Raw genomic sequence first — 53,099 nt, forward strand, 5'->3', positions numbered from 1 at the left:
ACAAGTGGTATTGAGGCATGAAAGCTGTGCTGTAGGCTGTAAGCAGTAAGCAGTAGGCATTAGGCAAATGGTTTTTATCATTTCATAAAAAAACACCTTTTTCATTTGCCTATGGCTTAATGCCTAAAGACAAGTGGGATTGAGGCATGAAAGCTGTGCTGTAAGCAGTAAGCAGTAGGTATTAGGCAAATGGTTTTTATCATTTCATAAAAAAACACCTTTTTATTAGCCTATGGCTTAATGCCTAAAGACAAGTGATATTGAGGCACGAAAGCTGTGCTGTAGGCTGTAAGCAGTAAGCATTAGGCATTAGGCATTAGGCAAATGGTTTTTATCATTTCATTAAAAACACCTTTTTATTAGCCGGCTTAATGCCTAAAGACAAGTGATATTGAGGCATGAAAGCTGTGCTGTAGGCTGTAAGCAGTAAGCAGTAGGCAAAAGGTTTTTATCATTTCATAAAAACACCTTTTTCATTTGCCTATGGCTTAATGCCTAAAGACAAGTGGTATTGAGGCATGAAAGCTGTGCTGTAGGCTGTAAGCATTAGGCATTAGGCAAAAGGTTTTTATCATTTCATAAAAAACACCTTTTTCATTTGCCTATGGCTTAATGCCTAAAGACAAGTGGGATTGAGGCACGAAAGCTGATAAGTCAGTACGCATTTAAAGTTTGCTGTAGGCAGACTGTAAGCAGTAAGCATTAGGCAAATGGTTTTTATCATTTCATTAAAAAACACCTTTTTCATTTGCCTACGGCATAATGCCTAAAGCCTATTGCCTGAAAAATAAAAAAGGTTACCTAAAAAGGTAACCTTTGGGGAGAATAATGGGGCTCGAACCCACGACCCTCGGAACCACAATCCGATGCTCTAACCAACTGAGCTATATCCTCCGTGTGTTTTCGAGTTGCAAAATTAGGCTATTAAACGACATTAGGCAACAATTTTGAGCTTTTTTTTTCAAAAAAATCAAAATTATTGCCTAATACTTTGATTATTAAGCTTTAGCAGATTGATATCTTGCTTCAGCAATATTCCAGTCGATTACATTCCAGAATGCATCGATATAATCTGGGCGTTTGTTTTGGAATTTTAAGTAATATGCATGTTCCCATACATCTAAGCCAATTACAGGGAAACCCTTTACGTCGGCTACATCCATCAATGGGTTATCTTGGTTTGGCGTAGAAGAGATAGCGATTGAACCATCTTTTTGAGCTACTAACCAAGCCCAACCTGAACCAAAGCGACTGATAGCCGCCTTTTTGAACTCAGCTTTGAACTCATCGAAAGAACCAAATTTTGCATTGATAGCTTCAGCCAATGCACCTACTGGCGCTCCACCACCGTTTGGAGAAAGAATATTCCAGAACAAGTTGTGGTTGAAGTGACCACCACCATTGTTACGAACTGCTGGAGAGAGTGTGCTAATCGAAGCTAAAAGCTCTTCCAAAGACTTACCTTCCAACTCAGTACCTGCTACAGCAGCGTTCAAGTTTGTTACGTAAGCGTTGTGGTGACGGTCATGGTGGATTTCCATTGTCAATGCATCAAAATGCGGTTCCAACGCGTCGTTAGCGTATGGAAGTGGATCTAATACGAATGCCATTTTTTTAAGTTAATTAAGTAAATTGAGTTTAAAATATATCTGTAACAAGTAGGTACTCTTGCAAAATTAAATTTGAGTTGTGCTTTGGAAGAAATCTTTTTGTCGAAAGCTCAAAGTTCAAATTTCATTCTGCAGGATTACTTATTTTCGAACTAGATTATCATGAGAAGTGTTACAAAATCTCTTCAATCCATTCCGAATGTTCTTTTGAGCGACAATCAAGTCTTTGTCTAAAAAACCGCCTTCAAATGTTATAAGTTCCTACTAGGCCTTTTTATTAATGAAAATCTAAGGACTCAATGAGTCAACGGTGAAGTTTGTAGCTAGCGCAGTTTTTTGAAAAAACTTTTAAGCATACTTTCACATACTTCTTGTAACACGCCAGTAGTAATTTGTGTTTTGGGATGATAAATTTTAGGGCTAAGCTTTGAGCATCCTCTTTTATCGTCCATAGCTCCAATCACAATTCTACCGATTTGAGACCAGTAGAGTGCTCCTCCACACATAACACAGGGCTCGAGGGTCACATACAAGGTACAGTCGCGCAAGTACTTGGCTCCTAGTGTGTTGGCAGCAGCAGTAATAGCCAACATTTCGGCATGCGCCGTAACATCCTGTAAAAGTTCTGTTTGATTATATGCTTTGGCGATAATAGTATTTTGACAAACGACTACAGCACCTACGGGTATTTCCCCTTTTTCCATGGCTATCTCTGCTTGGTAAAGTGCCAATTGCATAAAATATTCATCAGAAAAAGGGGGAGTATTTTTTTGCATTAAAACGCTATTTTTTCTTCTTGTTCGTAACCTAATCCATGAGAAGCACGATTGCGAAGGTAGAAATCTACTAATACCAAAGCCGCCATTGCTTCCACAATAGGAACGGCACGAGGCACTACGCATGGGTCGTGGCGTCCTTTTCCAGAAACCGTAACAGGATTACCTTCTTGGTCAATGCTTGCTTGATCTTGCATGATTGTTGCCACAGGTTTGAAGGCCGTCCTAAAATAAATATCTGCTCCATTTGAGATACCCCCTTGGATACCCCCCGAATGGTTAGATTTTGTTTTGATGTGTTCGTCTTCAATATAGAACTCATCATTATGCTCAGAACCATACATTTCGACGCCTGCAAAACCACTTCCATACTCAAAACCCTTTACAGCATTAATACTTAGCATGGCCTTTCCTAGTTCGGCATGAAGTTTATCAAATACTGGTTCGCCTAGGCCAACAGGTGTTCCTGTGATTACGCAGTCAACAACGCCACCAATCGAATCCCCTTTTTTACGAGTTTCATCAATATAATCGAACATTTCTTGAGCCAAAGTGGGGTCTGGACAACGAACTGCGTTTTCTTCAGCCAAAGCTAGGTTAAGTTCTTGGTATGATTTTTCTAATTTCAACTTACCTACTTGTGAAACATAAGCCTTGATATCGACACCTATATTTTTCAATATCAATTTGGCAAGAGCACCAGCCGCTACACGCGCCACTGTCTCACGAGCAGAACTACGACCACCACCACGATAATCACGCACACCATATTTGGCTTGATAGGTAAAGTCGGCGTGAGAAGGTCTAAATTGTTGAGCAATGTGCGAGTAGTCCTTCGAGCGTTGGTCGCCATTCCACACTAACATGGCGATGGGCGTCCCTGTCGTTTTACCTTCAAATACACCCGAAACTACCTGAAACTCATCGGCCTCGCGGCGTTGAGTTGTGATACGTGACTGCCCTGGTTTACGGCGGTCTAATTCACTCTGAATAAATTCAGCATCAAAAGGAATTCCTGCTGGACATCCATCTACTACTACCCCAACTGCTTGTCCGTGCGATTCCCCAAAAGTGCTAATTTTAAATAATTTACCGTATGTACTGCTCATTTTTTGAATGATTTGACTTAAAGCAAGGAGTCAAGCTGCCCGTAAGTCGATGTTATTGTCTGGTTCTTTTGCCTGGTAAAAAGATATAAATTAACCCAGCCAGCATAATTGTCAAGATAATATTTGCTTCGTTTTTGAGAAGACGAATCAAATTGCTTGTTCCTTCGGGGGTGGAGGTATTCTCTAAACCATCGTATACAGATGAGTTTTCAGCATTAGGCGTATCAACTGTACTGATTGTTTTACCAGAGGTATGTATCACCACCTTAGGTTTTAGCGTATCGTATTTTGCTGTAATTGTGTTAAAAAATATCCAACTGAAATACTTTGACATTGCAAAGTTACCAGCCTGTTTGGGAATAATATGAAAAGTAAAAGATTTTGTACCAATAATTTTACTGCCCTGTGGCGATACAATCGAGTTGATATCGGGCTGAAAAAAGTCAAACGTACTATCATTTTTGACTTCAGGCAAACGAATAACTGAGATATTGCCATCTCCAATTATTTCGATTTTGTAATCTACCGACTGTCCTGTTTGTGTATTATTTTTACTAAGGCTTTCTTTCAAAGAAAAATTACCAACTGATACCTGCTGCTTGAGCGGGTGAGGAGGTAAGTCCTTTGGCTGTATGGTAAATGCTTTACTCGAAAAGGTTACATAACTTCGTTTGTTGGGTTCTTTTTCGTCAAAATCTTTCAATAACCTCAAGCTAACCGTTGGTATACTGATTTTCTTGTTGTTGAGCGGATAAAATGTAGCCTGATAAAATTTATATTGTGTGTAGGTCTTACCGTTCAATTTTACGGTAGAAGTTTGGGTTTCTGTAAGTCCAAAGCTCTCTTCCCAACAGCTTTCGGGTTTAATTTTTTTGATAATATCTGGAATTTGAATTTCATTTTTATCAAATTGGATATCTGCCGTATTATTTTCGGCAACATAAAAAGCTAATGTTAACGTAAAGTTTTCGCCTACAAATGGGGCTAGTTTATTGGTACTTATTGCCAAAAATGCATTTTCTTTTACATTAACAATATCATTTTGATTGCCACTGACTTCTGTTTCTAGGGTTTCTTCTCCTTCTGTTTCAACATTTGTACCCGCAGCTTTGTTAACTAAAATGACAAGTGCCTCATTTTTTAGTTCTACTCCATTCACCAACACTTTGAAGGGTTTAATTCTTAGCGTTCCTTCTTTTTTGGGCTGGTAATTTTGAGTGATATTATAAGTTAGCGTGGGTTGACCATTTACAATCGAGCGAGCAATAGATTTGGAATATCCTCTTTTAGTAAATTCTACAAATTCTGGAAACTTACACTCAGGAAAAGGTTGCTCTGGCGTTGTTTTTACTACTGCCGTAATGGTAAAATATCCGTCCAAAGCAATTGTTTTTTCACCTAATACAAGCGTAGGTACGTTTTCCTGAGCTATAATTGTATAGCTAAATAAAAAACAAAATAATATTGGAATATTGATATATTTATTTGTAAATTTCACCGTTTTTCGTCAATGGATACTATTTTATGGGTTTTGAATGATTAAATGTTTTCATGGCCAGATTTATTCGTAGACGAACACGACACACTAAAATGAAAACCTTGCGTTTGGGATGAAGAAATGCCTATTGCGGCTGAAGTTCTATTTGTTAAGCAATTTACGACTTTTAGCGCAAGAAGACACTATTCTCCTGCAAATAACCGTTTAACCTAATAACTAAAAACCAAGATTATTCAATCTAATTTAAACTATGACAGCTTTAGACTATGTCAAAATGATACTTGAGAAAGTAAGTTTTGATGCAAAGTTATTTGAAAAAGAGCTAAGAAAGGCAATCAAAAACTTAGCCATCGATGAAATTAAGTTCTTGTATGAGTGGTGTTTTGAAAGATATGGCAAGACTTACGATAAGTTAATTACCAAATGCTTTAATCGTTTGAAAAGGAGGATACCTCTGAGGCTAACGTAGTTTCTATTCAATCTTATGACATAATAAAAAGGTCTGTATCCAAGAATGATATCTTCGGTACAGACCTTTTTATTTGAGCTATAGGCTTTCGGAGGTTGGTTTTGGAAAAAGCATGGCTGTGGGTATTAAATAACATTTTAACACTCTTTGTCTAGGCACTAGGCAACAGGCAGTAGGCAAAGAGTTTTAAAATAACCAAAGACATGCTTTCTTACGAAGCCCACCGCTGAAAGCCTAATGCCAAAAAAGTTGAATTTTATTTTGCCCACTAACTTACTGCATTACGTATATAACCAATTCATTAGCAAATAATTACGGCAAAACTATTTTTTGAATATACGAGTTGTATTATTGAGATTTATCATTAATTTGCAGTTATGTGAAAAACCCGAAGTTTTCCACAACTATATTATTAAGGAACAACTTCTTCTGTTTTCGCTAATCTGTTAGCCTTGTGCGATTGAATTTTACTAAAATCAGCATGTTTCATATCAACCATATATTCCAACATCTCAAGCGTTGAGGTCATTAGTAGAGGTAACTGACAAAATACCTTGGCTGATGACCATATTATTCACTTAAAATTGAATTAGTTATGGGTCGGAAAGTCTTAGTATTGAATCAAGATTACACTGCATTAGCCGTTTGTTCTATTCCCAAAGCATTTTTGTTAGTGTACCTAAATAAGGCCGATTTGGTGGCCGAATCCGAGAACGAGCAATTACACAGTATTTCTCAGGCTTTTCCTATGCCTTCGGTAATTCGCCTTCACAAGTATATCTATATGCCTTACAAAGGTGTCATTTTGTCTCGTCAAAATATTTTCCGTCGTGACCACAATGAATGTCAATATTGTGGCTCAAAAGATGACCTTACTCTCGACCACGTGATGCCTAAATCGCGTGGTGGACGTACTACTTGGGATAATCTCACGACGGCTTGTCGAAGATGTAATTCAAAAAAAGGAGATTTAACACCCGAAGAAGCTAAAATGACGCTTAAAACCAAGCCTTTCAAACCTTCTTTTATCATGTTTCTCCGTGATTTGGGAGGAAATCTAGAATCTAGCTGGATTCCGTTTTTGGGTAAAAAAGATAAGAGAGGAAGTGATATTCTAATTTGAAAATGAGGAAATTTGGAAATTTGAAAATGGGAGGATTTGAAGATTTGGAGATTTGAAAATTTGATAATTTGAAGATTTGAAAATGAGAAAATTTGATAATTTGATGATTTGAAAATGTGAGAATGTGGAAATTTGATGATTTGAAAATGGGGAAATTTGGAAATTTGGGAATTTGATGATTTGAAAATGATTTTATAAGACAACGCTTTTGGCGATTGGTATCCATTTATGGTATTTTAGTATTCAAGGACAAATGCAATTATTTAATTATCAAATCTTCGCATCCTAACATCATCAAATTCTCAAACCCTCAAATCTTCAAATTTCCAAATTCCCACATTATCAAATCTTCGCATCCTAACATCATCAAATTATCAAACCCTCAAATCTTCAAATTTCCAAATTCCCACATTCTCAAATCATCAAATTCTCACATCTTCAAATTCCCAAATCTTCAAATTTCCAAATTTCCAAATTATCAAATTCTCAAACCCTCTCATTTTCAAATCTCCAAATCTCCAAATTTTCAAATCTTCACATCTTCAAATTTCCAAATTCTCAAATTCTCATTTATTTTTTCTTATAAAGAGGCACAGTACTACATGGTTCGCCAAACATGAGACTTTTGACGTATGGCATGAGTTTTTGTGTTATTTCTACATAAGCCGAAGTCGGTACAGGGACTTTTGAGCATCCTTTTACCACAACTCTAGCCTCTGTATAATCCGCAGGATTGATTTTGGCAATGGCATCAAAATAGAGCTTATCTTCTAACTGCTCCAAACTACCATATACAACGGCATTAGCGAAAGGACTTAGTTTAAGAGCCAAAAGCATATAGGCCCAAGTTGGAATAATGGCATCTTCCGAGCAAATGACTGCTACATTTTTGCCTTCATAAATAGACCAATCATGATTTTTGAGAAACTCACGAAAATCTTTTTCTTTCAAAATCATTCCCATGAATAAGTTATCTTTCAAGTCATAAATGACTCTTTCGCCTTGGTGATAATAATCTTCAAGGTCGAGTGTAACCAATCCACTGCTGGCTACTTTATTGATAATTGGGTCGTCTAGTTCCATAGTTATAAAACTTAAGATTGATACTCAACAAATGTTAGGCTTTGTTTTGGGCAGCTTTGGGCGTTGTTCCGACAAAGTCCTTTAAATAGAATGGCTCAAAGCTTACTACGTTTTCAAATGCCTGTTCTTGAAAGGCCTTATAAGCTAATACGCCCACCGTGCGAGCCGAAGGATACAAATCAGCATTTGGAAATAAGGCATTGACATGAGTGATTTGGCTTTTGCATTTGGCTGCACCATCACCAAAAAATACAATAGACTGTTTTTCTAATAACTCAGTAAAAGCAGTTTCGTCAATAATTTTGGCTTCAATTTCACTGATATTTTCCATAGTAGTATTCCAAACACCACAGTAAACCTCCATACGACGTGCATCAATCATCGGACAAAGTAGCGTATCGGCACTGTACATATCTTTGAGCTGTGCTGCCATGGCTTCGAGGGTATTTATAGACAATAAAGGCTTGTCTAAAGCAAATGAAAGTCCTTTTGCCGTAGATACGCCAATGCGTAAGCCTGTATAAGAACCTGGGCCTTTGGCAACCGCAATGGCATCGAGTTGTGAAAGCTCATAGCCAGCTTGTTTGACTACATTTTCAACTAAGGTAGTCAACATACCTGAATGCGATTTTTCAGTAAATAATTCAGAAAGACCTAACAGCTTGCCTTCTTTATGTAATGCTACAGAACAAACTTTGGTCGAAGTATCGATACTAACTATCAGAGACATAATGATTTGAGATTTCGCTTTGCGAATGTTTTTAATGGTGAGTGGGTAAAATCAATCACTCATTCTATCTAAACAAAAATGTGCTTGGGAATTGCTCCCCAAGCACACAAATTTACGAAATATTTATAGCCAGAATACTATTTCTTTCCTTTCAAGATATTGTTATAGCGGTTCATATCGCCAAACAACTTGAGTGCAGCTTGTATTTCTGGGTCTTTGGCAAATGATTGTTCACGAGTACCTTTTTGTAAATAATAATGTACCACAATTTCTTGCTCCAAAGCTGTTTTGATTTCATCCTTAAACTTCATCATATCCGCTTCTTTGTTGTGTGAAAGTTTTGTGCGCAAGGCTTTCAATTGGTCAGCTACAGCGTCGTAATATCTTTCTTTTTTTGCAGAAGCTTCAAGTTCATTCAAGTCTTTTTCAGCCTGAGTGGTATAGTCAAACGTTTGCGTGGCTGCCCATTTAACAAAGTCTTGATATTCGGCATCACTCAAAGAAAATTCTTTGGCGGGCTTAATCGTTGGATGCTCAAAATGATATTTGATAGCATAATCAAATAAAATCAAACGCCCCGATAGTGACTGAGTAACCATAGCTGGTGTTGGTTTTTCGACTTCAATATCAGGTAAAATCCCACCACCATCATAAACAGTACGACCGCTACGAACTGTTTTGAAAGCTGTCATAAGCGAATCGGGTACTTTACCTACACTACCATCTGGGTTGCGGTGGCTGTAGTCAATCGCCTGAATACAACGACCACTTGGAATATAGTATTTGGCAGTAGTTACTTTGAGTTTGGTATTGTAAGGCAAATCACGTGTGATTTGAACCAAGCCTTTTCCATAACTTCTTTGTCCAATCAAAACGCCACGGTCGTAGTCTTGAATTACGCCAGCGACAATTTCGGCGGCTGAAGCACTTCGAGAGTTGGTCAGCACCGAAATAGGCATATCTACATCTACGGCCGCTTTTACTCCCGAATAGGTTTTATTCCATTCTTCTACTTTTCCTTTGGTTGAAACAATTTCAGAATCTTTTGGTAAGAAAATATTACAAATATCTACCGCCATATTTAGGAGACCACCAGGGTTTTCTCTCAGGTCAAGGATAAGTTTTTTCATACCTTTTTCCTTCAACTCGGCAAATGCTTGGCGAACTTCCTTGGCAGCTGTGGTATTAAAATCCTTGAGGTCGATATAGCCCACTTCGTCGTTGATCATACCGTAGTAGGTAACATTTTTCATTTTAACGACATCGCGCGTGACGCTAATTTCTTCTAGCTTATTGCTACCGTAGCGTTTTACGGTAAGTTTCACGACGGTTCCCGTTTGCCCTTTGATAAGTTTGCCTGGGTCGATTCCCTTTTTATTTAATTCGATACCATCTACTTTTACAATTTCGTCACCAATACGCAAGCCTGATTTTTCGGCAGGAGTTCCTTCATCGATGGCCATTACAGTAATACGCCCCGAACGATTGCCCGTTACAATACCTATGCCATTGTACTTGCCAGTGGTCATGGTCATGTAGTCCTCAATATCGTCTTCGGCATAGAATACGGTATAGGGGTCAAATGACTTCAACATAGCGTCGATAGACATTTTGATAGTGCGGTTTGGGTTGATTTCGTCTACATAATAACGATTCAACTCCTTAAAGAGCGTAGCATAAATATCAAGGTTTTTGGCAATTTCAAAGAAACGCTCTCCTTGGTCAGTAAATGAAGCGAGAGATAAGCTTCCAACAAGAGCAGAGGTTGCCAAAAGGGCTCGATAAGGTCGTTTTAATTTCATAATAGGATTAATTCAGCTTTCTACACGAATAAGAATATAACGAAGCTAAAGCGATTGTGTTATTTTGTATAACAAAAAACTTAAGTAACTAGGCAAAACTGGATAATTATGCGCTAGTCTGTAAGCTTAGGCATTAGGTAAGTACAGCTTTTAGCTTAGGGCATATTGCTTAAAGCATATTGCGGATAAGATTACATTTTATACAAAATACTCTTCATCGACTTTTCGATTTTAGCGAAGTCTTCGATTTTTTTACCAATATACACAAAAGCGATGGATGCTGGTAAAGGGGCGTCCTTTTTTTGAAGCAGGATAGATTTGTTGAGACGATATGCCTCTCGGGTGCGACGTTTGACTAAGTTGCGGTCGACAGCATGTTTAAAGTAGCGCTTAGATACAGAGATAAGCATCTGAGGGAGTGTAGGTTCTGTATTTTCGCTAGATGATTCTTGTAGAAAATAAGAAACACGAAAAGGGTAGAGAAACACCGATTTGGTGTTTTCACTACCCTTGTCAAAGAGGGAACCAATTACCTTCTTACTGGAAAGTCGTTCAGATTTCTTTAAAGTTGCTTTCATGCAAAGTCTCATGTAAGTGTCTCTGGAATCGCGTTGAGCAACTGTTCACACGATACTTGAAACACGAAACGCAGAAACTTTGTATTATTTACCTCTCTTCTCGTCTGAAACTGTCAATTTGTGTCTTCCTCTTGCACGGCGAGCTGCCAATACACGGCGACCATTTGCAGTTGACATTCTTTCACGGAATCCGTGCTTGTTTTTTCTCTTTCTTACCGATGGTTGAAACGTTCTTTTCATTGCTATTGAAAATTGAAATGCCTTTTACAATATGAACTGACTGATTTTCAGAGATATTTTGAAAAATTATCAAAGGATGTCTGAAGTATCAGTGAAAATTTTCAAAATACAAAAATCTTTTGCCCCGAAATTAGGACTGCAAAGGTACTCAATTATTTTTTAATTGCAAACTACTTTTACAAAAGATTCTAAATGCTTGGAGGTTGATTATGAGTTACTTTGGATTCTTTGTGAATAATAGTACCTTGCGGCTTTAGCTATATCAATAAAATATGAGATACAAAATTTATGCAGAAAATCCACAAAACCATTTCTTAACCATAGAATTGGAGGTGGAGAATATTACATCTGACCGTATAAAAATTCAATTACCTGCTTGGCGTCCGGGACGTTATGAGCTTCAGAATTTTGCTAAAAATATTCAGCAGTTCGAAATTTTTGACGAACATCAAAACCCCGTAGAGTTTCATAAAGTAAACAAAGATCGCTGGAAAGTCTATACCAAAAATATATCTAAATTGACCGTAAGGTTACGCTATTACGCTTATATCCAGCATCCAAAAGGTATCTTTGCCAATGCGGGAAGTTCATACCTAGACGAAAATACGATGTATGTCAACTTCGTCAACTGTTTGCCTTATGTAAGCGGACGCATGCACGAGCCTTGTACGGTAGAGCTTGGAATAGCCGATGAGTATAAAATTGCTTGTGGAATGCCGATTGAAGGAAAAACTTTATTGGCACAAGATTATTATCAGTTGGTAGATTCTCCAATGTTAGCGAGTCCTTATCTGCAATGTGAAACATACAAAGCAGCAGGTATCGATTTTTATGTGTGGTTCTTAGGAAATTATCAACCCAACTGGGCGCAGCTTCTGCCCGACTTTATTCGTTTTTCTGAAAAGCAGATTGATGTTATGGGCGATTTTCCTGAAAAAGACTACCATTTTATCAACTGGATATTGCCGGTGGCCTTCTATCATGGTGTTGAGCATCGTAATTCAACTATGATTGTATTGGGTCCTGATACTGAGGGCGACGGTCTGTATACCGATTTATTAGGCGTAAGTTCTCATGAACTGTACCACGCTTGGAATATTTGTAAGATTCGTCCAATGGAAATGATGCCTTATGATTTTACCAAAGAAAATTATTTTCCAACAGGCTTTGTGGCAGAGGGTGTAACGACGTATTTAGGAGATGTTTTCTTAAAACAGTCAGGCGTATTTAGTCTCGATGCCTATTTAAAGGAATTTACAACTACTATTCGCCGCCATTTTGAAGAAGATGGACTATCACCTATGTCGTTAGTAGAGGCTTCGTTTGACTTGTGGCTTGATGGTTATGTACCTTCTATTCCTAATCGTCGTGTATCAATTTATAACAAAGGAGCTGTTGTTGCCTTTTTATTGGATGGATTGATTCGTGAAGCAACGCAACATGAAAAATCTATTCATGATGTTATGCGATTGATGTGGGAAAATTTCGGGGAGTCTGGTTTGGGATATTCTTTAAATGATTATAAAAAACTAGCTGAAGAGGTATTAGGAGGTAGTTTGGATACCTATTTTGCCGAGTGCATTACAGGAAATCTTCCTTTGCAAGAACAAGTAAAAGCACGCTTGGCATGGTACGGAATCGAGGCTAGTTTTGACGAAAACCTTCGTCTAAGTATCGGTCAGATAGATCAGGAGAATGAGAATTTACGTAATTGGTTGGGCTAAAGGCTAGTTGTGGTGTAACTTTGCTACCTAATTTGGTCAAAGAAAGACCTTTTGCTACTCGAAATATTTAGAAAAATGAAAGATAAAATTAAACAATTAGCTGCATCCATGGCGGGTGAGTTTGTGGCCAATCGTCGTTATTTGCACACAAACCCTGAGCTTTCGTTCCAAGAATTTAATACACAAAAATACGTAGCCGAGCAGCTCAAGTCGATGGGGATTACTCCTACCGAAATTGCTAACACGGGCTTGGTAGCAACTATCGAAGGGCGCAATCCTGATAAAAAAGTGGTGGCTTTGCGTGCGGATATGGATGCTTTGCCGATTGTTGAAGCCAATGACGTACCTTATAAATCACAAAATCCTGGCGTTATGCACGCTTGCGGGCACGATGTGCACACGGCGTCTTTATTGGGAACTTCAAGAATTTTGAGTCAACTCAAAAATGATTTTGAAGGAACCGTAAAATTGGTATTCCAACCTGCTGAAGAAAAAGCCCCAGGTGGTGCTAGCATTATGATTGAGCAAGGTGCATTACAAAATCCAGCTCCTCACAAAATGCTAGGACAGCACGTAGCGCCTAATATTCCTGTAGGAAAAATCGGTTTCCGTGAAGGAATGTACATGGCTTCGGCAGATGAGTTATACTTAACTGTAAAAGGAAAAGGTGGACATGGTGCTATGCCTGAAAACTGTATAGACCCTGTTTTGATTGCTTCACATATCATTGTGTCGATGCAACAAATCATTTCTCGTAACCGTAATCCTCGCTATCCTTCGGTTTTGACTTTTGGAAAGGTAATTGCCAATGGAGCAACCAACGTTATTCCAAATGAGGTATATATCGAAGGTACTTTTAGAGCAATGGACGAGCAATGGCGTGCTGAAGGTTTGGAAAAAATCAGAAAAATTGCCGAGCTAACTGCTGAAGCTATGGGTGGAACGTGTGAGGTATTTATCCAAAAAGGATATCCTTTCTTAAAAAATGAACCAGAATTGACACGTCGTATGAAAGGCGCAGCGATTGATTATATGGGTCAAGAAAATGTGATTGATTTGGATATTTGGTTAGCAGCTGAAGATTTTGCTTTCTATACACATCATGTAGATGCTTGTTTTTACCGTTTAGGAACTCGCAACGAGGAAAGAGGAATTATCTCAGGAGTACATACGCCAACGTTTGATATTGATGAAAATGCACTAGAAATTGGCGCTGGCTTAATGAGCTGGTTGACCGTTCAAGAGTTACAGACCTTGTAAGCTATAATTTTCTCAAATATAACTATATGAATATCGGGTAGAGTGTATAACTTTACCCGATATTTTTTTAGATACCCGATTCCTAAATAAGACTGTACGAAGGATTATAAAAACTGTTTATTTCGGATATCGGATGTTGGATTTCGGAAGTGTAAGTACATATATTTTGTAAAAAATAAAGACATATCTCTCATATTTCCGAAATCAAAAATCCCAAATCTGCAAAAGTTTGAAATCCTTCGTACAGTACTAAGTCCTAAACATGGATTCTATGAAAAAATTCATACTCTTTAGCTTCATTTTTGGCGTATTTGCCTGCAAAAGTATTCCCAAAGAACAAGAAATTATCGTTGGTTCGGGTGGTGGATTTGCCAACTTATGGCAATCATATACACTTAAGCCTTCAGGAGAAATTCTTTATCGAACCAATAAAAGCGACTCGGTAAAGCTTATTCAGAAGCTGACAATAGCTCAAACCAAAAAAATATTCAAGGCTGTACAAGGGCTTCATCTGGATAGTTTGTCACAGAGTGAGACGGGTAATATGAACCATTATCTTGTTTTTTCGGAGGGTAAAAAGTTTTCCTATAAAACCCAATGGGCAAATTCTAAGAATGTCAATGATTCTATCAAAATGGTTTATCAGTCTATTTTAGAGAAAATCAAAAAATAGAAATCAGGCTTGAAAATAGATATATCCTTTTCACAATCTCAATTGCTTTTTGTTTATGCTTCCCAAAGACAGATTTTCGACACAAGCCAACTTATATGCCCAGTTTCGCCCGACTTATCCACAAGAGCTTTATGATTTTATCTTCCAACATGTGGATAAGTTCGAAAATGCTTGGGATTGTGCCACGGGTAATGGTCAAGTGGCAAGAGTTTTAGCTCAAAACTTTCAACAAGTCGAAGCTACAGATATTAGTCAAAAGCAGTTAGATAATGCTTTTCAGGCTAGCAATATTCATTATCAAATTTCACAGGCCGAAAAAACACCTTTTGCAAATGCAACATTTGATTTAATCACAGTAGGACAAGCCATTCACTGGTTTAATTTTGATGCCTTTTACCAAGAAATCAAACGCATTGCAAAGCCTAAGGCCCTATTGGCTTTTTGGGGATATGGCACCTTGTTGATAGAAGACTATGAAAACCTGCATCAAGATTTTCAACATTTTTATCAGGAGCAAATTGGCTCATACTGGGATGGTGAACGTGGTCATATCGACCAAAAATACACAACAATTCCTTTTCCTTTTGAATCTATTCCAACGCCTGAGTTTTCGATGCAATATTTTTGGAATTTTAACCAGTTGGAAGGGTATCTAAATACATGGTCGAGCGTCCAAAGATATATTCAAGAAAATGGAAGCAATCCTGTGACGCCGTTTATACAACAATGCAGAGAGAAATACGCTGAGGATTTGACCTTTCAAGTAAACTTTCCGATATTCTTAAAAGCAGGAAAAATTGAGCGATAAAAAGTAATAGCGTTTATATGTTTGTCTGTGTTTCAACAAATACCGCCTGTTAGTCTGTTAATTCTTTTGTCTTATGAAAAAAACTTTACTCTTCATTGCCTTGCTCGGATGTGTGTCTGTGGTACAAGCGCAAAAAACTTTCAAACAAAAATCTAAATCTGGACAAGGTACAAGTCCTAATTTGCCCACTGTTGATTTTTCAAAAAGCACAGAACCTTCTTCTTTTTCTCGTTATAATTTTCAGTATTCGAATAGTATTTTTCGAGAAAATTTGATGGCAAAAAAAGACGGTCTAAGTATTTCGAGAGATGAAAATGGTATGCCATCGTTTATCGTGGGTAAACCTAAAAATCTTTCTTCTAATACGACAACCAAAGCAGGACGCTCATCTGAAGCCTCGGCGGCTTATAGCTATTTATCGGCTGTTCAAAAATATTTACATCTCAAGAATGTAGAAGAGGAATTTGATGTAAATCAGATTGAGAATGACAATCTTAATCAAACCCATATTCGTGTGCAACAGATGTACAAGGGCGTTCCTGTGTATGGTGCTCAAATTATGTTGCATACCAAAGACGATGCCGTGGATGTTATGAATGGTAAGCTTTATCCAACACCTAGTTTGGCCTCGACCGAACCTAGTATGGGGACAGAGCAAATTGCTTCGGTGGCTCTTCAGGATGTTCAGCAACAAACCAAATTGCGTACCTTGAGTTTTGCCGAAAAAGCCATGCTGAAATATGAAAAGCCTCAGTCAAAGCTTTTTGTTTATCATAAAAATGAATCAGTAAACGACCAGCATTTGGCCTACGAAGTAGTGGTTCGTCCTAATTTTTTGGAAAGATGGATTTATATGATAGATGCCAATTCGGGCGAAATTTTAGATAGATATAGCTATACCTGTACGCTCGACGGCCCACAAAAAGCCAATGCCGTAGATTTGAATGGTAAAACTCGTTCTATCAACACCTATTTGGTTGGTTCAAATTACTATATGATTGATGCCTCAAAAAGTATGTACAGAGGAGGCACAATCAATGTCGAAAACCCACAAGGTGTTATCTGGACACTCAACGCAGCAGGCTCGTCTGTTGATGATGTAACTGTACGTCAGGTATCTTCTACTAATAATACTTGGGGAAATACAGAATCTGTTTCGGCACATTATAATGCTAGTTTGGCCTATGATTATTATGAAAAAACATTTGGTAGAAAATCCTTAAATGGCAAAGGTGGTAGTATTATTTCCCTAATCAACTTGACTGATGAAGATGGCAAAGCAATGGACAATGCTTTTTGGAATGGTGAATTTATGGGATATGGCAGAGGAGCAACGATGTTTAAACCCTTGGCAGGCGGACTTGACGTAGCTGGACATGAAATGACTCACGGAGTAGTAGAAAATACAGCCAACTTAGTATACCGTGGACAATCTGGGGCGATTAATGAATCGATGGCAGATATTTTCGGAGCCATGATTGACCGTGATGATTGGTTTATGGGCGAAGATGTAGTTAAAGGCTCAAAGCCCTTAAGAGATTTATCAAACCCTAATCAAGGAGGTACGAGCTTGCGAGATGATGGTTTTCAGCCTGCCAGCATGAACCAATATTATACGGGTTCAGAAGATAATTATGGGGTGCATATCAACTCAGGAATTGTCAATTATGCGTATTATCGCTTTGCAACATCTATTAATTCTAAGGAAAAAGCAGAAGCTGTATATTATCGTACCTTGACAAAATACTTGACCAGTAGCTCAAAATTCCTTGATTTGCGTCGAGCTGTTATTCAGTCGGCCACAGATTTATATGGAACAAATAGTACCGAAGTAAATGCCGCTAAAAGTGCTTTCGATGCCGTAGGTATTACCGATTCAAACCCACCAAATACAACACCAAATACAGGAACTACAACACCTGTGCCAGCGCCATCCAATGACGTTCCTACTAAAAAAGGTTCTTCATTTATCTTAAGTTATGACCCTAAAGACAAGTCATTGTACGTGTTGGATACAGTTGTAAATACAAGTACGTATGTTTTGATTGCGAAAAATATTGAACTAAAAAATAAACCAAGTGTTACCGATGATGGCAAATATGCTTATTTCGTAAAACAAGATAATGGGATATATCGCATAGATTTGAGTACCGTAAAAACATTTTCTCCTAACGACCAAAGCTCAACCATCAAACAAGAACTTATTTCGTCTGCTGGTTGGGACAATGTGGCAGTTTCGAAAGATGGTAAGCGCTTGGCGGCTATTACTACTAAAGTCGATACCAGTATTTATGTTTATGACCTTAGTGCTTCAGGAAGCACTATTCCTGGGCGTAAGTTTAGGTTGTATAATCCAACCTATTCGGGTGTAAAAACAGGACAAGTACTTTATGCCGATTCGTTTGAATGGGATTATGATGGCGAAAACTTAGTTTATGATGCCTTTAACCAGTATAAAACTGCTACTAATTCTAAAATCGAATATTGGGATGTAGGTTTTATCAATGTTTGGAGTAATCAAAAAAATACCTTCGGGACAGGCGTTGTCAATAAACTCATCAACGATTTAGTAGAAGGAGAAAACGTTGGTAGCCCTACTTTTTCTAAAAACTCTACCAATATGTTGGCTTTTGATTATTTCTATTCAGATAGCCAAGGTGATGATTACGCCGTTTTGGGAGTTAACTTATCTCGTCCTTCCGATTTACAGATTACGGCTATCAATAATACCATTGGCTATCCAGAGTTTTCAAGAAGCGATGACTATGTAATTTTTAATGCCTTTGATGCGAAAACTGGACAAGAGAATACGGATATTATTCAATTAGATAAAAACGACAAACGTGTAGGTATTGCATCTACGCAAAAGACGTTAACACAAGAATCCTCTTTTGCTGTTTGGTACACAAACGTGGCTCGTACTTTACCTCAAAAGAAATCTCAAACTCTGACCATTACCAAAGTTCCAGACAAAACCGTTGGCGACGCTGCCTTTACTATTACAGCAAGTTCTAATTCGGGATTAAGCGTAATCACGTCTGTACTGGGAGGACCAGCTTCTATTTCGAGCAACAGAGTTACGTTGAGCGGAACGGCAGGGCGTGTGCGCTATGGCGCATATCAGGATGGGAATACACAATATTATGCTGTTTCTCAAATAGACTCATTCTGTGTGAATCCTGTAAAACCTACCATTTCGGTTGTGAAAAAGACCGATGCTAACGGCGATTATTGGGAATATACCTCAAGTGCTACCACAGGAAACGTATGGTACAGAAATGGTACAGTTTTGAGCGATCAAATAGGCTTGCGTTCTATTGCTGTAACCTCTGGTTCTAGTTTTACAGTTCAGGTCGTAACGACGGATGGTTGTAAAAGTATTATGTCGGATGCTCGTCAGGACGCTCCAATTGGCAAAGTTTTGGGTTTTGAACCGCTGGATAGTAAAGGCGTAATTGTTTCTCCGAATCCAATACAGGATATGACAAAAGTGCAAGTTGGCACTCAAAACAGAATTGAGTCTATCCATATTATTAGTACCGAAGGAAATGTTTTACAAACCATAGAAGGTAACCGACAAAATGAGCAATTGATTAATCTTCAATCGCTTCCAGCAGGTAATTATATTTTAGATGTAAAAACGAAGGAAGGAGACGGAAGACAAAAAGTGGTAAAATTATAACCCCAAAAGACTTCTATTTTCTTAAAGAGTCTTACCATACAAAGGCGTTAGGATACATTCATCCTAACGCTTTTTGTTTTTTAGCAAGACTGGGTTAGTTTTACAAAAAAGGGGATAGGCACTAGGCAAGGAGGCAATAGTATTTTTAAAAAAACTTCTGAAAACACTCTTGCCTCTTTGCCTGGTGCCTGACCCCTCAACAAACTCATTTCATCATCTTATTTCAAACCTGAAATTATGTTAAAAACTACTTTATTCTCGCTTGCGGCGGGATTAGTATCTCAGGCGATTGTGGCGCAAAATAGCGAAACCTATTTTGCTTCTTTCCCTTCAATCAGCCCTGATGCGCAAACCCTTGTATATTGTTTTGAAGGAGACATCTGGAAAACAGACCTCAATACCAAAGTCTCAACTCGCCTCACAGCTATGCGAGGTACAGAAAGCCGCCCGAAAATCTCTCCTGATGGAAAATGGTTGGCTTTTACAGGCTCGCAATACGGCAACCCAGATGTGTATGTGATGCCGCTCGAAGGCGGTGCCATTCGTCAATTAACCTTCCATGATACCCAAGATTATGTAGAATCTTGGTCATGGGATTCGAAAAGTATTTACTTGAGTTCGGGGGCACAAAATGATGGAACTGCCTACAAACTTGCTATCAATGGTGGGACGCCAGTACGTTTATTCTCACACTTTTTCAATCGTATCCACAACGTAGCCGAACACCCAACTACGGGCGAGATTTTCTTCAATGATACTTGGGAAAGTGATAACCAGAGCACTCGTAAAGGCTATAAAGGGGCGTTTAATCCAGATATTCAATCTTACAACCCTAAAACTAAAGCTTACAAGCGCTATACCAATTACATCGGTAAAGACCTTTGGGCAAGCATCGACCGCAGTGGTAATGTCTATTTCGCCTCAGACGAAGCCAATGGTCAATACAATTTATACACTTTCCAGAATGGACAAAAGGTCGCTTTGACGCAATTCCCGGAGGCAATCAAACGTCCGCAAGTGAGTGCAAACGGGCAAAAGGTCGTTTTTGAAAAAGAATACCAATTGTATGTGTATGATGTTGCAAGTAAGACTTCTCAGAAAATTAACCCTAATCCACTGCGCAATTACGTTTTGCCACACGAGCAAGATTTTAAAGTAAGTGGTAATATCGCTGGGTTTGATGTGTCGACAGATGGTAAAAAATTGGCATATTCATCACGTGGGGCATTATTTGTTTCAGATGTTGAAGGGAAATACATTGCTCAAATTCCAACAGATGCACATGGTCGTGTGGTAGAAGTCAAATGGCTTTCAGACAATAAAACCCTACTTTTTACACAAACTACCGAAAAAGGGTATTACAACCTTTTTACTATTTCGGCAGATGGTAAAGGTCAGGCGAAACAACTGACTTCGGACGAGCAAAATAACCGAAATATCACCTTCAATAAGGAGAAAACTCAGGCGGTATATATCAGCGGCAAAAATGAAATTCGTGTATTAGACCTCAAAACGCTTATTTCAAATACAGTCGTAAAAGAAGAGCTTTGGGCGCTTTATAACCCCAAACCCTATTTCTCACCAAATAGCGAATATGTCATGTTTTCGGCATATCGCAATTTTGAACAAGATATTTTCTTGTATCATTTGGCCGATAAAAAGCTCATTAACTTAACCAATACAGGTATTACCGAAACCAATCCGTATTGGTCGCCCGATAGCAAGTATATCTATTTCGAATCTGACCGTACCAAAGCTAGCTATCCATTTGGTTTGACCAACGGGCGTATTTACCGAATTGCCTTGAGTAAAATAGATACCCCTTTCAAATCTGATAAGTTTAATGACTTATTTAAAGAAGAAAAGAAAGAAGAGAAAAAGGACGATAAAAAAGAAGAACCTAAAGACACAAAGGCTAAAGGCAAAAAAGAACCAGAGAAAAAGCCAGAACCTGCTCCAGCGCCTAAAATTGTACCTATTGTCATCAACATGGAGGGATTGATGCAGCGATTCGAGCAAATTAGTCCTGATTTTGGCTCAGCAGATAGCCCTGTTGTTTTCCAGAAAGATGATAAAACTTCGGTACTTTTTGTTTCAAATCATGAGGGAGGAAATGGCGCTTTATACAAAACAACTATAACTCCTTTTGCTAAAAATAAAACAGAAAAAGTAGAAGGTGCTACTGTATATGATTATGAAATTGCTGTAGCTGATGGCAAATACTTTGCATTGGTTGGAGGAAATATTTATAAACTCAATCTCGATGGCAATAAGCTTGACAAAATAGACTTGAATTTTACTTTCCGTAAAAACTTAGCTAATGAGTTCCAACAAATGTTCCATGAAGCTTGGGCGGGTGTACAAGAGAATTTTTATGATGAAAAATTCAATGGTTTGGATTGGGTAAAAACAAGAGAAAAATATGCGAAGTTTTTACCTGCCATCAACAATAGAGCAGACTTGCGTACTTTATTGATGGATATGCTAGGCGAACTGAACGCTTCGCACTTAGGTTTCTCGACAGATGGTGACGAAGATGCTACTTTTTACAAAGCTGTTTCTCAAAACGTAGGAATTGTATTTGAAAACGAAAATCCTTTTGTCGTAAAATACGTAATCAAAAACTCTATTGCTGACAAAACAGATAAAGATATTCGCCCAGGAGATAAATTAGTGAAGATAAATGCAGATAGCGTTGACACCAATATCAATCGTGATTTCTATTTCTCAAAACCATCGCTGGACGACGAAATTAGTTTGACATTTGAGCGCAGCGGCAAAACATTTACGACCAAAGTACATCCACAGCGTAGTTATGCCCAGATTCGTAGCTTGTATGACGAATGGATTGACCAAAATCAGGAATATGTAGATACTAAGTCGAATAAGCGCATTGCTTATGTACACATGAGTGATATGGGGCGTGGCGAGTTTGAGAAGTTTATGATTGACGTTACCTCAGAGGCCTATAACCGTGAAGGTTTGATTTTTGATATTCGTAACAATAGAGGAGGAAATGTCCACGATTTGGTCTTGAATTTCTTATCTCAGCGTGCGTATTTGAAATGGAAATATCGTGAAGGACAGTTTACCATTCAGCCCAACTTTAACCCTGCTGATAAACCGATTGTTTTGTTAATCAATGAACAATCCTTGAGTGACGCCGAAATGACAGCGCAAGGTTTCAAGCAATTGAAGCTTGGTAAAATCATCGGTACAGAAACCTATCGTTGGATTATCTTTACTTCGGGCAAAGGTTTGGTAGATGGCTCGTTTTATCGTTTACCATCTTGGGGATGTTATACTTTAGATGGCAAAGATTTGGAAAAAGAAGGCGTAAGTCCAGATATTTCGATTCCTCAGACGTTTACTGATCGTCTTGAAAACAAAGACCCACAATTAGATAAAGCGATAGAAGAAATCCTGAAATCCTTGAAATAAAAGGAGATTAGAACTTTTAAGAGACATAGGGAATGATAGCTTTTGTTATATCATTCCCTTTTTATTTTTCCCATTGTTATTTTCATGGCTTAACTTGCATTCTGATTACAATACAAACAATTTCAAAGAATCCTGATTAAAAGAGTTTATTTTTCAATATGTCATCCAATTCACAAATTGACTTTTTTCAAAAAAGACAACAATATTTCGAGTCACTTCAAACACAAACACAAGCTCAATATAATCAATGGGCCATTGTGAGAGCTATCTTTTTTATCGCTTGGGGAGGCCTGTCTTATTGGGCATTCGAAGCATTATCTCCTTGGATTTTTTTAGGAATTTTGGTTGTTGGTTTCGGGGTATTTCTTTGGATGATCAACAAGCATTTGGCTATTAAGGCACAAAAACTACGTTATCAACTCTTAACCAATCTTAATGAGGACGAAGCGCTCCGTTTGAAAGGTCAATTTGTAAGAACAGAAACAGGAGAGGGTTATGCACAAGCACAGCATTTTTATGCTTCAGATTTAGATATCTTTGGAAAGCATTCCATTTTCAAATTACTCAATCGCACTCGTACTTACACAGGTGCGGAGATATTGGCCACTTGGCTACAAAACCCTGCTAATCAGGCAACTATTTCAACACGTCAAGAGAGTTCCTCTGAGTTGAAAGACATGATTGATTGGCGACAGAATTTGGAAGTAGATGCTTGGCAAATCGAAGATGTACATCAGCCTATTACTCCTATCCTTGAGTGGCTTCAACTAGCTCCTTTTGAGGTTTTAAAGCAAAAATCTTTACGATATTTGCTCTATTTACCCTATCTCAGTATTCCTGTGGTATTGGCCTGTATCTTAGATATTTTGCCATTACAATGGATTTTGGCGGTGTTTATTATTCATGGTTTTATTCTTAGAAAAGTCAGTGGGTTGCTTGGGCTATATCTCGATAAAACCTCTTCGGTGGCAAATGTGCTCAAAGCGTATGCGAATTTGTGTAAAAGTATTGCAGTACCCGAGTTTAAACATCCTCATTTACAGAAACTACAAGCAGAAGTTAATCAAGCAACGGCTCATATTCAAGAATTGAGTGTTTTATTAGAAAGAATTGGCAATCGTCAAAATCCCATTTTTGCCCTCTCTGTTGGTATGTTGACACTATGGGATTTACGTTATTTTATTCATTTGGAAAATTGGCGAGCCAAACATCAAAATCATTTGGCACACTGGATTGCTATTGTGAGCGAATTTGAAGCACTGAATAGTTTGGCTGGACATAGTTTTGCAAATCCTTCCCATATTATTCCCCAAATTTCTGATAAAGATTTTATCATCCATGCTACACAATTGGGACACCCTTTAATTAAGGCCGAGAAACGTGTTTGTAATGATATTCAGATTGTTGGGCTGGGACAATGCGTGATTATCACTGGCTCGAATATGTCTGGAAAAAGTACTTTTCAGCGTACAGTAGCCCTCAATACTATTTTGGCATTGACTGGCAGTGTGGTATGTGCCCAACAATTTGAGTGCTCTGTGATGCAAGTATTTACTAGTATGCGTACGCAAGATTCTTTGGAAGAAGATACCTCATCTTTTTATGCTGAACTCAAACGATTAAAACAACTCATCGATTGGGTAAACGAAAAGCAAAGCTTACCAACTTTCTATTTCCTAGACGAAATCTTAAAAGGAACCAATTCAAAAGACCGTCACGATGGTGCAAAGGCTCTGATGCTCCAATTGCATCATGCTCAAGCCTCAGGTTTTATTTCGACTCACGATGTTGATTTGGGCGATGAGTTTAGTGAAAAAGGTTTTGTAAAAAACTACAGTTTTTCTTCAGAAGTAAAAGATGGCAAATTAGTTTTTGATTACACACTCAAACAAGGAATTTGTAGAAGTTTCAACGCAAGTCAGCTGATGGCTCAGATTGGAATAAAGATGTAAGGAAAGGGTAAAATTAAATTGATTTACCCGCAATAGGCATTAAGCTATACGCCGTAAGCTAAAAGTTAAATAGTTTTTTTGATAGAATTTAAGTATTTTTTGCCTATTGCCTTACAGCCTAAAGGGTATCGTTTTAGGGAAATGAGGAATAAAATAACTTTTATCAATCATAATATTGCGTATTTTTGATTGATAAATCTTAAAGTTATTCATCATGGCATGGGTTTGGCAACATAAGGATTGGGCAAATTTTGAATATGATAGCTCAAAATTGTATCAATATGAATCTGATTTTTTACTAAATGCTGGTAAAATTTTAGGGCTGATACAAGTAGTGGAGCGAGAAGGTCTCAATACTTTAAAAGTAGAAATTCTTTCACAAGAAGCGCTTTCGACTTCAAGTATAGAGGGGGAAATCTTGGATAGAGATTCTGTACAAAGTTCCATTAAAAAACATTTAGGGCTTCAAACGGACTTTCGTGGTGTTGAACCAAACGTTGCTGGCGTAGCAGAAATGATGGTTGATTTATTTCAAAACTATGACACAGAGCTCACTCATGAAATACTTTTTGAATGGCATAAAATGCTCATGAATGGAAGACGCGATGTTGACAATATTGGGGGCTATCGGTTACATAATGAACCGATGCAAATTATTTCTGGTAACCTTTCCAATCCAAGAGTTTTTTATGAAGCTCCGCCTTCGGATGTAGTTTCATCAGAAATGGATAAATTTATCTATTGGTACAGAACCCAGCTTAAGACGAATATTCCAACGTTAGCTTTTGCGGGTATCACACATCTATACTTTGAAATGATACATCCATTTGAAGATGGAAACGGACGTATAGGGCGAGCCTTAATCGAAAAAGCAATATCTCAACGCTTGGGAAAACCTATATTTATGTCGATGGCAAAGGCTATTGAAAATAGGAAAAAAGCCTATTATGAGGCTATTCAAAATTGTAATCATCAACTACAGATTGATAAGTATCTTGCCTATTTTGCACAGACTGTTCTAGAATCACAAGAATATACGATTCAATTAATCCATTTTATATTACTGAAAGTAAAACTGTTTAATCAATTTCAAACTCAGCTAAACAATCGCCAAATAAAAGTATTATTGAGAGTATTTGAAGCAGGAATAGAAAGCTTTAAAGGAGGTTTGAGTGCTAAAAACTACCAAAGTATTTCTCAGGCATCGGCAGCAACTGTTACACGTGATTTGCAAGAGTTAGTAAATCTAGGTATTCTAATAAAGACTGGAGAACTGAAAAGTACTCGTTATTGGTTGAATAAGCAATTGGATATTTAGAAAAGTATAACAAATAAAAAAGGGGATCAGAAACACATCTGAGCCCCTTTTTATTTTACTCTACCGCTGGTTTCTTACGGAAATACTTGATACGAACTCGTTCGTTGATGTAGTACATACATGGCACGATTACGAGTGTAAGTACTGTCGAGAAACTTAAACCGAAGATAATGGTCCATGCCAAAATACCCCAGAATACCGCACTGTCACCACCAAAAGCAATATGTGGATTGAATTCGGTAAACATCGTTACGAAGTCGATACTCAAACCTACCGCTAATGGTACAAGACCCAAGATAGCCGCAGAGGCTGTCAACAATACTGGTGTCAAACGTACGCTACCAGCTTCGATAATGGCTTCTTTCAATTCATATCCACGACCTCGTAGTTCGTCGGTAAACTCTATGAGGAGGATACCGTTTTTCACTACAATACCTGCCAAAGCAATAATACCTACACCCGACATGATTACAGAGAAAGTCATTCCGAATGCCATAAAGCCTAGTAAAACCCCAATCAGCGATAGTAAGATTGTACCAAAGATGATTATAGGCTTCGAAAGTGAGTTAAACTGAATGGTCAACACCAAGAAAATCAATAAGATAGCACCACCAAATGCTACACCCAAGAAGTTAGCTGTTTCGGCTTGTTCTTCTTGTTCACCTCCCATTTTCACTGTATAACCACTTGGTATCTCAACATCTTTAATCAAATCTGTTATTTGAGCTACGATTTGGTTGGCGTTGTATCCAGCCACAACATCCGAACCAAGGGTAATCACACGTTGCTGATTTTTACGGTTAATTTGGCTAAAAGTGGTTGAATAGCTAATCGTTGCGATTGAGTTCAAAGGCACTTGGCGCAAAACGCCTCCCATAGTCATATCACGATAAGTGATGTTCAAGCTCAAAAGTTTCTCGATTTGATTACGATCACTTTGTTTGATTCGCAACTGAATAGGATACTCGTCCTTATCGTCACGGAACTTTGAAATTTCAGAACCAAATAAGGCTGTACGAATAGCCAAGGCTACTTGTGAAGAAGAAATACCTTCTCTTTGGGCTTTTTGTTTATCAACGTCTACGATAATTTCTGGCTTGTTGGTAATCAAATCACTTTTTAGTTCATCGATTCCTTTGATACCTGATTTTTCGATTCTGTCTTTAACGTCTTTTTCTAATTTTTGTAAAATAGTAAAATCATCTCCTGCAATCTCAATAGCAATGGGTTTACCAGTTGGAGGACCGTTACGCTCTCTTTCTACCGAAATTTCACAACCAGGAAGAGGCGATTTTTTGAGTTCGTCACGAATTTCTTGCAAGATTTTTTCTGAAGAAATTTCACCACGTTCTGTCTTTTTCACAAAAGCCACTGTTACTTTTGATTTTTGTGGGGTTGCCGAGCGATCTGGGTTGAAAGGGTCTCCCGCATTTTTGCCAACATTCGAAATAACCGAGTTTACTGCGACTTCTGCTTTATTTTTTTTGATAATACCAAACACTCGTTTCTCAATAATCTTAGTTACCGAGTCTGTGGTACGAGCATCTGTACCTACTGGCATAACATTGTAAATGTACACGTAGTCTGGGTCACCACTCGGGAAGAAAATCACTTTAGGTTGAACAACCCCCATCATGAAAAAAGTAAATACTAACAAACCGAAAGTAGCAATTACAACACCAATAGGACGTTTGCCATGAATTACCCAAGCAACTACCGCACGATAGCGGTTTTTGAAAGCAGGAAGTGCCTTTTCTTGAAAAGGTAAAATAATTTTTGGTGTCAGAATAAAATGGTTGAATAGATACAAGGCCATGATAAACACAAACAAGTTGCCTAGACCAAAATTGATAAAATAGCCTACCACTGCCAACAATCCCATTATAATCAACGGTTTCTTTAATGACTGTATACCTTCTACGTGATGTGTTTCTTCATCGTGACGTTTCATAAATGATACCGCAAAAACAGGGTTCATGACATAGGCCACCAACAAAGAGGCAAACAACGTATAAATCAAGGTAATAGGTAAAAATTTCATAAACTCACCTACAATACCAGGCCAAAACAACAACGGTACAAATGGCGCAATCGTGGTAAGCGTACCTGACAATACAGGTAAGAACACTTCCGATGCTGCTAATTTTACGGCTTCAACAATACTCAACTTACGGAATTGGTTAAAGATACGGTGAGAGTTTTCGATTACCACAATGGCATCGTCTACCACAATACCCAAGCCTAGTAAGAAAGCAAACAATACAATGGTATTGAGCGTAAAGCCAGAGAAATACAAAGGAATAAAGGCAATTAACGCAGATAATGGTACCGACAAACCCACAAAGATGGCATCGCGCACACCCATGAAGAACATCAATACAAATACTACAAATAAAAAGCCTAAAATTACGGTATTTACCAAGTCATCAATATCAGATTTGGTACGTTCTGATGAGTCGGCGGTAATTTGAACCTTAACCCCCTGTGGCAAACGAGTTTCCTCATATTTGTCCAAAATCTTTTCAATCTGCTCAGAAGCTGAAATCAAGTTTGCTCCGCTTCGTTTAATAACGTTGAGCGTAATAACCGAACGGTTATCTAAACGAGCAAAATCCTGACGTTCCTCATGACTATCAACTACTTCTGCCACATCACCAAGGCGAATCATGGCACCCGATGAAGAGCGTAACATAATATTAGCAATTTGATCGACTGTCTTAAACTCGCCCTTAACACGAAGTGTACGGCGTACGCCTTCTACATTCAAGTCGCCACCTGAAATATTGATATTTTCGCCTTGAACAGCCATTTGGATATCAGTAAAGGATAATCCTGAAGCCTGAGCTTTGTACAAATCAAGATTGATTTGGATTTCGCGGTTCAAAGCACCCACGATATCCACACGGGTAATCTCAGGCAAACCCTCAATCAAGTCTTGTAGCTCTTCTGCATAATCTTTCAGTTTTCCTAATGGATAATTACCCGCCAAATTGATATTCATAATCGGAAATTCCGAAAAGTTCACATCTTGCGCTGTTGGCCCTGAATCTAGCTTTTGCGGTAAATCTTTCTTCGATTTATCTACCGCATCTCGTACTCGTTGCAATGCATCTTCAACTTTGACGTTGGGGTTAAATTCTACAAGAATAACCGATACATCTTGCAAGGCGTTTGATTTGATACGTTTTACCCCTTGAATCGTCTTTAGTTGTTTTTCAATAGGCTTGTTGATTACGTTTTCAATATCCGCAGGGGTTGTACCAAAATAAATAGTTTGCACATAAATTTGTGGTACTTTAATATCAGGGAATTGTTCTTTGGGTAGGCTTCTATAGATACCTAAACCCGCCAAAAACACCATAAAGGTGAACAGGTAAACGGTGGTTTGATTGGAGGCTAGCCATCCAATCATCTTATAGATTCCACCACTACCATGAGGTAATTCTTGTATATCTTTTTCTTGATTTTCCATTTTAATACAGATAGTTATACAGCCATCGGTTTTTACGCTATGGTCTGTTGGCAAGTATTTCTTACCTATTTATCCTTAGAAATGATGCGATTGAATTTGGATTGTGGATAACTAATTGTTTTCCACAATCCAGATATTTATCTAGATTAGTAGCTCAACGGAGTACCATCAACTAGGTCTTGATATCCTTGCGTAATCAAAAGCTCTCCAGCCGAAAGTCCTTCGATGATTTCGATATTACCATTATAGCTCAAACCCGTTTTTACTTTACGACCACGCGCTACTTTTTTACCATTTTCGGTAACAGCTACATAAACAATATCGCCTAACTCTGTATTCTGAATTAGGTTTTGAAGAATCACAATCGAATTAGCTTTTGACAAATCGTTGATAGTCATAATGGCCACTTGGTTTGGCTTTAATTGTCCACCCAAGTTTGGCACTTTAGCTTCTACGCCAAAAGTTCTTGAAACAGGATCTACTAGTGCATCTACAACCCCAACTTTTGTGTTCAACTCCTTATTGATATCTGGGAATTTCACATTTAATGCATCTCCTCGTTTTACAGAACCTAAATAAGTATCAGCTACTTTACCTACAACTTTCAAATTCCCAACGTTTACCAATTGAAAAATAGGCTGACCTGGCATACCCATTTCACCTACCTTTTGGCGAACTACCTCAACTGTGCCAGCGATTGGCGCATATACTTTAGTCATTGCCAATTGAGCTTCCATCGTTACAATACGTTTTTCAAGCGCTTCTTTATTGGCTTTTGCTTGTAAGTATTGTACCTCCGTACCAATTTGTTGATCCCAAAGGGCTTTTTGTTTGTTGAAAAGCGTAACAGCAAGGTCTAACTGTTGCTTGATTTCGGCCATCGACTGCTTTAATACAGTATTGTCGATTGTAGCTACTAATTGACCTTTTTTTACAGCTTGGCCAACACTTACTAACACGCTAGTTAGTTGTCCACTCATTTGTGGAGTAACTTGTACAATATTTTCGGAGCTTACCAACCCTTGGACTTCAACAAAGTGTTTGAAGCTTTGTGGTTGAACTGGGCTTACCGATACCGTTACAATTTTTTGCTCCTCTTTTTTCTCTGTTTTGCCTAATTCTTTCTCTAAACCTTTGATTTTGGTTTCAATTTCCTGTTTTTGAGCTTTTAAGGCTTCCAATTCGGCTTTCTTATCTGTTGGCTTATTGCAGGCTGCCAATAAAAATAAGGCAGAGGCTATTGCTAAGTATTGCTTTTTCATTATTTCTTTTTTGCGATTTTAATATTAGGGATTATTCTACATATAGTTTGCCTTTGGCTTTATCAAGGTCAACCTTAGCAATTAGGACATTGTATAATGTAGCAAAATAATTATTTTGAGCTTCTTTGTATGACGATTCGGCATTGACTAATTCTAAGTTTGTACCAACACCTTGTTCATATTTGATTTTGGTAACACGCACAACCTCTTTGGCCAAATCCATATTATGTTTTTGTTCTTGAAGTGTTTCGTAGGCATTTTTCAAGGTAATCTGACCTTGTTTTACCTGCAAGTCAATACTATTTTGTAAGAAATTAAAGTTTTCTTTAATCTTCTGTACGGCATTCGCGGCTTGAATAATTTTGTATTTTTTCGAGAAACCGTCAAAAATTGGAACTTGGATAGAAAAGCCAAGTGTAGCGGCGTTAAACCAAGGTTTTGTAATTAAATCGCCAAATTGTGGACGCCCCGTCGAATACCCATACGTACTTGTCAGATACACTTTTGGCAAATAACCTGCCTTTTGATTTTTCAAATCTAATTGGGCCAAACGATCTTGTGTTTGCAACATCGAATATTCTATACGGTCACCATATTGGAAAGGTGTTTCGTTTTCTGGTAAAAATTCATTTAAGTTGACACTGCTCAATTTGTCGGTTACGGCCACTGGTTCTGTTAGGGGTAAACCCATCTGAAACTTGAGTAAGTTATAACTCAATTCCTGCAAACGCTCTACATTTTTGTATTCAATCGAAAGGTTATTTTTTTGTACCTCTAATCGTTGTACGTCGAGTTTTTCAACAAATCCTTGTTGATTCAATGCTTTGGTTTGATTGAAAAGTGAATCAAGGCGACCAATATTGAGCCTAAGAATCTCTAAACGCTCCTCATTGACAAGAATACCATAGTAGGCCTTCGTCACATTTTCAGCAATTTGCTGTTTGGTTTGAGTAAGTGACTTGGCTGATAACTCTTTGTAAACGTCAGCCGCTTTTAAGCCCAAAGTATACGAACCATCAAACAATAATTGGCTCAAGCTCGCTACGGCACTACCACTATTACGGACCCCAAATTCGGCAGCTACCACATCGCCTTCTTTTGCATTTGGGTCAAATGTTCTGGCTGGAATAAATACCCTCTGAATAATAAGGTTGTTGGTATACCCAATATTTGCATTTACCTGTGGCAATCCCATCGCTTTGATTTCATTTACCTTGGCGCTGGCATTCAATACATCAAGCTGTGCGGTTTTTACATTCGAATGGTTCTTTACTGCATAATCTATCGCTTCCTTGAGGGTGTAGCTTTGTTGGGCACGCGCTACTACCGAAGTAAGCAATATACTGAAAGTCAGTAAGCTACTTTTAAGTTTAGTTTTCATTTTTGACTAGATAATTAGTAAAATTTTAAAGAACATATATGCATTGTGACTTGAGAAAAAGAATAATTGAATATTTGTATGTAGTAGAAAAACATACCAAATCGCTGATTATCCATTAATCCTGTACTTAGGATTTCCAACAATTTCAGATTTGGCATTTCTGATTTCGGAAATAAAGCAAAACGCCCTTATTTCTTACAAAATATAGAAGCATACACTTTCGAAATCCAACATCCGATATCCGAAATAAACAGTTTTAAAAACCTTTTTACACCCCTAATTATTCATCACTCATTCACTTAACAGATTGAGATAGTTATTATATAATTTGAGACCTTCGTCTGACAAAACACCTCTAATAAAATGGTCAATCAAGGCGATTTGAACTTCAATAAACGAAAATCTATCAGGTGGAAAAACTTGCATATCAAATGCAATAAAAATTGATTCTAGGTGTATTTTGGCTATAATTTCTACTTTGATTTCTGGTCTAAACAAGCCATCAGAGATACCTTTTTCAAGGTCTCTAATCATTTGAGTCAGAATAAAATTCTGTTTGTGCTCCATGAATAAATTCCATGCACGAGGGTGGTATTTCTTGATGTCATAAAGCATCGTTGGGTTGATTTCACAAAAAGATTTTTTTAACATTTCGATGGTCTTAACCATCTTTTCGACCACATTCTTCGAAGTATCCGTCATGGTTTGATACTCACTCTTATCTTCCTCTAATAGATGTACCGCAACCTGAAAAACTATTTCGTCTTTATCCGAAAAATGTTGATAAATGGTTTTTTTAGAAATCCCCAACTCCTTGGCAATGTCATCCATCGTTATAGATTTTACCCCATAACGCATAAATAAACGACCGCTGGTTTCAATAATTCTTTCCTTCATTTCTAATTGTTAAAATTGCTAAAGTCTTGATAGTGTGGCTGATTTTGCAAGTTTAGCAGAGGCTGGAAACTATTTGGTTTCTTATAGTTTCCAAAGGCAAAACTATGGAAACTATAAAAAGGTTCAAAGTTTTCTGTGATTTTTTGTAGAAAAGTCCTACCAGTATGATGAATGGAAATGGGTATGGATAAATGGTAAAGCCTTGATAAAGAAGATTTTGAAAAATATAACTATATTATGATATTTTATAATAAATTGTATTTTGACAAGGCGTACATAATGATGGAAAGGGGCTATGCAGCGATAATGAAGATCAACAGTGGCAAACTATAATGGGAAAGACTGTAAGTATTCAATGATGATACCAGATTGAAGCACTCGGCTTTAAGGCATTAGGCAAGCACAATTTAACACTCTTTGCCTAGCGCCTGTTGCCTTCAACATAAAACTTAAATTTTATTTTACTAACTAATTATTAGTGCTGAATTATGAGTTATAAATTTTACATTCGCAATTCATCACTCACAATTCACCACTAAAACTGACTTATCTACCGAAGTCATCTTGCAAACGTACGATATCTTCTTCGTCAGATGGTGTTTCGGGGTCGGTATGTTGCCAAATTTCAGCAACCACTCCCCACGATTCCAAACCGATTAGTCTGTGACGTTCGCCCTTATCCATTTGGATAAAACTACCTGATTCCAATCTTTTTACCTCGTCGCCTTCTTCGTCGGTTGGGCTAATTTTTACACCCACGGTTGTTCCAGCAATTACTTTCCAAATCTCAGCACGACGAAAGTGATACTGCCAAGAAAGGCGTTTTTCGGGTGCTACAACCAAAATTTTGGGGCTTAACTTATTGGTAATCTGAATTTCAGACATTTCCAAATGAGGGAAATACGTACTTGCAAATGCAGGAGCTTGAGTTTCGTCAATTACAAAAAAACCACCCCAAGGACGAGTTTGGTCTTGCTTAACAACATTAAACCCCAAGGTTGCTAATTCTGAGGCAATTTGTTCGAAAATTTCTTCTTTACTTGAGTTGGGAGAGATGTTTAGGTTCATAAGATAATTGTTAATTAAATAGATAAACTTTCAAGAGAAAGAGACCTGAGAATGCAAATAATACTCCATTAGATATGAGTATTCCCCCAAAAATCCATCTTTTTGTCTATCTATTATGGAGTTATCGACACAAAGTTACAATCCTTTGTGAAGAGATAATGTACCTTAAAATAATTTCATTTTTACTTAAAAACTATCTTCGATTAGTACAATTCCAATTTCTTGCCACTTTCTAAAATACTGAACGCTAAGTATTTGATGCCTGAGCCACTAATTTGATATTTGTATTAACCTTGTTTCCCAAAAATTAATAGCTCACATCATGAACACTACCCAACCTCCTCGCTTAACTATCGGGCGAAAATACTTTTATTTTTCCCAAGACATTATGTATTTCGAAGGCTCCATCAATTATACCTTCGTGTATTTACAAACAGGTAGAAAAGATATTATGGCACAGACTATCGGACGAGTTGCTACGAAAACCGACGAAGGTTTTGTGCGTATTAGTCGTAAACACCTTGTCAATCGCCAGTACATTAGCTCCATACACAAAGACTACGTAGAATTGCTCGATAAAAGTATTTTGCCCATTGCCCGTCGCAGAAGAAGAAATGTTTAGAAACTGATTAAAAATAACGAGATACTAATGAGAACATCGATACGATTTACTTAACAGAAAACATAAGTCATCCCGAATGTTTAGGATTAGGATTATTCTCCAAGTTTTTACAAAAAAGCGGTCGAAAACCTATTTTTCGACCGCTTTTTTGATGCTATTATGCTCGATACAAATGACTTGGGCGCAATCATTGAGACGCAATCATTGCGTCTCTACGGGTTTTCACATAATCACTCAATCGCTAATTAGGAATGATTTATGTTTGTTTATGAGTTAAAACACTAAAAATCAGAGTTTTACAAAAACCTTAGAACGGTTTCGGATTTGAGATTTCTGATTGTGGAAAGTAATGAGGTAATTTTATATTTCCGCAATCAGAAATCCCGAGTCCGAAATAATACTTACATACTCCAACCTTGACGATATTCTCTTTTTACAAATTGGTTTGCCTCTTCAAAATTGGTAATACGCATATTTTCTCCATCCCATAACAGCTTTTTACGACCAGGATAATCATATTCTTGTAGCCACTGTTTATCCTTTTTCGGAGTACGATAAAAATAACTACGAATGGCCAAATTACCCATCAATACGGTCTCGGACATAGGCCCTGCATAGTCAAATGATGAACTTAATGGTTGATGTTTGCCATATCCATCACGACAAGCCTGTAGCCATTGTTGGTAATGCCCTTCGTTATCGGCGCCCACAACTCTTGGAATAGAAATTGGGAGTTTGTCACCTTTTTCCTTGAGCTTAGCTTCTGGCCAAAGCGATGGATTGGCACCATATACACCACACATCATGACACCTTTGGTACCCATTAGGAGCACTCCACCACTCCAGTCACCCAATTTTACATCGGCAGGAATTTCCTCTGGACGTTCTGGCATTAGACCGCCATCATACCAAGTCATTTTTACAGGTTCTTTACCTTTTCTTGGAAACTTGAGGTGAATCATCGACGACGCTGGAAAACTTTCAGGGAAATAGCCTTGTTTGAAAGGGCCTGTCCAAACATCACTTATGCTACATTCTACCTCTGAAGGATACCCAAGTCCTAAAACACGATAAGGAGGATCCATCATGTGACAAGCCATATCGCCAAGTGAACCTGTACCGAAGTTTACCCAACCACGCCAGTTGAATGGATGATATCCTGGGTTGTACTCTTCGTAAGTGGCTGGTCCCAACCACAAGTCCCAGTCCAATTCGCTGGGCACATCAAATTTCCCTTGTGGTTTGGCTAAACCTTGTGGCCATACAGGGCGGTTTGTCCAAGCATGAACTCGATTGACTTCACCAATCAAACCCGCTTTGTACCATTCCATCATACGACGAACGCCATCGCCCGATGAACCTTGGTTTCCCATCTGAGACACCACTTTATTTTCGCGAGCGGCAATAGTCATTTTACGAACCTCAGCAATGTTATGAGCTAAAGGCTTTTGTACGTAAACATGTTTTCCCATTTGCATCGCAGCCATTGCAATTACGTAGTGCGTATGGTCGGGCGTAGACACCGTTACGGCATCAATATTGTTTTTCTCAGCTTCAAATAATTTTCTAAAATCTTTGTAATACTTAGCATTCGGGAATTTCTTAATCGCATTAGCTGCCTGACGGTCGTCTACATCACAAAGAGCAGCAATATTGTTCTTGCCATTGTCCCAAGCACCGTTTAAGTCTGTCCAGCCTTTACCACCACAGCCAATAGCAGCGATATTTAACTTGTCAGAGGGTGCAGTGAAGCCTTTGCCAAGAACATGGCGAGGAACAATGTAAAAACTTCCGAGGGTCAAAGAAGCGGCCTTTAAAAAATCCCTTCTTGAAGAACTACCAGCATTATCTGATGGCAATTTTGTTGAGTCAGTCATTTCTATAGAAAATTAGGTTAAAAAAGAAGACGAAATAGGTCGTTTTGAAGGACTTATAAATATACGTAAAAAGTGCTTTTTTCAAAACTATTGAGTTCGGATTTACTTTTTATCCTTTTATATCGGCATCGGTAAATTGTTACAAAATCCAAAATAGTGAACTAAATTTGTAAGAACAAAAAAACTAGTTTTAGCATTTACTTTATATCAAACTTTTATCAACTAACCTTCGGAATGAATATTGAAACTTTAGCAATAAAAAGCACGCAAATGACCGATGCCAATGCTGGTGCGGTTGCTTCGCCTATATATCTCTCAACCACTTTTGAGCGAGAAACAGATGGCTCGTATGCGCATGGATATATTTATGCTCGTAATGACAACCCCAATCGACAGTTACTCGAAAAAAGCTTGGCATTGCTCGAAGCTGGCGAAGTTGGCTTTGCCTTCGCCTCGGGTATGGCAGCTACTACTGCGCTCTTTCAAGCGTTTAAGTCTGGCGACCATATCATAACACCAGATGATGCCTATTTTGCTACTAATGTATTGATTGAAGATATCTTTTCGCATTGGGGACTAAGCCTAACAAAAGTAGATACAACGGATTTGGAGGCTGTAAAAAATGCTATTCAAACAAATACCAAGCTAATTTGGCTAGAAACTCCTTCTAATCCTCAATTGAAAATTTCGGATATCTCTGCTATCGCAGCTTTAGCACATCAACATGGTATATTATGCGCTGTAGACAATACTTGGGCAACACCAGTTTTACAACGTCCTCTTTTATTGGGCGCCGATATTGTGATGCATTCTACCACTAAATATTTTGGAGGTCATGGCGACGTACTTGGGGGTGCTCTGATTTTGAAGGAGGAAGGAGAGTTATCTACAAAAATCAGAAATATTCAAAAGCTTACAGGTGGAGTACCTTCTCCATTCGAATGTTGGTTGGTGGCTAGGGGTATCAAAACCTTGCCATTGAGAGTAAAAGCACAGACAGCAAATGCCAAGCAATTAGCCGAGTATCTTGCCCAGCATCCTGCCATTGAAGCGGTACATTACCCTGGTTTGCCTTCACATCCACAATATGCTGTTGCTCTACAGCAAATGTCAGAACCGGGAGCTATGCTTTCTGTACAAATCAAAGGTGACGCACAAAATGCCATGAATGTGACAGGTAAATTACAGCTCTTTACAACTGCTACTAGTCTGGGAGGGGTCGAAAGCCTAATCGAGCATCGTAAGTCAGTAGAAGGTCCTTCAAGTCCTACTCCAGACAATTTATTGCGTGTTTCGGTAGGACTAGAAAATATAGAGGATATCTTAGCCGATTGGGCTCAGGCACTCTTGTAGGATAAAATTAAGGTAGGTATTTGAGTAATTGATACCAATACGAGTGAAAGTATGATATCCAATGTATTTTCTCCAATCCTTATGAGTGAAGTTTTTAAAATTTTATTATCTAAGTAGGAAAATATTATTAGTTAATAATATTGGTTATTTGAATATATTCATCATCAAAAGGTTATAGTCAAATTCCACTTCAGATTTACTATTAATTTAATCTTTCCTACTATTCAGCCCAGATTTCTGAATAAATACTTTTGCAGATTGCCCATACTTGAAAGCCGAAAGCTCAGGAATCTGGTCTTTTTTTACAAAGCTTACTCAATGATACGCTCTAGCATCCAAATCAATGCCATTCCTATCATCAGAAAAGCACTAATCTGGCGAAAAACTGTATAAAATCGAGTTTGAGACAGCCAAATCAAAAAAGGAAACATAATCAGAATAATACCTAGTTGCATTAGCTCGATACCAACATTAAAACCCAAAATACTCAATATCATTTGTTTGACGCTAAGCTCTAAATTAGTCAGAGTTTCGGCAAAAGCCATTCCATGAATTAACCCAAAACCTCCTGCAATTAAGACTTCTTTTTGAGGATAAATAGGTTTGAATGCATGTATGGCCGAAACCAAAATGGTAATAGCAATGCAAACTTCAATAGGCTTTACGGGTAAACTCAACCATTGAGAAGCCCCTAACAATAAAGTGATAGAATGCCCGATAGTAAAGGCAGTTACTATTTTGAGTAAAGACAATAAGCTTGGTTTTAAGCCTTTGTAGGCTCCCCACTTTTTACCCTCAAGCATCAACATTGCGGGTAAAAGAAGTGTCAATATAAACAAAATATGATCGGTACCTTCGGCAATATGCTCAATGCCCAACACTACCATATTCTTGAATCCACGCCAAGCACTTCCTTGCTGTAGACTGACCTGAAAAACGGGAATCTTACCCGTAGGCACGTCTAAAGCAATTACGCCAATTTGTTGTAAAGTTGAATCCTCCGAAACCAAACCTTGTTGCCAGTCTTCTTTGATATTTACCAAAATTTGATGACTAGCTACTTGATGCAAGATTACATCATAATCAAAGTAAAAATTGCGTAAATCATAATTCAATGGTGGCGTTATCATAAACTCAACGATCAGCTCTTTATAGTCGCCCGTGGCACGATTTGTTTTTTCCTCAGTTACCCACATTTTCCCTAATGTAACTGCCCAAGCCTTGCCATCAAAACTCTTTGGGCGAATATGTGCCATCAAATAATGACGTAGCGTATCTCCAAGACGCTCAACCAAATGTTCTGAATGGTCATTTACGCTCATACCAATAGCAGATTGAAGCTCTCCTAAAGGTAATTGTATTTCTCCTGAAATACTTTTTTCATGTACCTTCAGCACAACCATCGAACTTGGCATAGGGTGGCTAAAAAGTTGAAATTTTCCTAAAAAGAAAAAAAGAAGATATAACGATTTAAGCTTAACGGACGACATAAGTAAAAGTGATGAGTTGGGAATGTAGAGTTTTGAGCTTACGTATGTGGGCAAAATCTTATCCACTTTACCCACATTAAGATTTAGTCTAAAACTATAAAATGTTTCTACAGAAAATGATTGAAATATGGTTACCGAATCCTCATGACTGATTACTAAAAAAAATTTACATTCACAATTCACCACTCGCAATTCAGCATTAATACCACCTAGTTGCTACCATAATCAGCTTTTCTATCTCTCCACACAGAGTGAGGATGATTCGCGTTTCGAACGATAATACCTCCTTGCATCGAAAATTCAATCCATACATTAGGACCGTCGATTAGTACATAGTCGCCACTATTTGTCAAACTGGTATTTCCATAATAAGAAATATAGGTATCTGCTATATCAGCTTTATATTTTGCGTAAACCGCAGCAGCAGCTTTGTCATCCAAATCATCTGTGTAAGTTTTGATAGCCGCTAATACCAACTCTTGCTTGGCAGCAGTCAAGTTTCCTACTTTTATACCAGTTTTAGTAGTGGGAAACTTGTCATCTTGAGCAGGTCCCAAAATCAAATCATTCTGAGCCGCTGAACGCTTCGCTGTTGCTAATTCTGTTGAACTTAGCCCATTCAACATATTAGCTAATGCAGTTAGTTCTTGTTGCATGGGATTGTATGTGACTGTTTTCCATGTATAAGTAGGGAATGGCTCGGTAGAACGAAACGAAGGGGTACCACCTGTCATTTTTCCACCATTGTAAGTATAAATAATTGTTCCGTGGTGACCGCCTATCTGCAAGCACCAAAGGCCTGTTGTACTTGGGGTTCCTATAAAAGCAATATAGTAGTTGCCAGATCCATAATCTGAACCTCCACCAATCGAGTTCAAGTAGTCATCCGCCGCCAGAATGCCTAAATATTCGGCATTACCTTCATTGGTTACTGAACTTGTAGCTACTTTTAATAAATTATAAAAAGCTGTCCATTGTGTTGTACTCAAAGTACTGGTCTGTAAACCCGAGCGACCACGATACAATCCTTCGGGAAGGTTAGACCATTTCTGAGCATGGCTTTTGTTGTAAGTATCCTGTAACGAAGTAATTTGCGTAGAAGAAAGCGTAGCTTTAAAGGCTTCAGCCATTGCTACTATATTGGTGATATCGGTATCTATTGACCAAGTTGTACCAGTTCCACCAGAACCCGAAGTACCCGAGCTAGTAGTATTCACCGTCAAGGAGATAGTGCATGATTGGCCTGCGACGGTAATCGCAAAAGTAGCAGTACCACTCGTAGCTGGAGTACCAGTAATGGCAAATATCACCGAGCCTGCCCCAGACGCCAATGTTCCAGCGGTGAGAGTGGCCGTAAGTCCAGTTACACCCGACGACGAAATAGCAGTACCCGTGGCATACGACCCTCCATTACCACCTGTATAAGGCACAGTGGCAGTACCTGTAAACGCAGTACCAGCTACAGGAGTAGCCGAAAATGTCGCAGAAGAGCAGTTTAAGGCAGAGATAGATGCTGTGGCCGAAGACGAAACTACAGAGTCGTCTTGTTTGCAACTTACAGCTATTAATGTGGCAAATAAAATTGCGATTGCAATAGTGATTTTGAATTTCATATCCTTGATTGGGTTTGATTGATTACACACCTGTGACTTGAGAATATGAGCGTTCGTTATTGAAAAATAGTAGATTAAAAGTGAACAGGAAAAATCAGTAGGTGAATCGCCCAAAAGAGGATTTTATAAGACAAAGGAATTATTTTCATAGACCATTGTAAAAGTAAAAGTCCATTGCATCAATATTGATACAATGGACTTTCTATCATAAGATTGAGTGTTAAGCTCAATCATCAATAATTCGCAATCACTTAAGCAACTCCTACCTGTTTCAAATACATCACATGCGAACGCAAGGCACTTAAAACACTTGGATATTCGAGATATTCAATGCCAAATTGCTGACAAGTTTCTCTTACCAACTCGTTGATTTTTGGATAATGGATATGACTGATTTTTGGAAAAAGGTGATGTTCTACCTGAAAATTAAGCCCTCCAGTAAACCATGAAACAATTTTGTTTCGAGTAGCAAAATTGGCAGTAGTTTGGATTTGATGAATGGCCCACTCTACATTAATCTTAGAAGTTTCTTCATCTGGCATTGGAAATGTTGTGTGTTCTACAACGTGTGCCAATTGGAATACTACTGCACTTACAAACCCACAAACAAAAGCAATGACAAAATAACCAATCATAGCATCTACAATTCCTAAACGGTAAATAGGCAATGCTACAAAAACTGCTACATAAGCGATTTTGGTAATCCAGAAAATAAGATGTTCTTTGGTATCCATTTTTCTAAATTTAGTTTCGCCCACTTTTCCAGTAAAATATTTCTGAAAATCTTGCCAGTAAATCCATAACAAATACGTCCAACCATACAAAAACACCCAATAGATGTATTGAAAACGGTGAAACCAATATTTTTCCTGTGTTGAACTTACACGAATCCAAGGCTTAATGTCAATATCATCGTCCATCCCATCAATATTAGTAAATGAGTGGTGATTGAAATTGTGCTTAAATTTCCACAAATACACACTTCCGCCAATCATATTCAGCGAATACCCCATTAGCTCATTCACCCATTTGCGTTCAGAGAAGCTTCCGTGCGCGCCATCGTGCATAATATTGAAGCCGATAGCAGCCATATTGAAACCTAACAAAGCCGAAAGCAAGACAGAAACCCAAGCTGTTGGCGTAAAAAACACCAAAATCAAATACAACGCAACTGCACTAGCAAGAAGCGTAGTTGATTTGAAATACAACTTGATATTACCTGTTGGCTTAATCTGATTTGTTTGAAAATAATCGTTTACTTTTTTGCGTAATGCATTAAAAAAAACACTGTTTTTGTTGTTGAAACTTACTTTTTCCATTGAGATGGTTTTCTTGTATAATCGATTTTAAATCCCTTTACAGAGCTTTATTTTCAAAGATTATAGGGTTAGTTTTGAGTATTAACTAGTTGTTGTTTTTTTTGTTTTAAAAAAGTACCCCAAATCTAGGATACCACAAATGTATTAATTTTCAGTCTTTTTTTTACCTGCTAACTGCCCGCAAGCTGCATCAATATCTTTTCCTCTTGAGCGACGAATATTTACTACCATACCTTTATCTTCCAAAAACTTCGCAAATTTTTCCAAAGTCAATGGGTCTGTATTGGTATAGTTTGCCTCGGCAATAGGGTTGTATTCAATAATATTAACTTTGCAAGGAAACTGCTTGGCGAATTGCCAGAGTTCCTTTGCATCTTCTAAGGTATCGTTGAAACGATAGAAAACGATATATTCAAGTGTAATTCTACTTCCTGTTTTCTTGTAAAAATACTGTAAGGCTTCTTTGAGGGCTTCTAAGGTATTGCTCTCATTGATTGGCATAATTTGATTTCGCTTTACATCGTTAGCAGCGTGTAAAGACAATGCCAAATTGAATTTTACTTCATCATCGCCTAATTTTTTAATCATTTTGGCAATACCCGCTGTCGATACCGTAATGCGTTTGGGCGACATCCCAAGCCCTTCTGGCGATGTAATATGCTCGATTGATTGCAGTACGTTGGCATAGTTCAACAAAGGCTCGCCCATACCCATATACACAATATTGGTCAATGGCGTTTGGTAATGCCCTTCTGCTTGGTCACGGATGCGCACCACTTGGTCATAAATTTCGGCAGGGTCAAGATTACGCTTGCGATCCATATAACCTGTAGCGCAAAACTTACACGTTAAAGAGCAACCTACCTGTGAGGATACACAAGCAGTCATACGATCATCGGCAGGAATGAGTACGCCTTCTACCAAATTTTGATCAAATAACTGAAACGATGATTTTATCGTTTTGTCAGATGATACTTGCTTTTCTGCTACTGTAACCGCACGAATTTCAAAGTTTTCGTCCAATACCTCTCTCATTTTTTTAGAGAGGTTTGTCATTTCGTCAAAACTTTGTACAGATTTTTTCCAAAGCCACTCATATACTTGTTTGGCTCTAAATCCTTGCTCACCCTTTTCTACCAAAAACTCTTTAATTTGGCTAAGGCTCAGCTTTCTAATATCTTTTTTGTTAGCTACTACAACTTCCATAATAAACTTTATACTTAAATCGAGATGAGTCGATATGCCCACTTTCTAAGACTCTCAACATTTCTGACGAGTACTCCACGAAAGATACTAAAGGATAATGATTTTGGTTTTTTGATTTCGGAAGTAAGTAATAGAAAAGATTAAAATAATAGTATATCTGAGGCAACATTTGACTATAATCTTTTGATTATGAATATTTTCAAATAACCAATATACTGTTAACTAATAACGTTTTTCTACTTACAACCCGCTTTTTACTTAATATTCTATCAACAACAAAGTTGTTTTACTTTATTTCCAAAATCAGAAATTCCCAATCTGCAATAGTTGAACCTCTTTCGTAGAACTTTCTTTCCTAATACTGTGCGCCGCTCATCTTTTTTGTGGCTACAACTACCCTAGGATAGTCTAGTGTGAATAAACAAGTGATTGCTTTTGCAAAGGTACGACTAATTTTTATCGGATTGATACTGAGAGAGGTAGTTAAATACAATGATTTATCGCATTTTATGGATTCATTGTATTTTTGTAAAAACTTATAAACTATTGTTATACAGTTTTTTACAATTTAATAATATTCTATGAGTTGGTTGGAAGACAACCCTCTTATGATTGATGAGGCTCGCTAAATCTCTTAATTTGTGTAGGAACTTTATCCACAGCTTTTTCTATAATAGAAGGAGCAAATGGTTTTACAATAGGTAATAAATAGTAGGGGCCTTTCTCGTTTTTGGGAGGAATTTGCACACCAATCGCCGAGCCAAGCCACAGAATAATACTAATCCCAAAAGCCCAAGTCATTCCACCAACCAAAGCACCTACCAAGGAATCAAACTGACCCAATACAGTTGCTTTGATAGATTTACGAAGTACCCAACCCAATTTATTGATTAGATACACAATCGGGAAAAACACCGCTCCAAATCCTACATAGGGCAAAACTCTATCTGTTACCTTACTAGTCATGTAGGGCGATAACCAATCTGATGCCACACCAAGTGTTTTGAAACCAATAATAACAGAAATGATAAAAGCCAAAATAGAAATTACTTCTATAATAATTCCTCGTTGGTAGCCAATAAAAGCTCCCCACAAAATTGGAAGAAGTATAAAAATATCAATGACTTTCACAGCATAGAAAGTTAGAAAACTGTTGATTTTGAGCAAATTAATCAAAATCAACAGTCAAAAATGTAAGAAAAATTATCCTAGAAGGGCTTTTACTGTAGCAGAAATAACTTTGCCATCAGCTAATCCAGCCAACTCTTTGGTAGCAACACCCATTACTTTTCCCATATCTGAAGGAGCAGAAGCACCTACACGAGCCATAATTTCAGACAATTTTGCCTTTAATTCTTCTTCGGTTAGTTGTTTTGGCAAAAACTCTTCAATTACAGTCAACTCGGCTTGTTCTTTTTCAGCCAAATCGCTACGACCTTGCGCCACGAATACTTCCATTGAATCTCTACGTTGTTTGGCTGCTTTTGTCAAGATTTTCATTTCGGCGTCTGTAGACAATTCGCCAGTACTGTTACCAGAAGTTTCTTCTAATAAAATTAAAGATTTGATAGCACGAAGCGCTCTCAAACGATCTTGGTCTTTGGCACGCATGGCATCTTTGATACCACTTTCGATATTTGCTTTTAGTGACATAGTTCTATTTGATAAATAATTATTTTAAAATTAAGTGGGTATTCGATGTAAGAATTAGGCAAAAAAGTTTCTATTATTTTATGAGAAATACTATTTAACCTTTAGCCTACCGCATAAAGCCTGAAGCCAAAAGCATATCATCAACTCGCTCATTGCCCCGAAAACCAATTGCTGAAACCCGATACCCAAAATACTGTTTCTTACTTTTGAACAAAAATCATCCGCAAAACATTTCCATAACAGGAGCTATGCTATAACTTCACAGAAATTTTGTACAGTTTTTACAAAAATACAAAACTATTCAATCATTCACCATTACTCTCGACATTCGAGCACTTTTGTCGAGCATTGCTTTTGAATACTATGACTAAACTTAGTGTAAATATCAACAAGATTGCTACCATTCGTAACTCAAGAGGTGGCAACAATCCTAATGTGGTTAAAGTCGCTATGGACTGCGAGCGCTTTGGTGCAGAAGGTATTACAGTACACCCTCGTCCTGACGAGCGCCATATTCGTTATCAGGATGTATATGATTTGAAAGAAATCGTCACCACCGAGTTCAATATCGAAGGTAACCCTACCGAAGGCAAGTTTGTAGAGTTGGTATTAGCTACCAAACCCACGCAAGTAACCCTTGTGCCTGATGCGCTTGGCGCTATTACATCAAATGCAGGATGGGATACAATTACGCATAAAAGTCGCTTGCAAGATTTAATTGCGATGTTTAAGGAAGCAGGAATTCGTACCTCAATTTTTGTGGATGCCGACGAGCGTATGGTTGAAGGGGCTAAAGCAACAGGTACAGACCGAATCGAGCTTTACACCGAACCTTATGCAGAACATTACGCACAAAATCGTGAAGCTGCGATTAAGGATTTTATCAGTGCTGCTAAAGTGGCTAATCAACTAGGTTTGGGCATCAATGCTGGACATGATTTGAGTTTGGAAAACCTTCGTTACTTCCAACAAAATATTCCTAACCTTTTGGAAGTGTCTATTGGTCATGCCTTGGTATGTGATGCGCTCTATTATGGACTAGAAAATACCGTACAATTGTATCTAAGAGAAACAAAAGCTATAGATCAAAGAAAGAGTGTCAGGGTTTTATCACACCCCACTTCCATTTAACATCAATTTTCAGCAATTGTAAAATAAATACATATTTCATCCATTGACTTTTGTCAATATATGTTACTACAGATAATTTTGTAATTACTAAATAACTAATCACAAAATTATTGAACCTACTTACTTAGTGGCGGCTGAGGAGAAGGTTAATTAAAATTGTTAGAACTTCTGACTAACTATATGAACTCATTGTACAAAGTGGCGGCTTTGGAAAATAGGGTTCTATGTTGTCAGAAGTTTTTTTTTACATCTCCTTATCTCCTAACATTTCCTGTCCTTGAACTACCACCTTTATTCCTACTACATTTCCATCTTTTCTGATAAAAAATACAGCAGCACCATAATTGGCTTCTTCAAATTCATCATCTTGCTTCTTAGTCAACTTGGTCTCAGGATAATCTCCTGCCAATGCCACCAATGATCCATTTTTGTAATAAATTTTGATTTTAGGAATCTGGTCATTGGCTTGCATTATATAATTCCCAAAATAATCTTTGAAGCTCAATGAATCAGCATGTACTGAAATAGTCTGAGAAATCGTGATGTCAGACAACTGAGCTGTAGGCTGTCCTACCGAAAGCAACGAGGCGATAAGTAAATGATGCATGGTTAAAATGTTTGAGTTTATTCAGAAATTTGGGAAAGAAACCTTATACTATCAATTCATTTTCAAATATTTAACAAGAATATAAATTTTACTTTTTGTAATCGAACATTTCTTTGGGCAATGCCTACACACCATTGATAAGGAAAAACAGTAGTTCTTATTACACTCCTCGATAGATAAATCTCGTTAGAAGATTTTTCATCAACAAGATACCAAATTCTCTACAAAACTAAATTTATTATTAAAAAAATTACATAAAAATAGTATGCAAGCATAATATTTTTATGTAATTTTAGCAATAGTTTTTCTTCTCTAGTATTCAAATCATCAAAAACTAGCTTTTAACTATGAACGAAGCTTATATCTATGATGCCGTTCGCACCCCTCGTGGAAGAGGTAAATCTGATGGCTCACTACACGATATTCAACCTGTACAATTGGCTCAACAAGTATTAGAACAACTCCGTGACCGTAACCAACTCGATACCTCGTTGGTCGATGATGTAATTATGGGTTGTGTCACACCTATTGGCGAACAAGGTGCCGATATTGCTCGTACAGCAGTATTGGCAGCAGGTTATCCACAGTCGGTCGCGGGAGTTCAAATCAACCGTTTTTGTTCTTCTGGTTTGGAGGCAGTAAATATGGCAGCGGCTTATATCATGTCGGGTCAACAAGAATTGATCATTGCAGGAGGTATCGAGTCGATGTCGCGTGTAGCGATGGGTGCTGATGGTGGCGCTATGATGATGAATCCACAGCTTATCGCAACCCACAAATTTGTTCCTCAAGGTATCTCAGCAGACTTAATAGCTACAAAATATGGTTATTCACGTCAGGCAGTTGACCAATTTGCCGTAATATCACAGCAACGCGCAGCCGCTGCGCACGCAGATGGCCGCTTCAGCCATTCAATGTTTGGGGTAAAAGATGAAATCGGTATAGAGGTGCTCAACTACGATGAAGGTATGCGTCCAGACACCACCGTAGAAGGTTTGGCCAAATTGCGCCCTTCTTTTGAAATGATGGGACAAATGGGACTCGACCAGTTGGCGCTGATGAAATATCCAGAACTTAATGAAATCAATCACGTACATCACGCAGGAAACTCCTCACAAATTGTGGATGGTTCTGCGGGAATATTGATAGGAAATAAAGCTATTGGAGAAAAATTAGGACTAAAACCAAGAGCAAAAATCTCTGCTTTTGGGGTTTGTGGCTCAGAGCCTACCATTATGCTAACAGGCCCAATACCTGCAACGCAAAAAGTGCTCAAACGCAATGGAATGAATATTCAAGATATAGATTTATTTGAGATAAATGAGGCGTTTGCGGCTATTCCTATGCTATTTATGGACGTGTTGGGAGTTGACCACGGCAAAGTTAATGTAAACGGTGGAGCTATTGCTTTGGGGCATCCACTTGGCGCCACAGGTGCAATCATCTTGATGACACTACTCGACGAATTGGAGCGTACAGGTAAAGGTACAGGACTTGCCAGTTTATGTATTGGAGGAGGTATGGGAATCGCCACCGTTATTGAGCGTATTTAGGGCTTGCTCTATAATACTTAAATGATGATTCAACTTCTATTTAATGACGACACAAATGATTACTATCAATATCCAAAATAATGTAGCTGTATTGGGTATCAATATCGCCAATCAGCCTATGAATGTACTCAACAACGAATCTATTCCTGCGTTGTCTGAGGCACTTGAAAAAGTCTATACTAATCCTGATGTAAAAGGAATCATTCTGACCTCAGAACGACCAGAGTTTATTGCAGGAGCAGATTTGAAAATGATTCTTCAAAATAATGGGCGAGCTCCCGAAGAACTTTTCAAGCTTTCGATAAGTCTGAATACCATTTTCAGAAAAATGGAAACCAACGGCAAGCCTATTGTGGCAGCCATGAATGGCACAGCCTTGGGCGGCGGCTATGAGGTTTGTTTGGCATGTCATCATCGAATAGCACTCAACAATCCTAAATCTATCATTGGTTTGCCAGAAGTAACCATTGGCTTGTTGCCAGGTGGAGGTGGTACCCAACGTTTACCACGTATGATTGGAATGGAAGCCGCAGCACCGCTATTGCTCGAAGGTAAAAAAGTTTCTCCTAAGGATGCATTGGCTTTTGGTATGGTCAACCAGCTAGCAGATTCTCCAGAGGAGATGTTTCAGAAAGCTGTAGAATGGATAGAAGCACATCCAATTGCAGTACAGCCTTGGGATGAAATAGATAAAAAAACGGGAAAAATTAAGGCCAGAGAAAATTTCAAAGTACCAGGCGGAAATGTCTTAACGCCTAAAGGTGTACAACTGATGATGGGCGGGACTGCCATGACCCTTGCCAAAACCCAAGGAAATTATCCTGCCCCTATCGAGATAATGTCATGTGTATATGAAGGTTTGCTGGTCAATATAGACCGTGGTATTGTGATAGAAGCCCGTCATTTTGTAAAAGTAGCCAACTCGTCTGTTGCCAAAAATCTTATCCGAACAACCTTTTTCGGTCTGAACGAAGTAAATAAAGGAGCAGGCAGACCCAAAAATGTCCCAGCAACGCAAATCAACAGTATTGGGATTTTGGGCGCTGGTATGATGGGAGCAGGGATAGCGTATGTGTCAGCAATGGCAGGATTAAAAGTCATATTAAAGGATACTACATTAGAAAATGCGAAAAAGGGTAAAGACTATTCTCGTAAGCTACTCCAAAAAGGTATAGAACGTGGCAAAATGACTGCCGAGAAAGCTGAACAAATTTTAGCACTTATTCAAACTACTGATATTTACGAACCACTTCAGGGCGTAGACCTTATCATTGAGGCGGTGTTTGAAAACCCAAGCCTCAAGGCCGATGTTACACAAGCAGCTGAAAAGTTTTTACGAGAAGATGGTGTATTTGCTTCTAATACTTCAACGCTTCCTATTACCGAATTAGCTAAAGCGACCCAAAAGCAAGAGAATTTTATCGGGATTCACTTCTTTTCACCTGTTGACAAAATGCAATTGGTAGAAATTATCGTTGGCAAACAAACCAGTGACTATGCACTCGCCATGGCAATGGATTATGTCAAGAAAATTCGCAAGACACCAATTGTTGTCAATGACTCCAGAGGTTTTTATACTTCGCGAGTATTTAGTACTTATACCGCCGAAGGATTAGAGCTATTGAAAGATGGCGTAAATCCTGTAGTTATCGAAAATGTAGCCAAACAAATGGGTTTTCCTGTTGGCCCATTAGCTGTTTCGGATGAGGTAGCTTTAGATTTAGCTTACAAAATTTCGCACGAATCAGTTCAAGCTGGTGTATTATCGCCCGACGACACCGCGTATCAAATCAGTAAGCAGTTTACCGAAATGGGACGTTTAGGTAAAAAAGCAAAAGCAGGCTTTTATGAATATCCTGACCCATCCTCAGGAAAGAAGAAATATCTCTGGGAGGGCCTATCTCAATTATTTCCTTTAAATTCAATACAGCCTTCGGCAGAAGAAATAAAACAGCGACTTTTTTATCGCCAAGTACTCGAAACTGTGAAGTGTTTTGAGGAGGGAGTTCTTAGAACACCGCTCGATGCCGATTTGGGGTCTATTTTTGCTTGGGGATTTCCAGCTTATTTGGGTGGAACACTTTCTTTTGTGGACACAGTAGGAATTGAAAATTTTGTAAAAGAATGTGACCGCCTTGCAGATACCTACGGAGAACGCTTTAGACCAACAAATCAACTTCGTGAAATGGCAAAAGCAAACAAAGGATTTTATTGATTTCAGACTAAAGATTTTTGAATTAGATTTAAGTAGTGTACTTGAGGCACAAGGCAGTAAGCTAAAGAAAAAGGCGTTTTTATGAAATTACGAAGGCTTTCAGCTTTGGTTTTTCGGCTGTGGGTTTCGGGCAAAAGCATGTCTGGAGTTTTTAAAAATATTTTAACACTTTGCCTAAAGCCTAGGGCTTACAGCCCAAAGCACATAACTTATTGCTCACGATAACTGAATAAACTTTTTTACCTTAACTAAATTTAAAATACTAGGCTTCGGGATTTTCTCGAAGCCTAATTTTTTGTAGCTCCATATAGTAGGAATATATCTACTTTTTTAAACCTTTCCGTATAAGATATGTTAGACTAATAAAGGTAACACCCTCATTCATGTGAAACTTTCATTCAACAACATTAAAATTTTGACTAGGAATTTTTGAATAAAAAAACATTTATGACAATTCTGCAAGTAAGGCAATTATTAAACGAAAAATATACTCGAATTACTCAGTTGATTTTAACACTGATGTACATAGTTGGTTTGATTGGGTTACAATTACCTGTATTAAAACCCATTTTTCAAGAATTATCAGCTTTTAATTTGTGGGTATCAGCATGTTTACTTTTAGTATTTCATCAAGATTTCAACAAAAATTTTATTCTTTTTGGTATAGTGTCCTTTTTGGTTGGATACTGGATTGAAGTAATAGGTGTGCACACCGGACTTGTTTTTGGTCGCTATCAATATGGTCAAGGATTAGGAACGAAAATAATAGACGTTCCCGTAGTAATTGGAGCCAATTGGTTCATTTTGGTGTATTGTAGCGGAATAGTTTGGGAAAAATTCAAAGGGCATTTCAACCTCCACATTTCTCCTATTTTACAAGGAATCCTAATTGGTACACTCATGACTAGCCTCGACTATTTGATTGAGCCAGTAGCAATAACCTTAGATTTTTGGCAATGGGAAAATCATTTGATTCCTGTCCGCAACTATATAGCATGGTGGATTATTGCTTCGATTTTGGGTTATTACTTTAGTATTTCGAAATTTCAAAAACATAACTCATTAGCTATCTTACTATTTATCTTACAATTCGTATTTTTTGCAGGACATACTATTCTGTTTTTATTGAATAATTGAATTAATTTTGTTGAAATATAAAACCTTTTTATTGAACAAAGGTTTTACCTCTTACCATTTGGATACACATCCAAATTTTAATAAAATATAAGCTAGAATTCCTCTTTTTCTAGTTTGGGTGCTAGGGCATAAAGACCAACAAGACCAATCATGAGCAATTATTCTATCAAGGATCTCGAACAACTATCGGGCATAAAGGCACATACTCTCAGAATTTGGGAGCAACGATATGATATTCTCAAACCTACGCGTACAGATACTAATATCCGCACTTATGATGATACGGATTTGAAGTTAGTTTTGAATATAGCCTTACTCAAAGATCATGGATACAAAATTTCGGAGATTGCTCAAATGAGTGCCGAAGACATGGCGAAAGAAGTAATGGTAATTTCGGACAAACAAATGAATTATCCTGACCAAATCCATGCGCTTACTATTTCGATGCTAGATTTGGATGAAGAACGTTTCGAAAAAATTATCAGTACCAATACGCTACAGTTTGGATTCGAAAATATGATGATTAATATCATCTATCCATTCTTAAGCCGTATCGGTACTTTGTGGATGACAGGTTCAATTGGCCCTGCGCAAGAGCATTTTATCTCAAATCTGATTCGTCAAAAAATCATTGTGGCCATTGATGGTCAATTACCATCGTTGAGAATGGGTGCAAAAAAATATTTATTGTTCTTGCCAGAAGGAGAATTGCACGAAACAAGCTTACTTTTTGCCAATTACTTAGTGCGTGCACGACAAAATAAAGTTGTGTATCTAGGCCAAAGTTTGCCTTTCGAAGAATTAGTTTTTGCTTACAACGTTCACAAGCCCGACTATTTGTTCACGGTAATTACGAGCGTACCTGCCCAAGATGAGATTCAAAAGTTTGTATACAAATTAGCTCATACATTCCCTAATACCAAAATATTAATAACTGGTTATCAGGTAATTGGGCAAGATATTGATTGTCCAGACAATGTCGAAATTCTCACTCAAGTAAAACATCTTATCGATTTTGCAGAAGAATAAAATAGGCTGCATAAAGATTTTTTGAGATAATCCCTTTTGTATATTAAATTTAGATTTCGGAAATATGGCATACTTTCGCAGCCCTTATTTTATAAAAAGTTAGAACGTAACTTCTATTTTTCCGAAATCTAAACTCCTTCGTATAGTCCTAATTACTAATGTAAAATAAGCTTTTTGGCTTTCAGCTTTGGGCATTCGGCAAAACACTAAAAATCAATTTAACACTCCTTGCCTTGTGCCTGTTGCCTTCAAAACAAAACTTAAATTTTTGAGCCTTTGGCTCTCAGATATCGGCATTCGGCAAAACACTAAAAACCAATTTAACACTCTTTGCCTTG

39 protein-coding genes and 1 tRNA gene are annotated in these 53,099 nt (G+C 37.9%); 17 read left to right on the forward strand and 23 right to left on the reverse strand.

The features are described from left to right. Positions 1-817: 817 nt before the first annotated feature. The 5 genes from ACOVQ4_RS18055 to ACOVQ4_RS18075 form a co-directional block, all read right to left on the reverse strand. Positions 818-894 (reverse strand) — tRNA-His (locus ACOVQ4_RS18055). A 104-nt stretch (positions 895-998) separates the two neighbouring features. Then, on the reverse strand, positions 999-1,610 hold the full coding sequence (locus tag ACOVQ4_RS18060; protein WP_166552624.1) for a superoxide dismutase: 612 nt from the start codon (positions 1,608-1,610) through the stop codon (positions 999-1,001). Between the two features lie 323 nt (positions 1,611-1,933). Continuing rightward, complete coding sequence (locus tag ACOVQ4_RS18065) at positions 1,934-2,386, reverse strand: nucleoside deaminase (RefSeq protein ID WP_421822014.1); 453 nt, start codon at positions 2,384-2,386, stop codon at positions 1,934-1,936. Next, a complete protein-coding gene (aroC, locus tag ACOVQ4_RS18070) occupies positions 2,386-3,495 on the reverse strand; it encodes a chorismate synthase (protein WP_421822015.1) in 1,110 nt (369 codons plus the stop codon). Before aroC ends, ACOVQ4_RS18065 begins: the two co-directional genes overlap by 1 nt. A 52-nt stretch (positions 3,496-3,547) precedes the next feature. After that, on the reverse strand, positions 3,548-4,993 hold the full coding sequence (locus tag ACOVQ4_RS18075; RefSeq protein ID WP_421822016.1) for a BatD family protein: 1,446 nt from the start codon (positions 4,991-4,993) through the stop codon (positions 3,548-3,550). Between the two features lie 250 nt (positions 4,994-5,243). Here ACOVQ4_RS18075 and ACOVQ4_RS18080 point away from each other — a divergent pair, with 250 nt between their 5' ends. Then, positions 5,244-5,462, forward strand: coding sequence for a hypothetical protein (locus ACOVQ4_RS18080; RefSeq protein WP_421822017.1), 219 nt, complete (start codon positions 5,244-5,246; stop codon positions 5,460-5,462). Between the two features lie 595 nt (positions 5,463-6,057). Beyond that, positions 6,058-6,585, forward strand: a complete 528-nt coding sequence (locus tag ACOVQ4_RS18085; protein ID WP_421822018.1) for an HNH endonuclease — start codon at positions 6,058-6,060, stop codon at positions 6,583-6,585. A 570-nt stretch (positions 6,586-7,155) separates the two neighbouring features. On the opposite strand, the gene ACOVQ4_RS18090 is transcribed toward ACOVQ4_RS18085, so the two are convergent. From ACOVQ4_RS18090 to rpmH, 5 genes are all read right to left on the reverse strand, one after another. Further along, positions 7,156-7,668, reverse strand: a complete 513-nt coding sequence (locus ACOVQ4_RS18090) for a DUF2480 family protein (protein ID WP_421822019.1) — start codon at positions 7,666-7,668, stop codon at positions 7,156-7,158. A 34-nt stretch (positions 7,669-7,702) separates the two neighbouring features. Then, positions 7,703-8,398, reverse strand: a complete 696-nt coding sequence (gene tsaB, locus ACOVQ4_RS18095) for a tRNA (adenosine(37)-N6)-threonylcarbamoyltransferase complex dimerization subunit type 1 TsaB (RefSeq protein WP_421822020.1) — start codon at positions 8,396-8,398, stop codon at positions 7,703-7,705. Between the two features lie 137 nt (positions 8,399-8,535). Beyond that, positions 8,536-10,200: a S41 family peptidase gene (locus tag ACOVQ4_RS18100; RefSeq protein ID WP_421822021.1), complete on the reverse strand. Its 1,665-nt coding sequence runs from the start codon at positions 10,198-10,200 to the stop codon at positions 8,536-8,538. Between the two features lie 191 nt (positions 10,201-10,391). Next, the gene (gene rnpA, locus ACOVQ4_RS18105; RefSeq protein WP_421822022.1) at positions 10,392-10,778 is read right to left on the reverse strand and encodes a ribonuclease P protein component; all 387 of its coding nucleotides are present in this window, start codon (positions 10,776-10,778) and stop codon (positions 10,392-10,394) included. Between the two features lie 84 nt (positions 10,779-10,862). Further along, on the reverse strand, positions 10,863-11,018 hold the full coding sequence (gene rpmH / locus ACOVQ4_RS18110; RefSeq protein WP_095161102.1) for a 50S ribosomal protein L34: 156 nt from the start codon (positions 11,016-11,018) through the stop codon (positions 10,863-10,865). A gap of 272 nt (positions 11,019-11,290) precedes the next feature. On the opposite strand from rpmH, the gene ACOVQ4_RS18115 reads away from it, so the two are divergent. From ACOVQ4_RS18115 to ACOVQ4_RS18150, 8 genes are all read left to right on the forward strand, one after another. Continuing rightward, positions 11,291-12,742 (forward strand): M61 family metallopeptidase, encoded by a 1,452-nt coding sequence (locus ACOVQ4_RS18115; RefSeq protein ID WP_421822023.1) that lies wholly within the window; start codon positions 11,291-11,293, stop codon positions 12,740-12,742. 75 nt (positions 12,743-12,817) lie between these two features. Then, positions 12,818-14,002, forward strand: coding sequence for a M20 metallopeptidase family protein (locus tag ACOVQ4_RS18120; protein ID WP_421822024.1), 1,185 nt, complete (start codon positions 12,818-12,820; stop codon positions 14,000-14,002). A gap of 271 nt (positions 14,003-14,273) precedes the next feature. Next, positions 14,274-14,675 (forward strand): hypothetical protein, encoded by a 402-nt coding sequence (locus ACOVQ4_RS18125; protein WP_421822025.1) that lies wholly within the window; start codon positions 14,274-14,276, stop codon positions 14,673-14,675. Positions 14,676-14,730: 55 nt separating this feature from the next. Further along, positions 14,731-15,483, forward strand: coding sequence for a class I SAM-dependent methyltransferase (locus ACOVQ4_RS18130; protein ID WP_421822026.1), 753 nt, complete (start codon positions 14,731-14,733; stop codon positions 15,481-15,483). A 73-nt stretch (positions 15,484-15,556) separates the two neighbouring features. Continuing rightward, entirely contained in the window at positions 15,557-19,165 is a 3,609-nt protein-coding gene (locus ACOVQ4_RS18135) for a M4 family metallopeptidase (RefSeq protein ID WP_421822027.1), read from the forward strand. A gap of 237 nt (positions 19,166-19,402) precedes the next feature. Beyond that, on the forward strand, positions 19,403-22,606 hold the full coding sequence (locus tag ACOVQ4_RS18140; protein ID WP_421822028.1) for a S41 family peptidase: 3,204 nt from the start codon (positions 19,403-19,405) through the stop codon (positions 22,604-22,606). Positions 22,607-22,764: 158 nt separating this feature from the next. Next, positions 22,765-24,558, forward strand: a complete 1,794-nt coding sequence (locus tag ACOVQ4_RS18145; protein ID WP_421822029.1) for a MutS-related protein — start codon at positions 22,765-22,767, stop codon at positions 24,556-24,558. A 214-nt stretch (positions 24,559-24,772) separates the two neighbouring features. Continuing rightward, entirely contained in the window at positions 24,773-25,876 is a 1,104-nt protein-coding gene (locus tag ACOVQ4_RS18150) for a Fic family protein (RefSeq protein WP_421822030.1), read from the forward strand. A 55-nt stretch (positions 25,877-25,931) separates the two neighbouring features. Here the strand turns inward: ACOVQ4_RS18150 and ACOVQ4_RS18155 are convergent, their stop codons facing one another. The 5 genes from ACOVQ4_RS18155 to ACOVQ4_RS18175 form a co-directional block, all read right to left on the reverse strand. Beyond that, on the reverse strand, positions 25,932-29,288 hold the full coding sequence (locus ACOVQ4_RS18155) for an efflux RND transporter permease subunit (protein ID WP_421822068.1): 3,357 nt from the start codon (positions 29,286-29,288) through the stop codon (positions 25,932-25,934). A gap of 206 nt (positions 29,289-29,494) precedes the next feature. Beyond that, a complete protein-coding gene (locus ACOVQ4_RS18160; RefSeq protein WP_421822031.1) occupies positions 29,495-30,610 on the reverse strand; it encodes an efflux RND transporter periplasmic adaptor subunit in 1,116 nt (371 codons plus the stop codon). A gap of 31 nt (positions 30,611-30,641) precedes the next feature. Continuing rightward, positions 30,642-31,991 carry a TolC family protein gene (locus ACOVQ4_RS18165; RefSeq protein WP_421822032.1) on the reverse strand — a complete coding sequence of 450 codons (1,350 nt, stop codon included), beginning with the start codon at positions 31,989-31,991 and terminating at the stop codon, positions 30,642-30,644. 291 nt (positions 31,992-32,282) lie between these two features. Further along, entirely contained in the window at positions 32,283-32,888 is a 606-nt protein-coding gene (locus ACOVQ4_RS18170; RefSeq protein ID WP_421822033.1) for a TetR/AcrR family transcriptional regulator, read from the reverse strand. A gap of 546 nt (positions 32,889-33,434) precedes the next feature. Further along, positions 33,435-33,956 (reverse strand): phosphoheptose isomerase, encoded by a 522-nt coding sequence (locus tag ACOVQ4_RS18175; RefSeq protein WP_421822034.1) that lies wholly within the window; start codon positions 33,954-33,956, stop codon positions 33,435-33,437. 322 nt (positions 33,957-34,278) lie between these two features. Here ACOVQ4_RS18175 and ACOVQ4_RS18180 point away from each other — a divergent pair, with 322 nt between their 5' ends. After that, the gene (locus ACOVQ4_RS18180; RefSeq protein WP_421822035.1) at positions 34,279-34,578 is read left to right on the forward strand and encodes a LytR/AlgR family response regulator transcription factor; all 300 of its coding nucleotides are present in this window, start codon (positions 34,279-34,281) and stop codon (positions 34,576-34,578) included. Between the two features lie 401 nt (positions 34,579-34,979). Here the strand turns inward: ACOVQ4_RS18180 and ACOVQ4_RS18185 are convergent, their stop codons facing one another. Beyond that, positions 34,980-36,455, reverse strand: coding sequence for a Gfo/Idh/MocA family protein (locus ACOVQ4_RS18185; RefSeq protein ID WP_421822036.1), 1,476 nt, complete (start codon positions 36,453-36,455; stop codon positions 34,980-34,982). Positions 36,456-36,689: 234 nt separating this feature from the next. On the opposite strand from ACOVQ4_RS18185, the gene ACOVQ4_RS18190 reads away from it, so the two are divergent. Further along, complete coding sequence (locus ACOVQ4_RS18190) at positions 36,690-37,808, forward strand: trans-sulfuration enzyme family protein (protein ID WP_421822037.1); 1,119 nt, start codon at positions 36,690-36,692, stop codon at positions 37,806-37,808. Positions 37,809-38,119: 311 nt separating this feature from the next. Here ACOVQ4_RS18190 and ACOVQ4_RS18195 read toward each other — a convergent pair whose 3' ends face one another. The 6 genes from ACOVQ4_RS18195 to ACOVQ4_RS18220 form a co-directional block, all read right to left on the reverse strand. After that, on the reverse strand, positions 38,120-39,223 hold the full coding sequence (locus tag ACOVQ4_RS18195) for a HupE/UreJ family protein (protein WP_421822038.1): 1,104 nt from the start codon (positions 39,221-39,223) through the stop codon (positions 38,120-38,122). Positions 39,224-39,507: 284 nt separating this feature from the next. Continuing rightward, positions 39,508-40,911 (reverse strand): DUF3500 domain-containing protein, encoded by a 1,404-nt coding sequence (locus tag ACOVQ4_RS18200; protein WP_421822039.1) that lies wholly within the window; start codon positions 40,909-40,911, stop codon positions 39,508-39,510. 251 nt (positions 40,912-41,162) lie between these two features. Further along, positions 41,163-42,230 (reverse strand): fatty acid desaturase family protein, encoded by a 1,068-nt coding sequence (locus ACOVQ4_RS18205; protein ID WP_421822040.1) that lies wholly within the window; start codon positions 42,228-42,230, stop codon positions 41,163-41,165. A 144-nt stretch (positions 42,231-42,374) separates the two neighbouring features. Beyond that, positions 42,375-43,436: a 23S rRNA (adenine(2503)-C(2))-methyltransferase RlmN gene (gene rlmN / locus ACOVQ4_RS18210; RefSeq protein WP_421822041.1), complete on the reverse strand. Its 1,062-nt coding sequence runs from the start codon at positions 43,434-43,436 to the stop codon at positions 42,375-42,377. A 606-nt stretch (positions 43,437-44,042) separates the two neighbouring features. After that, on the reverse strand, positions 44,043-44,567 hold the full coding sequence (locus ACOVQ4_RS18215; protein WP_421822042.1) for a CvpA family protein: 525 nt from the start codon (positions 44,565-44,567) through the stop codon (positions 44,043-44,045). Between the two features lie 72 nt (positions 44,568-44,639). Beyond that, positions 44,640-45,089, reverse strand: coding sequence for a GatB/YqeY domain-containing protein (locus ACOVQ4_RS18220; protein WP_421822043.1), 450 nt, complete (start codon positions 45,087-45,089; stop codon positions 44,640-44,642). Between the two features lie 363 nt (positions 45,090-45,452). On the opposite strand from ACOVQ4_RS18220, the gene ACOVQ4_RS18225 reads away from it, so the two are divergent. Further along, entirely contained in the window at positions 45,453-46,220 is a 768-nt protein-coding gene (locus ACOVQ4_RS18225) for a pyridoxine 5'-phosphate synthase (protein WP_421822044.1), read from the forward strand. Positions 46,221-46,464: 244 nt separating this feature from the next. Here ACOVQ4_RS18225 and ACOVQ4_RS18230 read toward each other — a convergent pair whose 3' ends face one another. Continuing rightward, positions 46,465-46,827, reverse strand: a complete 363-nt coding sequence (locus ACOVQ4_RS18230) for a hypothetical protein (protein ID WP_421822045.1) — start codon at positions 46,825-46,827, stop codon at positions 46,465-46,467. 347 nt (positions 46,828-47,174) lie between these two features. On the opposite strand from ACOVQ4_RS18230, the gene ACOVQ4_RS18235 reads away from it, so the two are divergent. The 4 genes from ACOVQ4_RS18235 (at position 47,175) to ACOVQ4_RS18250 (ending at position 52,761) form a co-directional block, all read left to right on the forward strand. Further along, positions 47,175-48,380: an acetyl-CoA C-acetyltransferase gene (locus ACOVQ4_RS18235; protein WP_421822046.1), complete on the forward strand. Its 1,206-nt coding sequence runs from the start codon at positions 47,175-47,177 to the stop codon at positions 48,378-48,380. A gap of 43 nt (positions 48,381-48,423) precedes the next feature. After that, positions 48,424-50,595, forward strand: coding sequence for a 3-hydroxyacyl-CoA dehydrogenase NAD-binding domain-containing protein (locus ACOVQ4_RS18240; protein WP_421822047.1), 2,172 nt, complete (start codon positions 48,424-48,426; stop codon positions 50,593-50,595). 447 nt (positions 50,596-51,042) lie between these two features. Continuing rightward, positions 51,043-51,732, forward strand: a complete 690-nt coding sequence (locus tag ACOVQ4_RS18245; RefSeq protein ID WP_421822048.1) for a carotenoid biosynthesis protein — start codon at positions 51,043-51,045, stop codon at positions 51,730-51,732. A gap of 150 nt (positions 51,733-51,882) precedes the next feature. After that, positions 51,883-52,761, forward strand: a complete 879-nt coding sequence (locus tag ACOVQ4_RS18250; RefSeq protein ID WP_421822049.1) for a MerR family transcriptional regulator — start codon at positions 51,883-51,885, stop codon at positions 52,759-52,761. Positions 52,762-53,099: the final 338 nt, after the last annotated feature.

This window comes from Flectobacillus sp. (assembly GCF_049240685.1).
Taxonomy (GTDB): Bacteria; Bacteroidota; Bacteroidia; order Cytophagales; family Spirosomataceae; genus Flectobacillus.

Excerpts from the sequence above, each read along its gene's own strand:
- ACOVQ4_RS18175 (WP_421822034.1), bottom strand. The coding sequence starts at position 33,956 with ATGAACCTAAACATCTCTCCCAACTCAAGTAAAGAAGAAATTTTCGAA.
- ACOVQ4_RS18115 (WP_421822023.1), top strand. The coding sequence starts at position 11,291 with ATGAGATACAAAATTTATGCAGAAAATCCACAAAACCATTTCTTAACC.
- ACOVQ4_RS18150 (WP_421822030.1), top strand. The coding sequence starts at position 24,773 with ATGGCATGGGTTTGGCAACATAAGGATTGGGCAAATTTTGAATATGAT.
- ACOVQ4_RS18120 (WP_421822024.1), top strand. The coding sequence starts at position 12,818 with ATGAAAGATAAAATTAAACAATTAGCTGCATCCATGGCGGGTGAGTTT.
- ACOVQ4_RS18100 (WP_421822021.1), bottom strand. The coding sequence starts at position 10,200 with ATGAAATTAAAACGACCTTATCGAGCCCTTTTGGCAACCTCTGCTCTT.
- ACOVQ4_RS18165 (WP_421822032.1), bottom strand. The coding sequence starts at position 31,991 with ATGAAAACTAAACTTAAAAGTAGCTTACTGACTTTCAGTATATTGCTT.
- ACOVQ4_RS18145 (WP_421822029.1), top strand. The coding sequence starts at position 22,765 with ATGTCATCCAATTCACAAATTGACTTTTTTCAAAAAAGACAACAATAT.
- ACOVQ4_RS18160 (WP_421822031.1), bottom strand. The coding sequence starts at position 30,610 with ATGAAAAAGCAATACTTAGCAATAGCCTCTGCCTTATTTTTATTGGCA.
- ACOVQ4_RS18090 (WP_421822019.1), bottom strand. The coding sequence starts at position 7,668 with ATGGAACTAGACGACCCAATTATCAATAAAGTAGCCAGCAGTGGATTG.
- ACOVQ4_RS18225 (WP_421822044.1), top strand. The coding sequence starts at position 45,453 with ATGACTAAACTTAGTGTAAATATCAACAAGATTGCTACCATTCGTAAC.
- ACOVQ4_RS18180 (WP_421822035.1), top strand. The coding sequence starts at position 34,279 with ATGAACACTACCCAACCTCCTCGCTTAACTATCGGGCGAAAATACTTT.
- ACOVQ4_RS18250 (WP_421822049.1), top strand. The coding sequence starts at position 51,883 with ATGAGCAATTATTCTATCAAGGATCTCGAACAACTATCGGGCATAAAG.
- rpmH (WP_095161102.1), bottom strand. The coding sequence starts at position 11,018 with ATGAAAAGAACGTTTCAACCATCGGTAAGAAAGAGAAAAAACAAGCAC.
- ACOVQ4_RS18060 (WP_166552624.1), bottom strand. The coding sequence starts at position 1,610 with ATGGCATTCGTATTAGATCCACTTCCATACGCTAACGACGCGTTGGAA.
- ACOVQ4_RS18140 (WP_421822028.1), top strand. The coding sequence starts at position 19,403 with ATGTTAAAAACTACTTTATTCTCGCTTGCGGCGGGATTAGTATCTCAG.
- aroC (WP_421822015.1), bottom strand. The coding sequence starts at position 3,495 with ATGAGCAGTACATACGGTAAATTATTTAAAATTAGCACTTTTGGGGAA.
- ACOVQ4_RS18230 (WP_421822045.1), bottom strand. The coding sequence starts at position 46,827 with ATGCATCATTTACTTATCGCCTCGTTGCTTTCGGTAGGACAGCCTACA.
- ACOVQ4_RS18085 (WP_421822018.1), top strand. The coding sequence starts at position 6,058 with ATGGGTCGGAAAGTCTTAGTATTGAATCAAGATTACACTGCATTAGCC.
- ACOVQ4_RS18205 (WP_421822040.1), bottom strand. The coding sequence starts at position 42,230 with ATGGAAAAAGTAAGTTTCAACAACAAAAACAGTGTTTTTTTTAATGCA.
- ACOVQ4_RS18220 (WP_421822043.1), bottom strand. The coding sequence starts at position 45,089 with ATGTCACTAAAAGCAAATATCGAAAGTGGTATCAAAGATGCCATGCGT.
- ACOVQ4_RS18155 (WP_421822068.1), bottom strand. The coding sequence starts at position 29,288 with ATGATTGGATGGCTAGCCTCCAATCAAACCACCGTTTACCTGTTCACC.
- rnpA (WP_421822022.1), bottom strand. The coding sequence starts at position 10,778 with ATGAAAGCAACTTTAAAGAAATCTGAACGACTTTCCAGTAAGAAGGTA.
- ACOVQ4_RS18170 (WP_421822033.1), bottom strand. The coding sequence starts at position 32,888 with ATGAAGGAAAGAATTATTGAAACCAGCGGTCGTTTATTTATGCGTTAT.
- ACOVQ4_RS18240 (WP_421822047.1), top strand. The coding sequence starts at position 48,424 with ATGACGACACAAATGATTACTATCAATATCCAAAATAATGTAGCTGTA.
- rlmN (WP_421822041.1), bottom strand. The coding sequence starts at position 43,436 with ATGGAAGTTGTAGTAGCTAACAAAAAAGATATTAGAAAGCTGAGCCTT.
- ACOVQ4_RS18185 (WP_421822036.1), bottom strand. The coding sequence starts at position 36,455 with ATGACTGACTCAACAAAATTGCCATCAGATAATGCTGGTAGTTCTTCA.
- tsaB (WP_421822020.1), bottom strand. The coding sequence starts at position 8,398 with ATGTCTCTGATAGTTAGTATCGATACTTCGACCAAAGTTTGTTCTGTA.
- ACOVQ4_RS18130 (WP_421822026.1), top strand. The coding sequence starts at position 14,731 with ATGCTTCCCAAAGACAGATTTTCGACACAAGCCAACTTATATGCCCAG.
- ACOVQ4_RS18245 (WP_421822048.1), top strand. The coding sequence starts at position 51,043 with ATGACAATTCTGCAAGTAAGGCAATTATTAAACGAAAAATATACTCGA.
- ACOVQ4_RS18125 (WP_421822025.1), top strand. The coding sequence starts at position 14,274 with ATGAAAAAATTCATACTCTTTAGCTTCATTTTTGGCGTATTTGCCTGC.
- ACOVQ4_RS18135 (WP_421822027.1), top strand. The coding sequence starts at position 15,557 with ATGAAAAAAACTTTACTCTTCATTGCCTTGCTCGGATGTGTGTCTGTG.
- ACOVQ4_RS18190 (WP_421822037.1), top strand. The coding sequence starts at position 36,690 with ATGAATATTGAAACTTTAGCAATAAAAAGCACGCAAATGACCGATGCC.
- ACOVQ4_RS18200 (WP_421822039.1), bottom strand. The coding sequence starts at position 40,911 with ATGAAATTCAAAATCACTATTGCAATCGCAATTTTATTTGCCACATTA.
- ACOVQ4_RS18065 (WP_421822014.1), bottom strand. The coding sequence starts at position 2,386 with ATGCAAAAAAATACTCCCCCTTTTTCTGATGAATATTTTATGCAATTG.
- ACOVQ4_RS18235 (WP_421822046.1), top strand. The coding sequence starts at position 47,175 with ATGAACGAAGCTTATATCTATGATGCCGTTCGCACCCCTCGTGGAAGA.
- ACOVQ4_RS18080 (WP_421822017.1), top strand. The coding sequence starts at position 5,244 with ATGACAGCTTTAGACTATGTCAAAATGATACTTGAGAAAGTAAGTTTT.
- ACOVQ4_RS18195 (WP_421822038.1), bottom strand. The coding sequence starts at position 39,223 with ATGCCAAGTTCGATGGTTGTGCTGAAGGTACATGAAAAAAGTATTTCA.